Here is a 57,671-nt window from a genome sequence, read left to right as displayed (position 1 = left end):
GCACTTGGCGGTATTATTTCTGATAAAGTCGCACTCAAAAAAGGGTTGGATGGCCGTACTAAAGTACTGGTGCTTATGATTTTGGGTGAAGGTTTGTTCTTACTACTCTTCTCTCAAATGAATGTGGTTACCCTTGCAATTATTTCCATGACGATTTTTGCACTGTTTACACACATGGCTTGTGGTGCGACATATGCTCTCGTGCCATTTATTGATCGTAATGCATTAGGTGGTGTTGCAGGCATTATTGGTGCGGGTGGTAACGTTGGTGCTGTTGCAGCAGGCTTCTTATTAAAAGGTGTACTAGATATTCAAACCTGTCTATTTATTTTAGGTGGATTAGTTATCGTAGCTGGCTGTAGCGTAATTTTGATTCGCTTTACAACTGAACATAAAGAAAAGGAACAAGTCCTTTTTGAACAAGCATTACTTGAACGTAATTCTGCAGCTTAATTTCTACAAGAAGCAGAGATCAAAATGATGTCTGCTTCTTTACTGTCCTTATAACGCAATATACGTCTTAAGAACTTTTTAATTTTGCTTAAATATTCCCTCAGCTATATCGATATTGTTCGATATATCTTCTACAATAAATGATCATATTATTATAATTTTCCATTACTCATGACTAAAACTGGTAATCAATTTTCTCAGTCACTCATCTACATGCTGATTGGCAGTGCAATTATTCTGGCACTTTCTTTGGGTGTACGACATGGTTTCGGTCTTTACCTTGTACCCATGAGCCATGAGTTTGGCTGGGGACAACATGTTTTTAGTCTAGCAATCGCCATGCAAAATCTAATCTGGGGTGCGGTTCAACCTTTTACTGGAGCAATCGCAGATAAGTATGGCAGCAAAATTGTAGTTGCTGTTGGCGGACTACTTTATACCCTAGGTTTACTCTTAATGGCTTTTAGCTCAAGTGTACTCATTTTGAATTTGAGCCTAGGTCTTATTATTGGTTTGGCTTTATCAGCAACTTCTTTCACGGTATTACTTAGTGCAGTAGGCCGAGCTGCTCCTCCAGAAAAAAGAAGTATGGCAATGGGTATTGCTAGTGCAGCAGGCTCTTTTGGTCAGTTTATTATGCTACCTTCCACTCTCCTCTTACTTAAAACAGTGGGATGGTCAGCAGCTTTAATGGTAAGTGCGCTATTAATTGCTCTTATCATTCCCTTGGCTTGGATGTTAAAAGGCCCTAGCACTCAAACACCAAAAGCAATTGCACAACCTCAGCTCACCTTTAAACAAGTACTGAATATTGCCAGAAAACATAAGCCCTTCTGGTGGTTAGCTTTAGGCTTTTTAGTATGTGGATTCCAAGTTGTATTCTTGGGTGTGCATTTACCTGGCTATTTAATTGACCACGGCTTTGATGCAGCTACTGGTACCGTATTTCTTGCTTTAGTTGGGTTATTTAATATTGTGGGAACTTATGGAGCAGGTTGGCTGGGAGATCGATTCTCAAAACCTAAATTATTAATGGCACTTTACGGTAGCCGTGGCATCGCAATCATTGCCTTTTTACTATTACCTCTAAGCACTTATACGGTATATGCTTTTGGCGTCATTATGGGGCTACTATGGCTCTCTACAGTTCCTCTCACAAACGGCATTGTGGCAAATATGTTTGGCGTTAAATACCTTTCAATGCTCAGTGGTATTGTGTTTTTCACTCATCAAGTCGGCTCTTTCTTTGGCGGTTGGCTCGGCGGTGTTAACCATGACTTAACAGGTAATTACAATGCGATTTGGCTATGTTCAATAGCTTTGAGTATATTAGGGGTAATCGTACATTTCTTTGTAAATGAGGAGGCTGTTATTCATGACGCATAATGCCTTACTTTTGAAAACAATTATGACTTTGCTTGTGATTACCCTGCTGGCCTGTTCAATCATTTTATGGAAACAAACTCCTGATTTATTTGTATATTTTAATCAAGCATTTTGTGCTCACTAGAAATCTAAGCAGTCAGACGCATACTGTGAATTGTCATAAAAATATAAAAAACCTATGGTCTAATGAAAATAAAAAAGCCCGCAAGTTTGCGGGCTTTTTTATGGAAAACTTATTTAAAATCAAAACAAACGGTTCATACCATTAAGTGCAGCTACACGGTATGCTTCAGCCATTGTTGGATAGTTAAAGGTCGTTTCAACGAAATATTTCAGAGTATTGTTTGGACTGTGCATAACTGCTTGCCCAATGTGGATAATTTCGGCAGCATTATTACCAAAACAGTGAATACCCAAAATTTCCATAGTGTCGCGATGGAAAAGAATTTTTAACTCACCTACTGTATCACCAGTAATTTGTGCACGAGCCAAATGACGGAAAGAAGCTTGACCCACTTCATACGGAATTTTCTCTTCCGTTAATTCCTGTTCATTTTTACCAATTGATGAGATTTCCGGAATGGTATAGATACCCGTCGGGATATCACGTACTGGCTTCGCATCTTCACCACTCATGTTTGCGCCCGCACAGCGCCCTTGGTCATAAGCAGCAGAAGCAAGTGATGGCCAACCAATCACATCACCAGCAGCATAGATATTTTCAACTTCGGTTTGGTACTGATCATTTACTGAAAGCTGACCGCGATTGTTTGGAACTAAGCCAACGTTCTCAAGACCTAAACCTTCTGTGTTTCCTGAACGACCGTTACACCAAAGAATCGCATCGGCTTTAATCTTTTTACCACTTTGTAGATGTAACACAACATGGTCATCAAACGTTTCTAGGTGATCCATTTGTTCATTGTGGCGAATTAATACGCCTTGTTCACGTAAGTGATAAGACAAAGCATCAGCAATTTCATCATCTAAATAGCTTAAGAGTTTTTGCTGAGTATTGATCAAGTCAACTTTATGATCTAGACCAATAAAGATTGAGGCATATTCACAGCCAATAACGCCTGCGCCGTAAATAATGATTTTTTGAATTGAGTAATCAAGATCAAGGATTTTGTCCGAATCGAATACGCGAGGGTGATCAAAGTCTAGACCTTGCGGATGATAAGGACGGCTACCTGTCGCAATCACGATTTGTTTACAAATAATGGTTTCTTTAATGCCTTCATGGCTAAAAACTAAAACTGTATTTTTATCTTGAATATATGCACGGCCATGAAATACGCCGATTTTGTTGCGATCGTAAAAACGTGTGTGCGTATCAACTTGTTGTTGAATCACTTTATGTGCATTACGCAACACCTGTTTCATGGTAAATTGTTTCCATTCACCTACTTTTTGAAACATTGGATCACGCTGGTAGCGAATAATACTAGAAACTGTTTGACGCAATGCTTTACTTGGAATAGTACCTACGTGTGCACAGTTACCACCGAGTTGATCACGTACATCTACAATTGCAACACGCTTACCCGCTTTTGCAAGCTTCATTGCCGCGCCTTCACCTGCAGGTCCAGAACCGAGAACTACCGCATCGTATTTAACGAAATTCCCACTAACGACCTCTTTTTTACGTGGCATTGAAAGCTCCTTCCTCACTTGAATGACCATATTTTATAATAAATTATGGCTAATATGCGGTGAATTTATGTATTTCTCAACCCTATATTTCTGAATAACCACATTTATTATATGAATAGTTATTTTCCGCTATTAACCACAGAAGTTCGCTATAATACAATGTCAATGTCTCTATAAACGAGTGGAAAAGTTAAATATGTCAGAACACCGTAAACCTGAACAGGGTGTAAAACTTCGTGGCGCAGAAAAAGTCGCAAGAATTCCTGTAAAAGTTGTACCTACGGTTGAAGTGCCGCGTAAACCTGACTGGATTCGTGTCAAGATGACGGCACCAGAAGAAGTTCAGCGTATTAAAACCACTTTACGTGCTCAAAAACTCCATACCGTTTGTGAAGAAGCTGCTTGTCCAAACCTGCCAGAATGTTTTGGTGGTGGTACAGCAACATTCATGATCATGGGTGATATTTGTACACGTCGTTGCCCTTTCTGTGATGTTGCACATGGTCGTCCAAATGCACTCGATGCAGATGAACCTCGCCATATGGCAGAGACAATTGCTAATCTTAAACTTAAGTATGCAGTAATTACTTCGGTTGACCGTGATGACTTACTTGATGGTGGTGCACAACACTTTGTGGACTGTATCAAAGAAGCGCGCGCACTAAGCCCAAATACATTGCTTGAGATTTTGGTACCAGATTTCCGTGGACGTATGGACATTGCTTTACGCATTATGACTGAATGTCCGCCTGACGTATTTAACCACAACATCGAGACTGTGCCACGTCTATATAAAGCAATGCGCCCAGGTTCAGACTATCAACACTCTTTAAACTTATTAAAAATGTTTAAAGAATATTGCCCAGACATTCCAACGAAATGTGGTTTGATGGTGGGTATTGGTGAAACTGAAGAAGAAGTTATTGCCTTGCTTGATGACTTACGTGCTCACGATGTTGACTATGTGACTATTGGTCAATATTTACAGCCATCTAAACAACATGCACCAATTGACCGCTTTGTAACGCCAGAAGAGTTCGAACGTTATGCAGAGCATGGCCGTAAACTTGGCTTTAGAAATATTTGGTCTGCACCAATGGTTCGCTCAAGTTATTTTGCTGATCGTCAATACCACGGTGAACCAGTACCAGAAGTTCGTCGTAAAGTAGATCCAGCTAAAAAAATTGCCGTTCAAGTTGTCGAAGCTTAAAAGTTAAATATCTACGAAAGCCCTCTACCTCAGAGGGCTTTTTATTTGTATAAGAAAATCAATAACATTTCTTGACAAATCGATAAAACAAGCCATTACACTTTCACTTAAAAATATCTTATACCTAAAAGAACGATATATCCCTGCTCTAGCATATACATCAATTGCGACATAAAAAATTAAATTCAAACAGCATTAAAAATTAGCTAGTTAAGCCTTAAATCTCTCCTCGCTTTTTCGCAACTTCTAACTTGAGGGCTTATCTAGCAAGGAGCAAGTATGATTTTCCTACTCTTTGTTTTAAGCATTGTCATTCAGCTTTTTTCAATATGGGCAATTTTCTTTTTTAATCTAAACAGAACCATTGGCAGTGTTATTACGATTGCTGTAGCAATATTTACTGCACTCCTATTAACGCCATGGGCTCTCATTTTAGGTATCCCTCTCATTGCCCTTAGTATCATTATTTTATTTGCACCATTACGCTTTAACCTGATTACCAAACCTGCATATAAAACATTAGCAAACTCAATGCCAAGCATCAGCACGACTGAACAAGAAGCTTTAGAAGCAGGTACCAGTTGGTGGGAAAAAGAATTGTTTATGGGGGCACCTGATTGGTCGCAATTTGAGAAATATCCCTACCCAACGTTGTCAGCAGAAGAACAAAGTTTTATCGACAATGAAGTTGAGCTACTTTGCAGCATGCTAGATGAGTGGGAAATTCATCATCACTTAAAAGATCTACCACCTGAAGTTTGGCAATTTATTAAAGACAAAGGTTTTTTAGGTCTCATTATTCCAAAGTCGTTTGGAGGTAAAGAATTTAGCTCATTTGCCCAAAGCCGTATTATGAGCAAAATTGCTTCACGCTCACTCACCACTGCTGTGAGCTGTATGGTTCCTAACTCATTAGGACCGGGTGAGCTACTCATGCATTACGGTACAGATGCTCAAAAGCAACAATATTTACCGGGCCTTGCCAAAGGTGAAGAAATTCCATGTTTTGGTTTAACCAGTCCAGAAGCGGGTTCAGATGCTGGTGCCATTCCAGATTCGGGCGTTGTTTGCTACGGCGAATATGAAGGTGCTCAAGTTCTTGGACTGCGCATGAATTTCTCTAAACGCTGGATTACCCTTGCGCCAATTGCCACAGTAGTAGGTCTTGCATTTAAACTTTATGACCCAGACAGCTTACTCGGCGATAAAAATAAAACAGAGTACGGTATTACCTGTGCCCTCATTCCTGCCAGTCATGCAGGTGTAAAAATAGGAGCACGTCATTATCCGGGCTCTCCATTTATGAATGGAACAGTAGAGGGTGAAGATGTTTTCATTCCTATCGATTGGATTATTGGTGGTCAAGAAAATGCCGGTAAAGGCTGGCGTATGCTGATGGAATGCTTAGGCGTTGGCCGTGGTATTTCCCTTCCAGCTTTAGCAACAGCAGCAGGTGAAATGAGCTATTTAACCATTGGTGCTTTTGCGAAAATTCGTCAACAGTTCAATATTTCAGTAGGTAAATTTGAAGGCGTGCAAGAAGCGACCAGTGAAATTGCCAGCGATGCCTATATGCTTGAAGCATTCCGTTATTTAGTGACATGTGGCCTAAACCAAGGTGGAACACCTGCCGTGATGACTGCCATGGCAAAATATTATGCAACTGAAACGATGCGTAAAGTGGTCAATCACGGAATGGATATAGCTGGAGGACGTGCAATTCAACTTGGGCCACGTAATTTCCTTGCCCTTACCTATCAAGCAATTCCAATTGCTATTACGGTAGAAGGTGCAAATATTTTGACCCGTTCGTTGATGATTTTTGGTCAAGGCTCAATGCGTTGTCATCCTTATCTATTTGAAGAGTTACAACTCCTTCAATCTGAAGATAAAAAAAACTCAGTCAAAAAATTCGATGATTTGTTATTTAAACATTTAGCCTATACCTTTAACCGCGGTGCTAGATCATTTGCTTATGGTTGGACAGGTGGCTCAAGCGATGCGCCTCAGTCAGCAGATCAATTCACCACAAGTTACTATAAAACGATTAACCGTTTTAGTGCCAACTTCGCACTTGTTTCGGATATGTCTCTTGGTTTACTTGCAGGGGATTTAAAGCGCAAAGAAATGTTATCAGGCCGCTTGGCTGATATTCATGCGCATCTCTTTATTTCTACTGCGATTTTAAAATTTTATGAAGCTGGACAAAAAACTGAAGCCGAGCAACTTCACGCTAAATTAGCACTACAAAAAGCTTTCTTGAATATTCAGGAAGCATTTTGGGGATTATTTGAAAACTTCCCAGCTAAACTTCCTGCAGCATTTGTAAAATGGATCTGCTTCCCTTTTGGTCGTGTCATTTCAAAACCAGATGATGAGTTAAAACAACAAGTCGCTGAACTCATGATGCAAGAGCATCCTTTTAGAGAGCAGCTTAAACATCACGTATTTTATTCAACCAAAGCCGATGATGTGACTGGTCGTTTAGAACACACCTTCCAAATTCTACGAACACTTGAACCGCTTTGGGATAAGTTTAAAAAAGCTGAATCCAAAGGTAAATTTACAGGACTTACTTTTGAAGAAAATATTGAACAAGCAATAAAAGAAGGTTTTATTTCTGAAAGTGAAGCTCAACAATTATTGCAATACAACGCAATTAGATTCGACAGCATGCTTACAGATGTATTTGATGAAGATTTAAATAAAGATCTTCCTTTATCGAACCCTCATCAAATTTAGTGACTGATGCCTCCACTAATTCACTATTGCAATCATGTTTGATTCGCATTAATTAATAAATAGCCATAAAAGCGTCAATCGACGCTTTTATTTTTAGGAGAAATTAATGTCTAAACAAGATTACGAAAATGGATTAAAAGTACGCACAGAAGTGATGGGAGAAGCTTTTGTAAAACGTGCCCAAGAAAATACCGTACCCTTTACCCAGCCTTTACAAGACTGGATTAATGAACATGCATGGGGATCGACTTGGCAACGTGAAGGTGTGCTACCACGTAAATATCGTTCATTAATTACTTTGGCAATGTTAACTGCACTCAAATCACCAACCGAACTCAAAGGCCATGTTCGTGGTGCACTCAACAATGGCTGTACAGTTGAAGAGATTCAAGAAACTTTATTGCATAGTCTGCCATATTGCGGCGCACCCGCTACTCAAGAAGCTTTTCGTGCTGCTTTAGAAGTGATTCAAGAATATCAACAAAAATAATTGCAAATGAGCCAGTCTACTGGCTCTTTTTAATCTAACTCACTTTGGTTGAATGCATCTGAAAATTACGATCATCAATCACGATAGCCTGACGACAAATCCCATCTAGTTGACGTTGCTTTTCAAAAACAGTTACTGACATCGGTTCAAAACTATCAAAAAAGCAGATTTCATTTGAGTCAATAGAATAGATAAGTGACTGATTTCCGACCCCTGCTAAAGTATCGTAATAGACAATCACCATTTTTCCGTTTTGAATCGCCGCTTGAATATCTTGATAGCTCAGTGCGGGTCCTGTCGGTATTTTTAATACCTTTGCTTCTTTATAGCTCATTCGTTCGCTAGGGCTAATATTAGGATCTTCATCTGAATGAAATGACACTTGAAATCCTAGTTTCTTTAATGCAACAGCTAAGGCAATCGTATAGGTGCCCCCTTCGTCGTGTCGGCAAACTTTAATCAACTCAGCAACATCAATTTGTACCCCATGATGTTGAAGTACCATCCAAACGGCAAAAACACCACAGTTTGCTTCGAGGTTTGCTAGAACTTGGGGAATATTTACTGCCATAATTTGAATCTATAAGGATAATTAGGCAGATAATAAACAAAACTGGATTGGCACTAAAAGCTTTTCCAAGTACAATGTTCCGCTAGTCGAGGGATGCTGCGACAAATGATCGGCACTAAAGATCAGTTTGCCAGGCTCGACAATCGGTTAAACACTCGTTTTAACCAACAACGGCATCCGCGAACATAATGATCAATTTTTATTTTTAATTAAGGAGATCGTAATGAACGCGGTTAATGCTTCATTTACAGATTACAAAGTTGCTGACATCTCTCTTGCTGACTACGGCCGTAAAGAAATCAAACTTGCTGAAGCAGAAATGCCAGCTTTGATTGGCTTACGTAAACGCTATGCAGCGTCTAAACCACTTGCTGGCGCAAAAATTCTTGGTTGTATTCATATGACCATTCAAACAGCGGTTCTTATTGAAACGCTTGTTGAATTAGGTGCTGAAGTACGCTGGACATCATGTAACATTTTCTCGACTCAAGATCATGCTGCTGCTGCAATTGCTGCTCGCGGTATTCCAGTTTTTGCTTGGAAAGGCGAAACTGAAGAAGAATATGTGTGGTGCTTAGAACAACAGATCAATGTAAATGGTCAACCTTGGGATGCCAACATGATCTTGGACGATGGTGGTGACTTAACTGCTCTTGTTCATGAAAAATACCCTGCTCTTTTAGAACGTATTCACGGTATTACCGAAGAAACAACTACAGGTGTTCAACGTCTTATCGAAATGTGGAAAGACGGTTCTTTGAAAGTTCCTGCAATCAACGTAAATGACTCTGTTACTAAATCTAAAAACGACAACAAATACGGTTGCCGCCACTCATTAAATGACGCAATCAAACGTGCAACTGACATGCTTTTGTCTGGCCGCCGTGCGCTTGTAGTTGGTTATGGTGACGTAGGTAAAGGTTCTGCTCAATCTTTACGTCAAGAAGGCATGATCGTTCGTGTAACTGAAGTTGACCCAATTTGTGCAATGCAAGCATGTATGGACGGCTATGAAGTTGTATCTCCATACAAAAACGGCGTGCAAACAGGCAAAAAAGAAGATATTAACCAGGATCTTCTTGGCAACACTGACCTTGTTGTAACCACTACTGGTAACTACCACGTGTGTGATGCAGCGATGTTAGATAGCTTAAAAGCTGGCGCAGTTGTATGTAACATTGGTCACTTCGACACAGAAATCGACACGGCTTATTTACGTGGTTACAAGTGGGTTGAAGTTAAGCCACAAGTTCACCAAGTTTATCGTTCAGAAGACGAAAACAACTACCTTATTCTTCTTTCTGAAGGTCGCCTTGTAAACCTTGGTAATGCAACTGGTCATCCATCACGTGTGATGGACGGTTCTTTTGCCAACCAAGTCTTAGGTCAAATTCACTTATTCCAAGAGAAATTTGCTGACCTTCCTGCAAATGAAAAAGCTGCAAAAATTCGCGTAGAAGTTCTTCCTAAGAAACTTGACGAAGAAGTTGCTGCTGCAATGGTTGCAGGTTTCGGTGGTGTACTTACTCAGTTAACTCAAGAGCAAGCCGATTACTTAGGTGTTGCTGTTGAGGGACCATTCAAGTCTGACGCTTACAAATACTAAGAATTTAAGGGCAGACGGTGAACCGACTGCCCTTTTTTCTAAAATGTTTCGCTGTTTACAAGGATTTGACATGACTAGACGTACACCTATTTCTTTTGAGTTTTTTCCGCCAAAAACTGATGCTGGTGCTGAAAAACTTCGTATTGTTCACCAAGAATTACAGCTATTAAACCCTGAGTTTTTCTCAATTACTTATGGGGCTGGTGGTTCTACTCGCGAACGTACTCTTGCCGCTATTGAAGATTTTAACGGTAAAGGTACGCCAGTTGCACCTCACCTTTCTTGTATTGGTGATGATAAAGCTCGCATTGCTGAGTTACTGGATTTATATAAAGCTCAAGGCATTAACCGTATTGTTGCTTTACGCGGTGATTTACCCTCTGGTCAGGTTGGACTTGGGGAACTTCCTTACGCACAGGATTTAGTACGTTTTATTCGTGAACACTCAGGTGATCATTTTCATATTGAAGTTGCAGCTTATCCAGAAATGCATCCTCAAGCTGAAGACCTTGATTCAGATATCCAACGTTTTATTGAAAAAGTACAAGCTGGGGCCAATGCAGGAATTACTCAATTCTTCTTCAATCCAGATTCATATTTTTATTTTATAGAGCGTTTAGAGAAAGCTGGAATTAACATTCCAGTGGCTCCGGGCATCATGCCAATTACCAATGCAAGCAACTTAATTCGCTTTGCAGACGGTACTGGTGCTGAAATTCCTCGCTGGATTCGTAAACAATTACAAGCCTATGGCGATGACAGTGAAAGTATTAAAGCTTTCGGTCATGACGTTGTTGTTAAGCTATGTGAACGCCTCATTGCAGGTGGCGCACCAAGCTTGCACTTCTATTCAATGAATCAAATCGAACCAACTCGTCAACTCGTTGTTGATCTTGGTTTAAATTAATTTTGTAAGGCGTACCCAATGAACCGTTTTTTTATCGAAACTGAACTTACAGTTGGCTCAACAATTCAACTGATAGAATCAGTATTCCATCATTGGGTGCGTGTTTTACGTGCACAACTACAAGAACAAGCAACTCTATTTAATGGACAAGGTGGCGAATATCTCGCAACATTAACCGAAATTAATAAAAAAAATGCCTTTGTCACGATTGAGAATTTTAATCCAGCAAACCGTAATGCACCTTTTAAAGCTATCTTGGGTCAGGTCATGAGTAAAGGTGATCGAATGGATTATGCCATTCAGAAAGCCACTGAACTGGGTGTAAGCCAAATTCAATTACTGACCAGTGAGCGTTGTGAAATGCGATTAAAATACGATCGAGATCAAAAAAAATTAGATCATTGGCAAGCTGTTGCAATTGCAGCATGTGAACAATGTGGCTTGAACTTAGTCCCAGAAGTGTTAGCACCTATTTCCCTTCATGAATGGTTAAGTTCTCCTAAACTTCCTCAATCTAAATTTGTTTTAGCTCCCGAAAAAGAACAAAAAGATGTATTGGCAGGGATACAACCTGAACTTGCCCTATTAATTGGCCCAGAAGGTGGGCTAAGTGAAAATGAAATTACCCAAGCCAATCGAGCTGGTTTCGTGAACTGGTGCATTGGTGACCGTGTTTTACGTACAGAAACAGCCCCAGTTGTTGCCTTGTCTATCTTAAATTATCGATTTTTATCCACCTAAGTTCTCTGAACATTGATTAAATCGTGATTTAAAGTTAATTTACTTTTATTGTATGAATAAAATTTCAAATTCTTTTTCACTGATAAATCAGATTCTTTCTGTATATATGTAAAAAAATAGGATAGAAAAATCTTATGTCTGGGCTTCAGGAAGAATATCTACAGCATCAAACAAAAATTGAACAACTAAAACTTTCAACTCAATATATACGCTGGTATTTGTTTAGCCTGATATTATTGTGCCTCATTTCATATGGTATTTTTTCTTATTATTTTTCATCTTCAATAACACCTTTTAGCTGGTCTATGGGACTGACCATCGCTTCTTTTATCTGCTTATTATTTATTCCAAACATTTTAACTCACTATCGTACTATCGATTTCACAAAAAAAGCAGATCGTGTCTTACAAAGTATTTGTTTGTTCTCAGGAATTTTAATTGGAATAAATGTCACGGTTATTCATTTTTATCTTCCTCCAGAGTTAGTTGCACTGCCAGATACTCATATTTTAATTGCTTTATTTATTACCTCAGCTCATATCATTGGACTTACGTTTTTAACACAACAACCTCGATACTTTTATCTCTTATTTATTCCCAGTACTTTGCCGTTACTGTTCGCTCAATTCACACATAACCCAATTACTGAATTACCATTTTATTTTGCCTATAACCTCACCTTTGTAGCAACTGTACTTTGTGCCTACGCAACTCAACGTAATTACCAAAAGATTTCTCAACTATTATTAAAAAATAAACAGCTTGTTCAAATTTCAGACCAACATACTCAATGGGCTGAAGAACTATGTGTACAACTCCAACAAGAAGTGAATAAGTCCAAAGATATTGAAGCCCAACTGCAGTTTAATAATCATTTACTTGAGCAAAAAGTACGTGAACGTACTTATGATCTCACTAAAATGAATGAACAACTCGAAAGCCATCACTACAATTTAGCTTTTGCACATGAAACTGCGGGTATCCGGCCTTGGGATTGGGATATTGAAAATCAAAAGTTAGAAATTACGTTTTTTGATCAGCAAAAACAAAGTCAGACCGCCGTTATTCATCTCAATACAATATTAGATCGAATCCATCCAAGTGATAAAAAGCTTTTTGACGAACGCTTAAAACAACATTTAGAAGGTATTACAGATCATTTTAATATCAACTTTCGGATTTTACGCCGAGATGGTTCTTGGCGATGGATTCATGATGTAGGCCGCGTCATTACGCGAGATCCTAAAACACAAAAAGCGCTTCGCATGGTTGGAATGACCAGAGATATACATCAAGAGAAGAAGGATCAAGAACATCTAAGACTATCTGCAATTGTGCTCGAGCAAGCTGCTGAAGGAATATTTATTTTAGATGAACACCTAAATTATATTGATATTAATCCTTACTATGAAAAATTAACCGGATTTTCTAAATCAGAACTTTTGAATAAAGAGTTATTTAGCATTACAATTAATCAAAAAGAATTACAACAACAGTTTCATACATCAATAAAGCAACAACTCCTCGAGACAGGAGAATACATGGGGCAGTTTGACGAAAAGTTTAATTCTGGCAAAAGCGCATATTTATGGTTGCATATCAATGTAGTCAAAGATGAGTTCAATCAAATCACCAATTATATTGGATTTGCACGCGATCTCACTGAACAAAAACGACAAGAGCAACACCTATCTTATTTAAAAAATTATGATAGTCTCACCCACTTACCTAACCGTCTTTACTATTACAATCAATTACACCAATATCTTGTAAATCCCTCATATAACATTAAAAGTTTAGCTTTAATACGGGTAAACATTGACCGTTTCCGAGCTTTCAATGAATTTTTAAATAATGATAGTGGTGATGAATTACTTAAACAGTTCGCACAAAGATTACGCTTAATTAATATCAACGCAATTTTAGTCGCCTATTTAAATAGCGATGATTTCGCAATTATTTATGAAATTTCACCAATCCATCCAAATATTGAGCAATATTGCCAAAATATTTTGCAAGCGTTAAACGCACCATTTTATATTGATAATCAGGAATATTTTATTACCGCTTCTATCGGAGTGGCATGCTTCCCTGAACATGGCAGACAAATTGACCATCTCAACAATCATGCAGAACAAGCACTTTCAGAGGCAAAACGTTTAGGGGGCAATACCATTTCTTATTACTGCAATAAAACAGATCATCCTTATAAAACTGCCGATTTAGAACAAGAATTACGCAAAGCCATTCAAAATAATGAATTTGTAGTTTATTACCAACCTAAAATTAGTTTACATGACCAATCCATTATTGGTTTTGAAGCACTCATTCGTTGGCAACATCCCGAAAAAGGATTAGTCATGCCGAATATGTTTATACCTTTTGCTGAGCGTAGTAGCCTAATTTCAGACATTGGTAAAGTTGTTTTAGATAAAGTTGGAAAGCAATTACAAGAATGGAAAAACGCAGGTTATATCAATATTCAAGTCTCGGTAAATATTGTTGCACAACAAATACATAGAGGCTTATTACTCAATGATCTAGATGAAGTTTTGCAAAAATATAATATACAGGGTTCAGATCTCGAACTTGAAATTACTGAATCAGCCCTTTTAGACAACACTGACAATGTAAAAAAACTATTACACTCTATAAAACAACGAGATATTTCTATTGCCCTAGATGACTTTGGTACGGGTTATTCTTCTTTGGCGTACCTGACTGAGTACCCAATTGATGTATTAAAAATTGATCGTGCTTTTATTTCTAAAATTGGTGACCACAAACAAGAAGCAATTGTTAATGCGATGATTGCGATGGGTAAAAGTATGGGACTTAAACTGGTTGCAGAAGGTGTAGAAACAAAAGAGCAGGTGACCTATCTACAAAAACAACAATGTGATTTTTTACAAGGCTATTTCTTTAGTCGCCCTATCCCTGCCGAGCAGGTCATCCCTTATCTACAAACAAATCCACACATTTCTTAACTGTTTCAGTCATCTATTTTACCCATGCTGCTTTTTCCAAAAATGAGCGTTTTTGACTGTGAGAAATAAAGAAGTAGTGTTATATTCTTTAGCATTTAGCTCACCACGGGGCTATTGGCAATTCGTCTACTATTCTCTTAATTGGTAAAAATTAAAGCATAGTTAAAGAGCAGAGTTGCCTCTCCCTAAATGAGCAATTTGACTAGTTTGCTTTTTTGTATCAAATAGAGACTCAGATGGACGATCAATCTTTAAAACAGGCCGCTTTAAATTACCATGAATATCCAAACCCAGGGAAAATCAGCGTCACCCCAAGTAAGCAACTTGTCAACCAACGAGATTTGGCTCTAGCCTACTCACCAGGAGTTGCTGCGCCATGTTTAGAGATTGAACGTGATCCATCAGCTGCTGCGAAATATACAGCTCGCGGAAACTTGGTTGCTGTAGTCAGTAACGGTACAGCTGTTCTTGGTTTAGGTAATATTGGACCATTAGCTTCTAAACCTGTAATGGAAGGTAAAGGCGTTCTATTCAAGAAGTTTGCTGGTGTTGACGTATTTGACATTGAAATTGCAGAAAACGATCCAGATAAAATTGTAGATATTGTTGCCTCTCTTGAGCCAACTTTCGGTGGTATTAACCTCGAAGATATTAAAGCGCCAGAATGTTTCTATATCGAAAAGAAACTTCGTGAACGCATGAAAATCCCTGTATTCCATGATGATCAACACGGTACAAGTATTATTGTAGGTTCAGCTTTGCTCAATGCATTGCAACTTGTAAATAAGAAAATTGATGAAATCAAAATTGTAGCGTCAGGTGCAGGTGCTGCTGCCCTTTCTTGTTTAGACTTGCTTTGTGCTTTAGGTGTAAATAAAGAAAATATCATTGTTGCCGATTCTCGCGGTCTACTCACTACTTCACGTGAAGGCTTGGATGAATCGAAAAAGCGTTATGTTCAAGACATTAAAGCGACTCAGTTACATGAAGTAATGGCTGGTGCTGATATGTTCTTGGGTCTTTCTGCTGCTGGTATTCTCACCAAAGAAATGGTGAAACAGATGGCTGAGAACCCTATTATTTTTGCTTTGGCAAACCCAGATCCAGAAATTTTACCTGAACATGCACATGAAGTACGTCCTGATGTGATCATGGCAACAGGTCGTTCTGACTATCCAAACCAAGTAAACAACGCATTATGTTTCCCTTACATTTTCCGTGGTGCACTTGACGTTGGCGCAACGACGATTAATGAAGACATGAAAATTGCATGTGTACATGCAATTGCACGTATGGCACACGTAGAAGCTGATGCAGCTACTTATGGTGAAAAATCTGCTTCATTTGGCCGTGACTATTTAATTCCACGTCCACTTGACCAACGTTTAATTTTAGAGATTGCTCCTGCGGTTGCTAAAGCTGCAATGGATTCAGGTGTTGCAACTCGTCCGATCGAAGATTTCTCTGCATACCGTCAAAAATTATCTGAGTTTGTTTATAACTCTGCATTCTTGATGAAACCGATTTTTGCTCAAGCAAAAACTGATCCTAAACGCATTGCATATGCTGAAGGTGAAGATGAGCGCGTATTACGTGCAGTGCAAATTGCAGTTGATGAAGATTTAGCTAAACCAATTTTAGTTGGTCGTACTGCTGTAATTGAAGCTAACATCAAAAAATTAGGCTTGCGTTTACAACACGGCGTAAATATTGAGATTGTAGATCAAGAACAAAACCCGATGTATGAAGAGTTTTGGAAAGACTACTATCAAACCATGCAACGCAAAGGCATTACTGTTGAATATGCTCAACGCGAAGCTCGTCGCCGTTCAACTTTAATTGCATCTTTACTGGTTAAATTCGGTAAGGCAGACGGTATGTTATGTGGTACTTACAGTAGCTATAACATTCACCTTGACTTTGTACGCAATGTGATTGGCCTGAAAGAAGGTATGAATAACTTCTTCACCTTAAATGCATTAATGCTTGAAGATCGTAATTTGTTTATTGCAGATACCTACGTAAATACAAACCCGACTGCTGAACAACTTGCTGAAATGACTATTTTAGCAGCTGAAGAAGTACGTCGTTTTGGTATTACTCCACGTGTAGCCCTACTTTCTCATTCAAGCTTTGGTAGTGACCAGACTGACTCAAGTGCTCAAAAAATGCGTGAAGTTTATCGTATTTTATCTGAGCAAGCTCCTGAGCTTGAAGTTGAAGGTGAAATGCACGGTGATGCAGCATTAGACGAAAACATTCGTCAATTTGCATTCCCTGGTTCACGTTTCAAAGGTTCAGCAAACTTGCTCATTATGCCAAACCTAGATGCAGCAAATATTTCATTTAACTTGTTGAAAGCGACTTCTGGTAACAACGTTACGATTGGCCCAATTTTGCTTGGTGCAGCAAAACCTGTTCATATTTTAACTCCGACTGCAACAACTCGTCGTCTTATCAATATGACTGCTTTAACTGTTGCTGAAATCCAACAACAAGAAAAGTAATTTAGAAACTGCTTTTTACGAAAAGCATCTCTAATGACTTGAGAAAACCTCTATTCTGTAGCATGATTGCTTGAAGAATAGAGGTTTTTTCATGCAAGTGTATTTAGTAGGCGGTGCCGTCCGTGATTTTTTACTTGGGCACCCCTATCAAGAAAAAGATTATGTTGTGGTCGGTGCAACGCCGGAACACATGCTCGCCCAAGGTTTTCAACCTGTAGGCAGAGATTTTCCTGTGTTTCTTCATCCTGAAACGAAAGAAGAATATGCACTTGCACGTACTGAAAGAAAATCTGGTAATGGCTACCACGGCTTTCAATTTTTTACAGATACCACAGTAAGTTTAGAAGAAGATTTAATCCGCCGTGATTTAACCATCAATGCCATAGCAATGGATCAGGATGGCAAACTATATGACCCATATGGCGGTCAAACAGATTTAGAAAATAAAACTTTACGTCATGTTTCAGAAGCTTTTGCTGAAGATCCTTTACGTGTTTTACGTGTTGCACGCTTTGCAGCGCGTTATTCTTCATATGGTTTTCATATTGCACCTGAAACCTTAGAACTCATGCAAACAATGGCCGAGTCAGGTGAACTTGATGCATTAACACCAGAACGCGTATGGAAAGAGACTTCACGTGCACTTTTAGAAGATCACGCAGATATTTATTTCCAAACATTACGTGATTGTGGCGCCTTAAAACATCTTTTCCCTGAAATTGATGCATTGTTTGGTGTACCGCAGCGCCCTGAATATCATCCAGAAGTGGACTGCGGCATACACACCTTAATGTCGTTACAGCAAGCTTGTAAATCAAACTATTCACTTGATGTTAGATTTGCTGTGTTAGTGCATGATTTGGGTAAAGCATTAACTCCAGTTAATGAACTTCCTCGCCATATCATGCATGAAGAACGTGGAGTGAAACCCGTTACCGAGCTATGTGAACGTTTAAAAGTTCCAACTCAAACTCGACAGTTGGCCTTATCAGTATGTAAAGAACATCTAAAATGTCATCAGATTATGTCGTTAAAACCTGGAACTGTATGGCGTCTATTACAGCGCCTAGATGTATTGCGCCGCCCTGAAAGAGTGGAAGCTTTTGTACAAGCATGTGAATGTGATGCTAAAGGAAGATTAGGTTTAGAAGATCGGCCTTACCCTCAAGCTCAGTACATGTTAGATGCGATGCAAATCGTTCGCTCTATTAAAGTTCAGGATTTACCTGAGAATATTAAAGGTGCTGAGATTGGTGAGATGCTAATTCAGTACCGCATTGATGCTTTAACTGAGTTTAAACATCAACATCAAGCACCCTCTCATTCTTAATTAAAGCTAATAAAAAAGCCTCACTAAGAGGCTTTTTTATCTTTACTGTTTAGGCAGTGGTATAAATTGTGATTGAGTATTTTGGTTTTTTCTTTCGCCAACTGTTACCACAAAGTTTTGTTGCTTCCCATCTCGCTCAACCATGACATTAATTTCGCTATTAGGCGCTTGTAATGCGACATAATTGATCAAATGAGATGCCGAAGTGATTGCCTGATTATTCACCTGAATAATTTTATCACCAATCTTAATTCCTGCTGATGCAGCGGGACCATTTTTCAAGACATCTGCAACCACAACCCCAATTTGCTGTTTCGGTGCTAACACATCTTCTTGGGTAGGCGGTAGTAAACTAATACCTAACCATCCACGCACGACACGACCATCTTTCAAAATTGAGTTTAAAACTTGCTGGCAAACTTTAGCAGGAATAGCAAAACCAATACCTAAAGAACCACCTGACTGAGAAAAAATAGCCGTATTTACACCAATTAAATTCCCAGCAACATCAATTAATGCTCCACCAGAGTTACCTGGGTTAATTGCAGCATCTGTTTGAATAAAGTCTTCATAGGTATTAATACCTAAATCAGAACGTTCAGTCGCCGAAATAATACCCTGAGTTACCGTTTGTCCAACGCCAAATGGGTTACCGATTGCTAAGACGACATCACCTACTTCATTACCACTTAGCTTAAATGGCAATACAGGTAATTTATCTAGATCGATTTTAATTACAGCTAAATCAGTATCAGGGTCTGTTCCCACAATCGTTGCTTCTGCACGACGTCCATCATGTAAGGCCACTACAATTTGATCAGCTTGAGCAATCACATGATTATTCGTAAGAATATAACCGTCAGCTCGTACAATAACCCCAGAGCCTAAGCTATTTTCATTTTGCTGTTGTTGTTCAGGAACCTGATTTCCAAAAAATTCGCGGAAAACAGGATCACTTAATAATGGATGATTTTGTTTAACTTTCTGGGTCGTAAAAATATTAACAACGGCTGGAGCTGCAACTTTTACCGCAGCGCTATAAGATACCACCCCGCCCGTTCGTGAAGTATCAACCAATGGTTCAACTTTCTCAGCAGGCATTTGCACCCCATCAACTGCAACAGTTGGTTTCGGCTGATGGTATTTTTGCCATGCAATAAAACTGGCAATTACAATAATAAGTAACACCCAAGGTAACCATGTAAAGGTGCGGCGCACGTTCATATCCTCTACGCAAAGAAGTTTTTAATTAAATTAATATATTGAACAAAAAGACTTTTCAGTTAAGCATTTTAAATTAAATATGTCGATATACATAAAAAAGTCAAAAAAGATTTGTCTAGCTTTAGTTACACAACAAAATATGTTTCTATAGCTTTAGCAATTATTTACTAATCAATTCAGGAAATATCATGGCGAATTTGCATGAAATTATTCAGTGGTGCGACCAAACCTTAAAAACAGCAGAATTTAAAGATTACGCACCTAATGGCCTGCAAATTGAAGGTTCAACTGAAGTAAAGCGTATCGTTTGTGCGGTTACTGCTTCCGAAGATGCGATTGATGCAGCAATTGCTCAAAATGCAGATCTATTACTCGTACATCATGGTTACTTTTGGAAAGGCGAACCGTACCCAATTACAGGAATGCGCGGCAACCGCATTAAAAAACTCATTCAAAATAATATTTCATTAGTCGCTTACCACCTACCTTTAGATGCCCACCCAACTTTGGGCAACAATGTAGCTATTGCAGAAAAACTAGACTTGCAGAATTTAGAACCACTCGATTTAGCCGAGAAACATCCAATTGGCAATATTGGTTATTTAGAACAAGCGCTTTCTGTTGATGAATTTAAAGCAAAACTACAAAACAGTTTTGATTTTAAGGTCATTCATTTGCCAGCAGAAAAACAAAGCATTCAAAAAGTGGGCTTCTGCACAGGTGGGGCTCAAGATTTTATTGCTAAAGCGGCTTTGCAAAATTGTGATGCTTATATCTCAGGTGAAGTCAGTGAACGAACTTTTTATGAAGCAAAAGAGTTAGGTGTTCATTATTTTGCCTGTGGTCACCATGCAACTGAGCGTTATGGAGTTCAGCGTTTGGCACAAGCGATCTCAAAACAGTTTTCAATTGAAACTGAATATTTTGAATTGAATAATCCGATTTAATTAAGTCTTTTTTTCAATCTGTGTTATGCGTATTAATTAGATCTTTATTGTGTATAGTTCTTTAAAACGATGCCCTATTGGTAACAGAATCATTTACAATAGAGCCACTTAATTGTATAACCCAGCAAATGCAAGGAATAGGAACATGACAACCATTACTTTACCTGCACTTCCATATGGCTATGATGATTTAGCGCCACATATTAGTAAAGAAACTTTAGAATACCATCACGATAAACACCACAATACCTATGTTGTTAACTTAAACAACTTAATCAAAGGGACTGACCTTGAAGGTAAAACTTTAGAAGAAATCATCCAAGCAACTGCTGGTGATGCATCTAAAGCTGGTATTTTCAACAATGCTGCTCAAGTTTGGAACCACACATTCTATTGGAATTCTATGAAGCCAAACGGTGGTGGTAAGCCTACTGGCGCAATCGCTGCTAAAATTGACGAAGCTTTTGGTAGCTACGAAAAATTTGCAGAAGAATTTACTGCTGCTGCAACAACTCAATTCGGTTCAGGTTGGGCTTGGTTAGTTGCTGATGAAGTAAATGGTAAACTTTCTATTACTAAAACTTCTAATGCAGACACTCCACTTGCACATGGTCAAATTGCTGTATTAACAATTGACGTATGGGAACACGCTTACTACATCGATTTCCGTAACTTACGTCCTAAATACATCGCAACTTTCTTAGAAAGCCTTGTGAACTGGGACTATGCAAATGCAAAACTTGCAGGTCAACCAGCAGGCGTAGAGAAATAATTTTATTTCTTTATGAAAAACCACCCTGTTTTGGGTGGTTTTTTTATTTTTAATACAACAAAAGCATATTAATCAAGCAAACGATTCATTTTCTTTAATATTCTTATTGACGGTTTTAGATTTCATCCATAAAATGCGCATCAGATTCTCCAATAGCTCAGTCGGTAGAGCGACGGACTGTTAATCCGCAGGTCCCTGGTTCGAGCCCAGGTTGGAGAGCCATCTACTAATCTCCCATAGCTCAGTCGGTAGAGCGACGGACTGTTAATCCGCAGGTCCCTGGTTCGAGCCCAGGTGGGAGAGCCAAGATTCTAAAAGCCCGCATTTATTGTGGGCTTTTTCTTTTTTATCATTTAATACTTTTATTATTTTTAATAAAATCAACGATTCGAATATTTTTAGAACAAATGATTAGATATTCTCTCTAATTCTGCTATTAAGGCTTGACCCAGCCCCCTTTCCTGCCTAAAATCCTTTTCCAGATTCTCCCATAGCTCAGTCGGTAGAGCGACGGACTGTTAATCCGCAGGTCCCTGGTTCGAGCCCAGGTGGGAGAGCCAAGATTTTTAAAAACCCACTCATTTTGAGTGGGTTTTTATTTGTATGATGCTTACCATGTTCGAATCGAGTCACTTATTTTTTATTGTTTTAGGTTGCGTAAGCACCTGTATTTTTCTTCTTGTTTGCTTACGTCCTTATTTATTTCCAAAACAAAAATTCTTTGCTCGTCCTGTCATTACAAACTTTGAAACTCAAATGTTCATCCGTTTAAAACAAAGTTTTCCAAATTATCATGTGTTAGCACAAGTGGCTTTTAGCGCTTTAATTACCAGTAATGACTATAAAATTCGTAGTCAGTTCAATCGTAAAGTTACTGACTTTGTCGTGCTAAACGACAAGATGGAAGTAATGGCCATTATTGAGCTAGATGACCCTACCCATCTTGAAAAAGTAGAAGAAGACCGTGTTCGTGATCAAATGCTCACTGAGGCAGGCTACCTTGTAAAGCGCTACACGAATATTCCTACCGTACGCCAATTACAAAAGGATATTCATTAATAAGCTATTTCGTTTCAGAATTTGCAGCTTCTTTTTCAGCGATTCTTTTTGCCATTTCTAAACGCTGCTGTTCGTATTGTTTTTTATTCTTCGCATCACTTTTTGCAGCAAAGAAAAGAATTCCTATAATCAGAAAAGGTATGAGTAAGCCTAATCCCATTAATAACCAAGGAACAGATTTTTTTTCAACAGGTTGCTGGCTCATAAACGCTTTAAACTCAGATAGTATCAATTTCAGACCGCGTAACAATATAACAAAAAAGAGCCGCTATAAAGTGGCTCTTTTTTTAAACTAATTTCAAATTAAACAAATAAATTTTAGAATTTACCTGTGCAATGTGGACTTTGGCTGGCATCTTTTTGAGCATCAGTTAGCACAATACCTGTACCTGCCGACATATTAGCTTGAATGAAATCTACAGCATTGGCATTTTCACATATGATTGCTTGTGTATGAGTTGCATTCGGTACAATAGTTAGTTTATAACCCTTATCGTAGCCTGCTTGTGGGAAGAGTTTCACAGCATTCGCTTTCATATTGGCAAATAAGCCTTGTGTAACGACTGGCAATACTGCTTGATCTTTTTCACCTTGAATAATAAATACAGGCGTTTTAATAACTTTCTCGGCTGTAGCATTGGTAGCAGGTTGAGTCGCTTTTAAAAAGTTTTGAACGACCTGATCTGTTTTAAATTTATTCAGATCGATACCGTACTGGGTAATTTGATGTGTAGGGTCAGCCAAGAAAGCTAAGATTCCCGCTTTAAATTTCTCTTGCAGGCCGTTTGCAGTATCAGGCACAGGATAGCTTAAACATGCACCATCATCACCTGTACGACCATAAGCCAATTCTGCAATATCAGCTGCCCCCGATGTAAAAATTGCCTTCAAGTCATAGTCTGGTTGCTGTGCTTTAATCCCTGCACTTGCGAATGCTGCATATGCTAATAATTCGGCATATCCTTCTGCAGTTTTATCAATTGTAGGTACAGCAAGTGCTAGTGGATCATTTGGAGACATTTGCCCTGCAGCAATCGCTGCATCAATCTGTCTACGCGCTGTAATCGCCTGATCTAGCTTACTAACTGCAAAATTACTATCTTGATTCATTGCAGGGTCAATATAAATTTGAATGATTGTTCCTAAACTTGAAGCAGGCGCCCCTGCTACTGCACCTTTGTAACTTACATCTGTATTAGCAAATTCAGCAGTACCCAAAGATGCATGCCCCCCTTGAGACTGACCAATCGACATCCAATCACCTTTTAACTGAGCACCATAATGTTCTTTTATTGCTTTAACTGCAGCTAATGCTGATTTTGCCTCACTAGATAAGTTTAAGTACGGATGCACCCCTTGTGTACCTAAACCTTCATAATCGGGTGCCACAATCACATAACCTGCTGCCAATAAAGACTCAGCAAGGATTTTAAATCGCGGATTAATTGCATTTTTACTTGGCGCACAACCGTCACCCACCCCAACAGTTCCGTGTTCCCATACCACTACCCGATAGCCATCTTTCGGTTGTGTTGCTTTTGGAAACAATACCATTGCTGTAGCAGTTGCTGTTTTTCCTTGAACATTTGCCATGTTATAAGTCATTACTTTGATCGTTGAAGCATTATCAACTTTATCAATCGCGTAATTACTTTCTGAGACATAAGCTTTATTTGTGTCTATCCCTGTGTAGTCATCATCATCGTCATTACACGCTGTGAGAAATAGTGCTGAAATTGATAATGTTATAGCTAAAGCAATGTTTGACCGTTTCATAGAATATCCTTTTTATGTGTTATTTATTCCGCATATTTTTTTATGCACAAATATTAAGACATAAAAAAAGTGCTCTGCATAGAACACTTTTCAACCTCACGGTCATTTTTACTATATGAAATTTAAAAATATTCCTAGAAAAATGATTAATCCTACCCAGCGATTGTGACGGAATGCCCAAAAACATACTTGAGGGTTGCGGTCTTTCGTTTTAATTGTTTGATATACAAAATCAAATGCCACTACAACTAAAGCAATAATTGCCCATGGGAATAAAATATTTTCTAAATATAGTGCAGTACCAATCAAAATAAGACTAGTTGCTTGTAAAAGAGCAATAATCTGGATGTCATATCGACCAAAAAGAATAGCGGTAGATTTCACACCAATCTTTAAATCATACTCACGATCTGTAATTGCATATTGAGTGTCAAAAGCCACTGTCCAAGCCAAATTACCAAAATAAATGAGCCAACACGTTATATCTAAAGGCTTACCCATTGCTGTAAATGACATTGGAATACCCCAAGAAAATGCCATACCTAACACTACTTGCGGTAAATGGGTATAACGTTTCATAAAAGGATATATAAATGCTAAAGCCAAGCCCCCTAATGCACAGTAGAACGTCGCGATAGGTAAAAAGAACAACGTACAAGCACTGGCAAATACTAATGCTAAAAATACATACACCGCTTCTCTTGGACTAATTACACCTGTTGCCAAAGGGCGTGTTTTTGTACGCTCTACATGTCCATCCACTTTTCGATCAGCGAAGTCATTAATTGCACAGCCAGCGGCACGCATAAAAATTGTACCTAATACCATCGCCAAAAGAATATGTAGAGGTGGCATTCCCTCTGCTGCAATCCAAAGTGCCCACATGGTTGGCCAAAACACCAGTTCTGTTCCAACAGGCTTATCAAATCGACATAGATAATAATAAGCTTCTAAACGCTGACGCCATGTTGTACCTGTTGCAGTCGTCATAGTAATTCCTTGTCGTGCTGCTGATTTAAAAAAGCTTCAAAAGCCGGTAAGAATGTTTCTTGGACGATAAATTTACATCCATGCCAAGTATAGCAACTTTGTCGCGTCCAACCTTCTGACAAAAGAATGACACGGCGGTCACAAAGTGGAGTTGTTCTTTGAAATAGAAAAAAGCCAATCGGCTTAGAACCAATATGCTGAAATATACGGGCCTTTTTTTGTAAGCTTTGAATTGGAAAAATACTTTTTGCCTTCACCCACGGCTCTGCCTCACAGCCATATAAATAAGTTTCCCTTACCCACGAGGTGTGAGCATGAGACATATTCATCCATTGACTATCTGCAAAAGTTAAACGCTGAAAGTGTTCTTTAAAGGGCTTTACACTGAACTGGCCACCACCAAGTTCAGTTAATTGTTGGGTCAGAGAACCAGACGCATACAACCATGTTTTCAACTCAGGATTTAAAGTCTTTTCCTGTTTAAGTACTGGTTGCCGTTTACGCATAATCTGCTCACATGAAAACTCGCACCTAGTTTACTCCAATTTTTTGATAAAAAACGTAGAGAATTCAATCAACATTTTGAGCAATAAAAAAGCCTGCATATGCAGGCTTTTTTATGAAATACGTATTACAAGCTGTAGTACATATCAAATTCAACTGGGTGAGTAGTCGTGTTAAGACGACGTACATCTTCAGTTTTAAGTTCGATGTATGCATCAAGCATTTCTTTAGTGAACACGCCGCCTTTTAACAAGAATTCGTGATCTGCTTGAAGTGCTTCAAGAGCCATATCTAAGCTATGAGCAACTGTTGGGATTTTTGCTTCTTCTTCTGGAGGAAGATCATACAAGTTCTTATCAGCAGCTTCGCCCGGATGGATCTTGTTTTGGATACCGTCGATACCAGCCATTAATAATGCAGCGAAACCTAGGTACGGGTTCATCATTGGGTCTGGAAAACGAGCTTCGATACGCTTACCTTTAGGGCTAGAAACGTATGGAATACGGATAGAAGCAGAACGGTTACGCGCTGAGTAAGCAAGCATAATTGGTGCTTCGAAGTGAGGAACCAAACGCTTGTATGAGTTTGTAGATGGGTTTGTGATTGCATTCAATGCACGAGCGTGCTTGATGATACCACCGATGAAGTACAACGCCATTTCTGAAAGGCCTGCATATTCATCACCAGCAAACAAGTTCTTGCCATCTTTAGAGATAGACATATGAACGTGCATACCAGAACCGTTATCACCTACCATTGGTTTAGGCATAAACGTAGCTGTTTTTGCATATTGGTGAGCAACGTTCCAAACTGCATATTTGAACTGTTGAACTTCGTCAGCTTTACGAACAAGAGTATTGAAGCTCACACCAATTTCTAACTGGCAAGAAGCAACTTCGTGGTGATGTACTTCTACACGACCTGGGCCCATGATGTCTTCGATTTTTGCACACATTTCTGCACGCATATCTTGTGAAGAATCAACTGGAGGAACTGGGAAGTAACCACCTTTAACACGTGGACGGTGACCAGAGTTACCAGACTCGTAATCTTTACCAGTAGACCAAGCAGCTTCTTCAGCGATTAATGTATGACGAGCGCCAGACATATCGATGTCCCATTTCACTTCGTCAAAAACAAAGAATTCTGGTTCTGGACCGAAGAATGCAGTATCACCGATACCTGTAGATTTTAAGTATTCTTCTGCACGACGAGCAATCGAACGTGGGTCACGCTCATAACCTTGACCTGTTGAAGGTTCAATAACGTCACAAGTCACAACTACAGTTGGTTCAGCAAAGAACGGGTCGATAAAACCAGTTTCTGCATCTGGACGTAAAATCATGTCAGATGCTTCAATGCCTTTCCAACCAGCGATTGAAGAACCATCAAACATTTTACCGTCTTCAAAAGTATCTTCATCAATAGAATCAGCTGGGTAAGTTACGTGCTGTTCTTTACCCTTAGTATCAGTAAAGCGAAAATCGACCCATTTTGCGCCACTTTCTTGTATGAGTTGAAGGACCTTGTTCGCCATGCTCATTTTGCTCCAATGAAATTTTGTTGCACTTGTTAAGTGCGTGTTAGTTGCTGGTATTTATATAGCAATTCTCATACCAACTTTATAAGACTTACCTAAAACATTGAATTGCTTATAACTATCCATGATTTAGGCCCCTTGTCTCGAACCCATTATACTGTTTGCATAGTTAAATGCACCATATTCAGACATTTTCAAATTATGGCATACAAGAATAGCTCGCAATCGCCCTAATTTAGTGCAAAATTGTTGCGCCAATATGAATCATCGCATCAATATCTACCAGTTAATCATGATCATAATACTTTCTTATATAGAAAGCTGACTTTGTTACTGCAATGCATGAAAATAATAATCTATTTTATATAAAATTTTTAAGCTAGAGCTAAGACCATGTTGCCTACTCCAAGCTTTGCCAAGAAAGGTTCTAGAAAAAAACGACTTCTAAATAGAGATTTTGAAAATGGAGTAATCTAATAGTTCATATTCATCCATAGGAACTCTAAAGCTTTAAAATATTATTCTAATTTTTCTTATAGAACTGTTTGTACTAAAGCAAGACTTGGTCAGCTTTGGTGCGCCAAGAAGAATCTTTTTCGCTGATAATTTCCCCTTCTAATTTTTACCATTTGTTATATACCTTTTTTATACATGACCAACTTGCTTTTTCACTTTAAAAAATCTAAAAAATAAAACATAACTTTTTTTTATAATTAAACAAACTAAAAGTTTTGTTTTTATCTAAATTACAAATATGTTCAAAGGATTTGAAATGAAGCATGAAATCGAACAATATGACAGAGCTTTTTTCGGCCACCCAAAACCACTAAAAACTTTATTTTTTACAGAGCTATGGGAACGCTTTTCTTACTATGGAATTCGGCCCTTATTGGTTCTTTATATGGTTGCAATGGTCAATGACGGCGGTTTAGGCCTTGACCGTCCAACCGCAGCAGCAATTGTTGGGTTATTTGCAGGTTCCATGTATTTAATGACCGTTTTCGGTGGTTGGATTGCCGATAATTGGTTAGGTCAGGCGCGATCGGTCTGGTATGGTTCCATTATTATTGCGCTAGGCCATTTATCGATTGCCCTAACCGCACTCTTTGATCAATTCTTCTTTTATTTCGGTTTAGTTCTTATTGTTATTGGTTCAGGATTATTTAAAACCTGTATTTCAGTCATTGTCGGAACATTATATAAGGCTCAGGATAGTAGACGAGATGCCGGTTTCTCCATTTTTTATATGGGGATTAATATGGGTTCGTTTATCGCCCCACTCATTACGGGTATATTAGCTCGTGAACATGGCTGGCACTTAGGTTTTGGAATTGGCGGCCTTGGAATGTTAGTTGCTTTACTTATTTTCCGAGCATTTGCTATTCCACAGCTACAAACTTTCAATGAGTTACGTCAAGAAAATGACAATTGGAACAAACCCGTCGTAGAAAATAAAAATGCGCCAAAAATTGCTTTCTCTTTTTTACTTTCTGTCGGAGTTATTATTGTCCTTACTTTGTTTGATGTCATTCATATTAATCCAGTCGCGGTAGCAACTTATTTAACAGTTGGAATCGGCGTTGGTATTATCGCTTACTTTGCTTATTTATTATTTTTCTTGAATTTAGAACAACACGATAAATTTAAAATTATTATTTGCTTCGTTTTATTAGCCACATCCGCATTGTTCTGGTCTGCTTTTGAGCAAAAACCGACATCTTTTAATTTGTTTGCACAAGATTATACAGATCGTATGGTTTACGGTTTTGAAATACCAACTGTATGGTTCCAATCAATCAATGCCCTGTTTATTATTATCTTCGCTCCAATTGCAGCTTGGCTATGGGCGAGACTAGGTAAATCGAATAAAGATCCGAATTATATCAGTAAATTTATCATTGCATTGTTGCTTGCAGCAGGCGGCTTTCTCGTTATGTCTTTTGCCAGTCGTTTTGCAATTTCTGGCGGCTTAGTTTCACCATTTTGGTTAGTAGGTACTATATTTTTACTTACCATAGGTGAACTTTGTTTAAGCCCGATTGGCTTATCAACTATGACCAAACTTGCACCTGATGTTATACGTGGTCAAATCATGGGCCTATGGTTTACTGGGTCAGCGTTAGGTAATCTCATCGCTGGTCTCATTGGTGGGCACGTGTCATCAGATAGTATTGACCATTTACCTACTCTTTTTATGCGATGTGTTTTGGCATTAGTAATTGGCGCAATCGTGTTATTTTTATTAAAGAAACCTATTAATAGATTAATGAACAAAAGTACCAGTAAAGTTCAACCTGACTTGGAAACTATATGAGCGTTTTAACTGTTCCAGAAAAACTAGAGAAACTTCGCGAACTCATGCGCAATCAGCAGATTGATGCATTTGTTGTGATGAGTGCCGATCCGCATATGTCAGAATATTTGCCCGACTATTGGAAGGCGAGACAATGGCTCAGTGGTTTTAGTGGCTCTGTTGGTACGTTAGTCGTGACGCAAAACTTTGCTGGCCTATGGGCAGATGGTCGCTATTGGGTACAAGCCGAGCAACAACTTGTTGGAACTGGCTTTAATCTTCAAAAATTAACAAGTGATGAGTCTTCAACACATTTAGCTTGGATTGCACAAAACTTAGCAGCAGATTCGATCATTGCGGTAAATGGACATACCTTATCTATTCAACAATTTAAAGCACTCGAACATACTGCACGAGTTCATAGCTATAAACTCGAGACTCAAAAAGATTTAGTTGGAGAGATTTGGTTAGACCGCCCAGAACTACCATCTGAAAAAATCTATTTAATGCCTGAAGGGTTAAATGCCCTATCTCGTAAAGAAAAAATTCAGGCGATTCGTGAGACTTTACATAGCAAGAATATTTCTGGGCATTTCATTTCATCTTTAGATGATATTGCATGGGTCTTAAATGCACGTGGACAAGACGTAGAATACAACCCTGTTTTTCTTTCTCATTTTTACATTAATGCAGAACAAGCTGTTCTGTTTATTGATAGTAGAAAACTAGATTCAAGCATTCAACAAGCTTTCGCAGCCGATGGCATCGAAATTCGTGATTATGAAGATACGGCTCAGTTTTTAGCGAATATTTCTGATGCTTCTGTACTTTTAGATCCAGCAAAAGTATCGATTTTTCATGAACAAGCCATCGCAAAAGATATTCAGGTTGTATACGACATCAATCCAAGTACGCTTTTTAAATCGCGTAAGCATGAAAGCGAAATTGCTCATATCCGCCACGCAATGCTTAAAGATGGAGTCGCGCTTTGTCACTTTTTCCATTGGCTAGAAAAAGCACTTCATCATGGTGAACGCATTTCAGAACTGACTATCGATGAGAAAATTACTGCCTACCGCGCTCAGCAAGATGGATTTATAGGCCCAAGTTTTTCAACGATTGCTGGCTTTAATGCCAATGGTGCTCTACCCCACTACCGTGCAACTCCAGAACAATATTCTTTCATTGAAAGCGATGGTTTATTGTTGATTGACTCAGGTGGGCAATATGTAGATGGAACAACGGATATTACTCGTGTGGTTCCTGTAGGCATACCAACAGAGCAACAAAAACGTGACTATACGCTGGTTTTAAAATGTCACATTGCTTTGGCAAAAACCATTTATCCAGAAGGTTTAGCTGCACCTCTACTCGATTCAATTTGTCGCCATACTTTATGGCAACATGGTTTAGATTATCGCCACGGCACAGGTCATGGCGTAGGCTTTGCGCTTAACGTACACGAAGGACCGCAAGTACTTTCTTATTACGCTCCTGTTCATGCGTACAGTAAATTGCGTGAAGGTATGATTCTCTCTAATGAACCAGGTCTGTACCATGAAGGGCAATACGGTATTCGTATTGAGAATTTGGTTGCAAACAGGCTCCACTCTGGGTTTGAAAAAACCTATGGTGAATTTTTAGAGTTTGAAACACTCACGCTTTGCCCAATACATTTAGATTGTATCGTTGCAGATCTGCTAACGAATGAAGAGAAAGACTGGTTAAATGGTTACCATCAAACTGTCCAAGAAAGACTCGCTGAACATTTGTCTGGCGATGTTTTAGATTGGCTAATTTATAACACACGTAAGATTTAAATTTTTTTTGTGACTAAGGCAGAATAGTTTTTTATTTCCAATGAAAAGCTTGTTCTGCCTTTATTGTCTTTATCTCTATTTTTTAATTAAAAGCTATTAAAGCTGATTTAGTTAAATAAATTTCTAAAAAATCTCCCTGTTTTTAACTAATAAAATAAAAAGTCCTTATTCATTGATAACTACACAACTATTAGCCATTTAGCCATTAAGAATTTTTATGATTAAGAAACATAATCGTAACTATAAAGAAGTAGTTTTGAAGAGAACTTTTTAAGCACTATGCTATTTTTAACCGTATTCAATATTTCTTTGAATTAAAGGGTTTCCCTATGCAGGTATCCAATTTCACAGTCACACGTGATGATCATTATACCGTTTCTACAGATCCCTCTAAACTCGACATAAAAGTGATTCATTCGTTTCTATACCATTCAAAATGGGCAAAAGGGATCGATTTAGAAACAATGCAAACCGCTATACAAAACAGTTTGTGCTTTGGGTTATATGCTCCGAACAACCAACAAATTGGTCTTGCTCGTATCATTACAGACTATGCAACCTTTGCTTATGTAAAAGATGTTTTTATCATCAATGAGTTTCAAAAATTGGGATTAGGACGATGGCTAATGGAATGTTGCTTAGAACACTTGGAGTCTCTTAAACTTCGCAGAATTATGTTACTTACCAGTACAGCCTCATGGCTCTATGAAAAAATAGGGTTTACTCCACTGAATCAAGAAAATTTTGTATGGCAGATTTTGCCTAATAATAAAGAGATATCTTCAAATTAAATGATCAATTTGCTCCACTCTTTTAGTTTAGAAAATACATCGACTTATAATTATTAATATGCTTTTGCTAGCAATAAAGCATGAAGTTATTACAAGACAAGGAAATTCTGGTACATTAGCCGCTTAGAAAGCGGCTTTTTATTTGATCAAATAAAGGTACTTTTTAAAAAGTAAGTAACATTGTGAGTAAAACTCTAGTCACTTATTAAATATATATTAATTATCATGAGGTTAAGTTCATCATGCTTCTAATGATCGACAATTACGACTCTTTTACCTACAACATCGTCCAATATTTTGGCGAGTTGAATCAGGAAGTAAAAGTAGTTCGCAATGATCAAGTCACATTAGAGGATATTGAACGATGGCAACCTAAATATCTGGTTATTGGTCCTGGTCCTTGTTCTCCAAGCGAAGCTGGTATTTCAATTCCTGCAATTAATCACTTTGCCGGAAAAATTCCTTTGCTTGGCGTGTGTTTAGGGCATCAAAGTATTGGGCAAGCGTTTGGCGGAAACATTGTAAGAGCCAAAACGGTTATGCACGGACGTTTATCTGATATGTACCACAGCAATAAAGGTATTTTCAGTAATCTTCCTAGCCCATTCTCGGCAACTCGTTATCACTCTTTGGTGATTGATCAGCAAACACTGCCTGATTGCCTTGAAGTAACGTGTTGGACCAATGAAGCAGATGGCTCAATGGAAGAAATCATGGGTGTTAAACATAAGACATTGCCTGTTGAAGGCGTGCAGTTCCATCCTGAATCAATTTTGAGTCAACATGGCTATCAAATCTTTAAAAACTTTTTAGATATTTATGCATAAGTGATCACTATGAATATTCAACAAGCACTTAACCATATAACAAAAAATATTCACCTGACTCAGCCGCAAATGGAAGACATTATGCGCAGCATCATGCAAGGTGAGGCAACCGAGGCACAAATTGGTGCTTTGATGATGGGCCTTCGCATGAAAGGTGAAAGTATTGACGAAATTACTGCTGCCGCACGTGTTATGCGTGAATTCGCTATTAAAATTGATGTCAGCGATATCAAACATTTAGTTGATATTGTTGGTACAGGCGGCGATGGACAAAACTTATTTAATGTCTCCACTGCTTCAAGCTTTGTGATTGCAGCAGCAGGTGCAACTATTGCAAAGCATGGTAACCGAGGCGTTTCAAGTAAATCAGGTTCATCTGACTTACTTGAACAAGCAGGTATTCATCTTGATTTAGACATGCAACAAACTGAACGCTGCATTCGTGAGATGGGTGTAGGGTTTTTATTTGCTCCAAATCATCATAAAGCCATGAAATATGCTGTAGGCCCCCGCCGTGAGCTTGGGATTCGCAGTATTTTCAATTTACTTGGCCCGCTTACGAATCCGGCTGGTGTAAAACGTTTTGTGATTGGGGTATTTTCAGATGAGCTTTGTCGTCCGATTGCAGAGGTTATGAAACAGCTCGGTGCTGAACACGTCATGGTTGTTCATTCAAGAGATGGGCTCGATGAAATCAGTCTTGCTGCTCCTACTGCTGTTGCAGAACTCAAAGACGGCGAAATCACGGAATGGACACTTACCCCTGAAGATGTCGGAATTGAATCACAAACTTTAAATGGTTTAGTTGTTGCAGATGCAACAGCAAGTCTAAAGTTAATTAAAGATGCTTTAAGCAAAAATAAATCCGATATTGGTGAAAAAGCAGCAAACATGATTGCGCTTAATGCAGGCGCAGGCATCTATGTGGCGGGCATTACCAAAACTTATGCTCAGGCTGTTACATTCGCTCAAGATATTATCTATGGCGGACAGGCTTTAGAAAAAATGAGTGTTTTGGCTGAATTTAGCAAAACATTAAAGCAATCTCAGGCAGATTAAGGATTTCTCATGATTAATATTCAAAATACCATTTTAGGTAAAATTGTTGACCGTAAACATGAGGAACTTGCTGCGCGTTTAAAACAACGTAATTTGCAAGATGTTGAAGAACTAGCAAAAGCTGCAACTCCAGTAAGAGGCTTTGCAAATGCTTTACAACATAAACGTCCGGGCGTGATTGCTGAAATTAAAAAAGCATCTCCATCAAAAGGAATCATTCGCGCAGACTTTAATCCTGCCGAAATTGCTCAGCAATATGAACAAGCTGGAGCAGCATGTTTATCGGTATTGACCGATGTTGATTTCTTTCAGGGTGCAGATGAAAATATTGCGATTGCTCGCAATCATTGTGCCCTACCGGCTTTACGTAAAGACTTTCTGATTGATCCATATAATGTAGTTGAAGCACGTGCTTTGCATGCTGACTGTATTTTATTAATTGTTGCTTGCTTATCTGACCAACAACTTGAAGAAATGTCTAAAACTGCGTTTGAACATCAACTTGATGTATTAGTTGAAGTTCATGACGAAGAAGAAATGGAACGCGCTTTAAAGCTTTCTGAGCAATGTTTATTAGGCGTGAATAACCGTAATTTAAAAACGTTTGATGTAGATTTAAATACATCCATTCGATTGAAAAAATTACTTCCGGCCTCACGTTTATTAATTACTGAAAGCGGTATTGCGACACCAGATGATGTGCGTATGATGCAAGAGCATGATATTCACAGCTTCTTGGTGGGCGAAAGCTTTATGAAACAACCACGTCCAGATCAAGCTTTTACTGCTCTTTTTGGACAACCTCAAACGGTTTAATGAAGATATATGAGTAATAAAGATTCATCGCTTTCTAAAGAGCAACAGAAGTTATTGAAGCAATTTAAAAAGCAAATCTCCAATCCTCATTCAAGCAAAATCACAAATCAGCCTGAGTCTAAAAAATCTCAGGCTGAGTCTGAAGAATTGGAAGATACCCACCTGTTTCAACAGGCTGTTTCAGGTGTTAAACGCATCAACAATAGCAATGTTGCCGATGTAAAAACACCTCGTGCCAGAAAAGTTGATGCACAAACGCTAGCGAAACGGGCAGCCGCCGAAGGTGGCCGTGATACTGAACATGCCGAGTTATCAGATACGCAAGCTGCTTTAAATCCGGTCGCAAGCCAAGCAACGTTAAGCTATCGCATTGCTACCCTCCAGCATAAGGTTTTTGAAGACTTAAAAGCAGGCAAGATGCGTTGGTTTGAAGCTGTAGATTTACACGGCTGTACCATTGAACAAGCACGTGACGCAGTTTTACAAATCATCCAGATGGCAAAAGATGAAAATCAAAATGTCATTAAAATTGTGCATGGTAAAGGCCCAGAAGCGGTCTTAAAAACCTACGTCAACGGATGGTTACGTCAACACCGCGATGTTTTGGCCTTTGTAAGTGCGCCAGAAAATCAAGGTGGCACAGGTGCTGTTCTCGTGCTGCTTAAACGTGCAGAGAAAAATCCAAAGTTCGAACAAAAAAAATGATCCTTTGGGATCATTTTTTTACATCAAACACCTGCAATAATTGAGCAACCACTGCAACGGCAATCATTGCAGGTTGTTTCGATGAAATCCCTTCTATTCCGATCGGGCAAACCAAACGTTGTAATGTTTCCTGAGTATAACCACGTACTTGCATACGTTTCTCAAAAATAGCCTTTTTACTTTTTGAGCCAATCATCCCAACATAAGCAAATGGTTTTGCCGTAGGTTTTAAGGCTGTAAAACACAATTGCAAATCTAATTGATGATCATGAGTTAAAATTAAAATTGCACCTGAATGGTCAAAATGCTCGATCTCAGTTTCTAAGGTATCAGTCGTTAAACATTGCACCTGTTCCAGTAAATCGGATGGGAAAATATCATCACGCGGATCAATCCATTTCACCCTCACACCAATAGGTAATAAACAACGGACAATTGCTTCACCCACATGCCCCGCGCCACAAATCAGCACTTGCATAGCATAAGGTTGAATCTGCTGGCCAAATTGCCATTCTTCACTGCTGCCAGAATGAAACTCGAAACTTGGTTGCTGTTCCATATCCATAGTTTGCCAAGTGGATGCATGTTGATGTGAGACTGTACGCAATATGCGCTGCCCGGCTCGCCATGCTTGCAAACAATGGGATAAATCCGATGCGATCTCAGCGGGTGATATTTTTTCAAATAATAACCACATCACTCCACCACAACACTGCCCCAGCCGTGCACTGAGGTTAAAGCGTTCAATACGTCTCACACAAGCTTCAGTTTCGCTTAACATTGCTTTAGCAATATCAATCGCTTGAAACTCTAAATGCCCACCACCGATCGTATCTGATTGCTGCCATTGCTGTTGCAAATTAAAGCGCAATAACATTGTTGCACCGACTTCTCTTGGTGTTGAACCATCGGCGCGTACCACTGTGACCAATAGCATAGGCAGAGCATCGACTTGCCACGCCACAAAATCAGTCCACCATTGTAAATGTTGCATAATCTTCTACATTTTAGCTTGTGGGCGAGTAGCCAAAGCTTGTCCACGCCCAATCGCAATTGCACGTAAAATTTCTTCGGCAGTTGCCGGAGCATTCAATACGAGCGGTGCATTTTCTGGAATAGCCGCTTGTACTGCCTGACGAATTGCAGAGAAAACAGATAATGCCAACATAAATGGAGGTTCACCTACCGCTTTAGAGCGATAAATAGTGTCTGCCTGATTTTGATTGTTAAACAGTTTGACATTAAAAATATGAGGAATATCCACACTGGTTGGGATTTTATAAGTTGAAGGTGCATGGGTAAATAAGCGGCCTGCGTGTGGTCCCTGCGGCTGCCAATATAACTCTTCTGTCGTGAGCCATCCCATTCCTTGAACAAAACCACCTTCAATTTGCCCAATATCAATTGCAGAGTTAATCGATCGTCCGACATCATGCAAAATGTCAGCACGTAATACTTTCATTTCTCCAGTTAAAGTATCTATTGCGACCTCACTGACTGCTGCACCATAGGCATAATAGAAAAACGGACGCCCCAAATGGTTGACCTGATCATAGTGAATTTCTGGTGTTTTATAAAAACCACTGTCCCATAATTGTATACGCGCCATGTATGCCCGTTGAACTAAGTCAGGAAATGCCCATGAATAGCCATTCGCTGTTGAGACCATACTATCTTCAAATTGGACTTGATGAGCCGCACTATCACTTATTTCTGCGGCAAGTTTTGCCAGACGCTCACGAATTTTAATACAGGCATTTTGAACAGCTTTACCGTTTAGATCTGCGCCACTCGATGCTGCTGTTGCCGAAGTATTGGGCACACGAGAAGTATCGGTTGCAATTAAACGAACGCTATCGATTGGTAAACCCAACTCATGCGCAGCAACCTGACGTACTTTGGTATATAACCCCTGTCCCATTTCTGTACCGCCATGCGTAATCGCGACAGTCCCATCCATGTATACATAGACCAGTGCACCCGCCTGATTGTAGTGCACGGCATTAAATGAAATACCGAACATTAATGGGGTTAACGCAATACCACGCTTAATGATGTCATTGTTCTGATTAAAAACATGGATACTCTGTTTGCGTTTCGCATAATGGCTACTTTGCAATAATTCGGCTACTAATTTTGGCGCAACATTATCACGGACCTCTGCCCCATAGTGCATACGGTCACGTCCAGCACCGGGCTGCTCGGCAAAGAAATTACGCTGACGAATTTCAACTGGGTCACAACTTAAATAACGAGCAATGTCATCAATAATATTTTCAATGACAAACATCCCTTGCGGTCCACCAAAACCACGATATGCCGTATTGGAAACAGTATTGGTTTTACAACGTAAGTTACGGAGCTCAACTGCATTTAAATAATAGGCATTGCCAATATGGCAAATGGCTCGCTCATTCACTGGCCCAGAAAGATCAGCCGAAAAACCACAGTTTGAAGCCAGTTGCACCTTTAAGCCTTGCAAAATACCGTTGTCATCAAAGGCTACAGACCACTCATAAGAAAAACCATGGCGTTTGCCTGTAGCACTCATGTCATCATCACGATCTAAGCGTAATTTACAGGGACGGCCTGTTTTTTGTGCTGCCAAAGATGCAATACATGCCCACTGTGCCGACTGTGACTCTTTACCGCCAAAACCTCCCCCCATACGGCGGCTTTCCACACTCACCTGATGCATATTCATGCCTAATGCATGACAAATCAGCAGCTGCATTTCTGTTGGATGTTGTGTCGAGCAATAGACTTTTAAGCTCTGATTTTCTTGTGGAATCGCATAGGAAATTTGCCCTTCCAAATAAAAATGCTCTTGCCCACCCAGTTCAATAGCACCTGAAAGTTGATGGGCTGCGTTTTGAAATGCCTGCTCAACTTCACCATGGCTAAATTCAACAGGCGGTAATACCCACGATTCTTTTTTAATTGCATCTTGAATCGTTAAAATTGGAGTTTCGGGCACATACTCAATTTTTGCCAAACGAACTGCTCGACGGGCTTGCTGATAACTCTCGGCAACAACTACAAACAAAGCTTGTCCATAAAATTCGACCTGCTCTTCGGCAAAAATTGGGTCATCTTTTACAATTGGTCCCCAATTATTTTCAACATCAATATCTTTTGCCAAAAATACTGCATGGACACCATCAGCCTGACGTACCGCATCCAAATCAAACTTACTGATTTTACCTTTAGCACAACTTGAAAACCCAACCGCCAGATGCATCGTATTTTCAAGCTCGGGTAAATCATCGATATAAGTTGCCTGCCCAGTCACATGTAAATGTGCACTTTCATGTGGAATCGAGTCGCCTGCTTTAGCAGATTTTTTAGAAACACTTAAGTCAATGTTTTGATTCATATTAGATCTCCACCACAGCAATCAAGTCATTCACACGAGTAATCGCTTGAGACAGGATTTTTTCTACATAAAAACGCTGTAAACAGTTTTTAGCGACTTGTAAACGATATGCCGAGCTAGCACGTCCATCATCTAAAGGTTGATAGTCTTGGGACAATGCCTCTTGTGCCTGAATCATCAATTCTGCTGTAAGTTGCTGACCTTCTAAGATAGCTTCTGCATATTTTGCACGTTTGGGAGTAGCCGCCATACCACCAAAAGCAATTCTCACTTTGTGAGCGACATAATGAGTATCTAACTCGCATGAAATAGCTGCACATACTGCAGAAATATCTTGCTCAAAACGTTTGGCAATTTTATAGCTGGCAAATTTAAAACGCGTCTGCTCCTCACGAAGCGAAATAATAATTGCCTCAACAAACTCACCAAGCTGTAATGCTGTTTTTTGATAATCTAGATAAAAGTCTTCCAAGGCGATTTCACGGGTTTGTTCACCTACACGCAAAATCAATCGTGTACCTAGCGTAATTAATGCCGGCATTGAGTCACCAATAGGCGAACCATTGGCAATATTTCCACCTAGGGTTCCTGCATTTTTAATAGGCATGGAAGCAAAACGGCGCTGTAATTCTTGTAAGTCAGGATAAAAATCTGAAATTTTGATGAGTGCATCATTCAAACTTACATTTGCCCCAATCTTTAAAGCATGATCTGTGACTACAATTTTTTTGAGTTCTTTCACTTGACCAATATAAAGCATATCGCCTAAATCACGGCCCTGCTTTGTTACCCACAAACCGACATCTGTGCTACCAGCAACAATACGCGCTTGAGGTAACTGCAAACGTAATGCGGCAAAATCCTGCAAACTCTTTGGTGCAAAGAATTGCTGACCATAATTATTCAAATGTAATGCAGGTAATGCTTTGATCTCTTTTAATACATCAATTACTTTTTGACGTTGTAATAAAACACGCGGATAGTCATATGCTTTTTGTGCTGCATCTAAAATAGGGCGATAGCCTGTACAGCGGCATAAGTTTCCAGAAATATAATCACTGATTTTATCTTTGCTCGGAGAATGCTGTTCATTTTCATACATTGACCATAGCGACATAATAAAACCGGGTGTACAAAAACCGCATTGTGAACCATGCATATCGACCATTGCCTGTTGTACAGGATGAAGTGTGCCATCTTGGGCAGGCAATAAGTGATGAAGATCTTCCACTGTAAATAGTGCTTTACCATCTAAAGTCGGTAAAAACTGAATACACGCATTCACATTGCGCAATTGTAGGTTGTCATTGACCAACTCACCAATCACTACTGTACATGCACCACAATCGCCCTCAGCACATCCCTCTTTTGTACCAGTCTGCCTAGTCTTACCAGTTTGAGTATATTCTCGCAGAAATTGCAAAACCGTCATTGTAGGTACTACATTTTCTATTTGCTGCTGACCACCACGGAAAAAAAAGGTGATTGGACGTTCTGACATGTTTTATCCTTATGCTCTATAACACTGCATCTCTGCAAATATGATGCCACTAGGCGACCATTTAGAACTTACCTATATTAAATGCACATTTCATGTTCAAACACTTGACTATTAACGATAAAAAACATGAATTTTATTCATCTTTTATCAAGCGTGCGCAAATCCAAAATAAATATAGTGCGAGGATTTATGAACATCAGGTCATGTTTCTGATACAATGCCGAGCTTGTCTAATAGAGTAAACTTATACGTCTTATGTCAATGCAGCAATCGTACGCAAATATCCTGACTGCCGTCGGTGAAGATCTTGATCGTCCCGGCCTTAAAGATACGCCTGTGCGTGCGGCTAAAGCTTTTTCATATTTAACTTCTGGCTATAGTAAAACTTTAGAAGAAGTCACCAATAACGCTGTTTTCCCATCAGATAACCATGAAATGGTATTGGTGAAGAATATTGAATTCTATTCGCTTTGCGAACATCATCTCCTCCCGTTCTATGGTCGTGTCCATGTTGCCTATCTACCGGAAGGCAAAGTTCTCGGCTTATCGAAATTTGCACGTATTACCGAAATGTTTGCACGCCGTTTGCAAATTCAGGAAAACTTGACCAAACAAATCGCAGAAGCTGTCACAGAAGTGACTGAGGCTCGCGGTGTTGCTGTAGTCATCGATTCAGCACATATGTGTATGATGATGCGTGGTGTAGGTAAACAAGAATCAACCACACGTACTGTTTCATTTATTGGAGATTTTAAAACCGATAAAGAAGCACGTCGTGAGTTCTTAAGTGCCGTACCTGAAAGTTACTAATTTTTATTTAGTAAACTAATTAAAGCCCGACGAAGTTGGGCTTTTTTTTTACCTCTAAACGCTTCGCGAACTCCATAAAACATAACAATTAAATTATGTGATTTTTGTTATAAAACTACATGACTTCACTTTAAAATTTTTGATGAGTTAATCATGCGATTCCAAAAAATTTCTTGCTTACTTTTATCCCCTCTTTTTATTTTTAGCACCTCAATTTATGCAGGTAATACACTAAAAGAACAAGAAATTAAAAAACTGGTAGATCAAAACTTTAAACCGTTATTAGAAAAATATAATGTGCCCGGTATGGCAGTTGGCATCATCCAGAATAATAAAAAGTATGAAACCTATTATGGTCTACAATCCGTTCAAGATAAAAAAGCTGTAAATAGCAGCACCATTTTTGAGCTAGGTTCAGTCAGTAAATTATTTACTGCGACAGCGGGTGGATATGCCAAAACAAAAGGAACTCTCTCTTTTGAAGACACGCCCGGAAAATATTGGAAAGAACTAAAAAACACACCGATTGATCAAGTTAACTTACTTCAACTTGCGACATATACCAGCGGCAACCTTGCTTTGCAATTTCCAGATGAAGTACAAACAGACCAACAAGTTTTAACTTTTTTCAAAGACTGGAAGCCTAAAAACTCAATCGGTGAATATCGACAATATTCAAATCCAAGCATTGGTTTATTTGGAAAAGTTGTGGCTTTGTCTATGAATCAATCTTTCGACCAAGTCTTAGAAAAAACAATTTTTCCAGATCTTGGCTTAAAACATAGTTATGTCAATGTGCCTAAACTTCAAATGCAAAACTATGCATTTGGCTATAACCAACAAAATCAGCCCATTCGAGTTAACCCCGGCCCACTCGATGCACCAGCATACGGCGTCAAATCGACATTACCAGACATGCTGACTTTTATTAATGCCAACCTCAACCCGCAGAAATATCCAGCAGATATTCAACGTGCAATTAATGAAACACATCAAGGTTTCTATCAAGTCGGCACAATGTATCAAGCACTTGGCTGGGAAGAATTTTCTTATCCAGCGCCTTTACAAACTTTATTAGACAGTAATTCAGAACAAATCGTGATGAAACCTAATAAAGTGACTGCTATTTCAAAAGAACCTTCAGTTAAAATGTTCCACAAAACTGGCTCAACCAACGGTTTTGGAACATATGTCGTGTTCATTCCTAAAGAAAATATTGGTTTAGTCATGTTAACTAATAAACGTATTCCCAATGAAGAGCGTATTAAAGCCGCCTATGCTGTGTTAAATGCAATTAAGAAATAATCGTCTTTTCTAAAAACAAAAAAGAGAAATGAATAATCTCATTTCTCTTTTTTATGCACTTATTCTTTAAAAGAACCAAACATATCCTAAGCTTGATTTCATCCAGTCTTGATGATTTTGTTGTTCATAATCCCAGTTTAATCGAACAGCATTATTGCGATTAATCACATATTGCCACTGCGTATTGACTCTCAAATTCCATTGATTTTGATCTTCCCAATAGGGCAATTCAATTTGCACGACAGAGTTAAAGCGCTCAAACCATTGGTTCATACAACCTAAAGTCGGGCCTATTCCCACACGCCATCCTTTATCTAGATTTGAACCAGTTTGTACGTAGCTTTGCAGTTGCCCATAGCAAATATGCCTGCGCTCATAGTCTGCAAGACTGTAACCGACCTGTGCATTAAAGCTCGCGACGCCGTGTTGTTTGTCTTCATTAAAGCTTCCGTCATGAATAGCTTCCTGACGCCAGCCTAAGTTAAATCCCCAACTCAGCGGTGTTTTAAAAGGTTGAATCGGGTTATAGGAATTTACTTCGAGCAAATCAAGACGTTCTAGTTTTAAATGGTCATCTCGCCACTGCGCATTACCATTTAAAAAGAGTAATTGAGTACCTGCACGATATCCGCCTTGAGGGTCTATTAAGTCATGGTAGGCTTGCCGATGACCAAGTTCAATAAACTTATCACCCTGCACCTCTCCAGCTTTCACGGAAAAGTTACGAGCGTTATGACCTTGAGTTGGTTCCTTTGCTGGTCTTTTAGGTTCTTGACGTTGCTTATCTAAATCAATCTGACTTCTTAGCGCTAAAAGCTGACGTAACTGCGGTTGAGCAACACTTTCTTCTATTTTTCGGCTAATAAATTGGAGATATAAATCATCGTAAGCCATCTCGAGGATTTTAGCCTGATCCTGTTCACTAAATGATTTTAAAATCTGAGAAGACTGCTGTGTAGGCAGCATCGTAATTTGATGAGCCACCTTCGCCAAAGAGGCAACATGCTGATGAGCTTGGGCTAGTAGCTGAGTTTCTAATGCAGGTCGATATACAGGAGCTTTGGTGAGTCTCTGCTGCTGCATCGATTTAATGGTTTCCATTGGAATGGAGGCATAAGTAAATTTTTCTTGTAAGTTAGATTCAGGTTTTACTAAATCGACTAACCCTAACAATCGATAGGCGCAGTTATCACTCACAAAATAATAAGGGAAGCTCACATGTTGCATTTCCCAAATATGACTTACTAAAAACCGAGTTTCTTCAGGTGATAGATTTAACTCATATTCCCATAAATCACGGCTTTCAAAATCGCCGTACTCTTTTACTTTACGGTAATAAGGCATCAGTGAATATTCGCCTGGATATTGTCCTGTTAAACCTTTCCATGCGTATGACCAGTTGTCGTTGCCTGCCACGGTTGCTGCATAATTTACAGCATAGGAAACTAAATTTAATTGTTGCTGATCTTTTGGATCTAAACGCAATAACGTATGGCCAAACATGGAGCTCGGATTGCCCATAAAATCGGTCGCATAAATTAATGTCGCTTTGTAGGGCTTAATCTGCCCAATCCAGTTTTCAAATTCTGAACACTTTACTTGAGGTAATTCATTTTCTTGAATACCTAATTTTTGTATGAGCCATTGACTACGTGCCGGAAATTTACAACGAATCGACTGATTATCTTGAGCAGGCATAAATAATGCCGAGATGTCAGTTTTCAGTTCTTCTTTTAAATTATTTTTTCCATTTTTTGATAGAAAATAGCCAGAATAAGTGACCTCACTCTTCTGGTTTTTATTGGCATACATGAGCCTTTGCCATGTAATGTCTTGATCTAGATTTTGTTGTTCTGCGATTGACCAATATTTTTGAATAGTTGGATTTATATCTGCTGAATACGCAATATTCACTGCCAAAGAGGCAAAAACTAAAACAACTGACTTCATTAAGCTCATCAATTTTTATCATTAAATATAAGAAAAACCCTGTCATACGACAGGGTTTTCAGTTTCAAACTTATACGTAAGCTTTTAAAACATCGTCTTTAGCCATTACAGTTTGTAATGATGCTAAAACTTGAAGCGTATTTTGGTTGTTTGCAGAATAGATTTCACCAAAGTTTGCTTTTGAAACTTTGAAGAAACGGTCTTTATCTTGAGGTTTAATTTGCATTAATTCAGCAAGTACGTTCAGGCTCTCACCTTGGCCTACTGCCATATCACGTGCTAGAGCTTCAGCATTTTCATTTGTGAATGTAACCACTTGCGCAGTTACTGTTCCGCCTTGACGGCAGCCTAAAGTACCAAAAGTGATCCCTAGTAATTGGTTAGTAAAAATACCGTTTGTTGTCGCAGCAAGAATTTTAGGCGCTACTCCTTTTTTGCCAGCCCAGACTTGTGTACCCACACCACAACCTACATCGTTGTCAGCCATTGCAACACTTGAACCAGCCGCTAATAAAGCAGCTAAAGCTAATTTTTTTAACATAGATGTATAACTCCAAAATCATTATTGATTGTTTCTTATGTCTTGTATTGTTATGTGTAATTTTTATTACACGATATTAAAGATAACGAGAAGGCTGTGAATTAGCAATTAAAAAATAAACAATATGATAAAAAGTGCAAAAGAAAAATTTATCTTAAATTCCAATTACCTTGATTATCTCGATGACCTAATATTTTAAGTACCAATACTAAACTCAAGAGTAATAATAAATACCATGACCCCAGTTTACCCCAGCCCACCATATGCCAAGCATCTACCTGACTTGGATAGAGCCAGATTTTATAAAAAGTACTAATATTTTCAGCAATCCAGATGAGAAAAGCGAGGGTAAACAACACAGGTAACATCGGGATTTTAAATCTATGTTCATTTAACTGAAAATAAAGCTTAGTCTTCCAAAAAATAAACATACTGATCGCAAATAAAATATAGCGAATATCAGGTACAAAAAATTTACTCATAAAGTTTATATATGAGAACAATGCCAGTAAAAGCATCGTTCCAAAACTAGGAAGCTTTTCAAAAGAAACATGAAACAGCCGAATTGAACGTGCAAAAAAACTACCTACAGCCGAATACATAAAGCCTGCAAATAGAGGCACAGTTAAGATTTTAAATACGGCGGGCTGAGGATATTGCCATGATGCAATCGCAGGATGTGTTAAAAATATTTCCATGACCATCGCCATGACATGAAATAAAGCAATAACTTTGGCTTCTGCCCATGATTCAAGCTTTAAATATAAAAGACAAATTTGAATCAGCACTGCATAGATGAGTAAATAATCATAGCGATAGAAACCCATATATTCATGGCTTCCCATCGGTGCTGTGAAAGCAAAAGCAATTAAAAGCAAAATACCAAACAAGGCTGCCGAAACAGCCTTGCCAATAAAATGAATGGGTAAAGTCAGATGGCGCACAAAAAACTATCCTAGATATTTAGCACTATACTCATGCACTGTATCTACAAAGATTTTTGGCTGTGCAGGGTCTACCCACTGGGTAATCCCGTGGCCTAAGTTAGCAACGTAACCTGTTTTTTCGCCATTTGCGTAGGCATCGTCTAACATCGCTTTCACTGCTTTTTCAATTGAAGCAGCCGAGCCATATAAAACAGCAGGATCAAGATTACCCTGTAACGCTACGCGTCCAGAGACAACATTACGAGCTGTATTAAGCGGAGTGGTCCAGTCCAAACCTAATGCATCTGCACCAGTGGTAATCATTGGCTCTAGCCATTGACCGCCACCTTTGGTGAACACAATAACAGGAATGCGTCGGCCATCTTTCTCACGCTGCAAACCAGCAATGATTTTATTCATGTAGTTTAAAGAGAATTCGACATATTCACGGTGTGCCAATGCCCCGCCCCAGCTATCAAAGATCTGGATGGCCTGAGCACCTGCATCAATTTGAGCATTTAAATAGTCAATCACTGAATCTGCTAAATGATCAAGTAAAGCATGCAAAACTTCTGGCTGCGCATACATCATTTGCTTAGTGAAACGGAATTCTTTACTTGAACCACCTTCAACCATATAAGTTGCAAGCGTCCACGGGCTACCCGAAAAACCAATCAGTGGAACTTGACCGCCTAAAGCTGAACGAATTGTACTTACCGCATTCATCACATAATCAAGATCTGATTTTGCATTTAACTTTGGTAAATTCGCGACATCTTGTTCAGTACGTACCGTTTTTTGAAACTTAGGACCTTCTCCAGTTTCAAAATAAAGTCCTAAACCTAATGCATCAGGAATAGTTAAAATATCTGAGAATAAAATCGCTGCATCTAATTCGTAGCGGCGTAGAGGCTGTAAAGTCACTTCACAAGCAAATTCTGTATTTTTACATAGAGATAGAAAGTCACCTGCTTTTGAGCGTGTTTCACGATATTCAGGCAAATAACGTCCTGCTTGACGCATCATCCATACCGGTGTGGTATCTACAGGTTCGCGTAACAAAGCTCGTAGGAAACGATCATTTTTCAAAGTCGTCATTACCAATCTCTATATTCTTTATGTGGCAGCATCATATCAAAAACATAGAGATTTTTATAATTTCAATTTCACACAAAAAGCTTGTCAAACTACTAAAAAATGCATATTTACACAAAAGTATACTGCAAGGTGCAGGGTTTTCTGCAATACTTGCAACATGTTACATTGGGTTTATTGATATTCTTTTAATCACTAAATTGCCAATCTTGGGCTCATAGAGATGAGTTATTGGTAGTTTTATGCACTTTGAGATCAAATCAATCTTCCTATTGCTTATATGAAAATTCTTAAGGTTGAATTACATGTTTGTTCGCTCATTACTCGCTATGAGTTTAAGTTGTATTATTGCTAATGTTGCTTTTGCTGCTTCAACAACTGAGCAACCCCTGAACCCTAAAAAGGTATCAGCTCCTGTAGAAGATCCGATTGATCCTTTAGCAGTAGAAGCAGCTTCTAATGTACAAGCTCAAGCTCCGACACAAATTACCGCTCAAGAACAAAATGACTTAAATCGAGCGTCAACAACATTACAAAATTTACAGAAAACTGAAGACCCAAATGCTGAATCAGGCATCGCGGCGTCGACTCCAGTTGTTGCTAAAACCACTGCTACGTCTACGACTCCTGCGACAACCGCTGCATCATGGACTTTAGATAGCTTAAACTCGGCAGAATGGTCTGAAAATAATGGGAAAGGCCAACTTCCAGTTTACGCACGCGCACACGTTATGCTGAATAATGCACATGCATCACCAGGTGCGATTGATGGCATGAGCGGTAAAAACACATTAAAAGCAATTTCTTCATTCCAACAAATGAATGGTTTGTCACCTACTGGTGAACTCACTAAAGAAACTTGGGATGCGTTAATTGCTAAACAAACCAAGCCAGCATTTATTGAATACACCATTACTGATGCTGATTTAAAAGGCCCATACGCACAATCAATTCCTTCTGACTATGCGTTACAGGCTAAAATGAAAGGTCTGTACTACACGCGTGTTAGCGAAATGTTGGGCGAGAAGTTTCACATTGATGAAGCTTTCTTAAAGAAAATTAACCCAACTGCGACATTCAAGAAAGCGGGCGAAAAAATCATTGTTCCAAACGTACGCAATGATTTACCAGAAGATATTCATTTGATTATTGCGCATAAAGGTGCAAAACAACTGTATCTCTTCAATAGCCGCAACCAAATGATTGCGTCATTTCCTGCAACAATTGGCAGTACTGATACGCCTTCTCCGACCGGTACTTACAAGGTAGTTGGTGTAGCTCGTAACCCTTGGTATAGCTACTCACCTTCAAACTTTATTCAAGGTAAAAACTTAAAACCTCTTTCTTTACCACCAGGCCCAAATGCTCCTGTAGGTAATATCTGGATTGGTTTAAGTAAAAAGTCTTTTGGTATTCACGGAACACCAAATCCATCTTTAATTTCTAAAACAGCTTCACACGGTTGTATTCGTTTAACCAACTGGGATGCAAATGATTTAGGAAGTAAAGTACGTTCTGGCGTAACTGTTAAATTCTTAGAATAATCCTCTTAAATAAAAGAGCCTGCTTTATGCAGGCTTTTTTATTAAATTTTTAATATATCTCAGTGGATATTTAGTTATTGTTTTGACTATAAAAATAAAACCAGCCTAGGTTTACTCATTACACAGCAATTTTTGTATTTAGAATATTCAGCATGGTTTGCATTTTGGCTTCTGTTTCTAACCATTCAGCTTCAGCATCTGATCCTTCCACAATTCCAGCACCAGCATATAAGCGCATTTTATTTTCACTGAGTAGACCGCATCGAATCGTCACTACCCATTCTCCATTACCCTCGGCATCCATCCAACCTACTAAACCCGTGTAATAATGTCGGTCATAACCTTCATGATCTAAAATAAACTGCTTAGCAACATTGGTTGGTGAGCCACAGACTGCTGGTGTTGGATGTAATTCTAATGCGAGGTTTAATGCATTCGGTGCCTGTTGTTTGAGCACACCTTGGAATTCTGATGATAAATGCAACATTGTTGATGTTTCTAAAATATCTGGAAATTCAGAAACCTTGAGCTCTACACAATGAGTGGCTAAATTTCTAATAATATTTTCAACCACAATTCGATGTTCATGTTGATCTTTCTCCGAATGATTTAATTCTTGTTGACTGACGAAATTTATTTCAGAAATCTGAGATTTGGGTCTAGAACCGGCCAAAGGATTACTGGTTACAATACGGCCTTCTTTTGATAAAAGCAGTTCTGGGCTTGCGCCTAGAATATAATTATTATGTTCTACTGGAATCACAAAATTATAAGCATTTGGATTTTGTTTTAATAAAGCAGCCAATAAATTTTCTGGCTCTTGATGACGGTTAAACTCATATTCAACAGCCTGAGAAAGAACGACTTTTTCTACCTTCTTTTTTTCAAAAGCATCTAATGCTAACTGCACTGTACCTTCAAATTTTTGGCGTTGAATAAGTAATGATTTATTAATTACCTCAACATTATTACGATTTTTTAATGAGTTAATCGTAGAAGATGCTTGTGTTATTTTTTTATGATCAGCATAAAAATTTAAGCTACTTTTCTTTGTAATATCAAAAGGTATAGCACCAATTAAAACTGGATTTTGATGTCCTTGCTTTTTAATTTCTTCAAAACATTTTGCAATCTCTTCATTAAATAGTGCCGTATTTGCTGCAGGTGTATTTACCGTTTTAACGAATTCGTTCACTTCGAGATAATAATTCTTCGTAGAAAAACATGAAAATTTCTTTTGACCGATATGATCTAAATTTTGCTCTACTGATATTTGAGTCTGCATCATCTGAATATCACCTCTCACACTGATTTTTTTCAAGAAAATTCTGTAGTACTTCTTTTTAAATATAGGAGTATAAAAATACTGAAACACACCTTAATGCAAATGATTATTATTATCAATAAAAATTTAGTTTTCAATGCAAGAAATTGTAATTATCTCGTTATTTGTATAAAAAAATTGAACTTTAACTTCTAGATTTATCTCGATTAAACTTTCTTGTCTAAGGTGAAAATAAATAAACTCACCATCTAGTTGTTTAAATTTTATAATTTTAAAATCAATAATTTGCTTATATTTCAAATAAATTGCTTTAATGATACTTTCTTTAGCGGAAAATATTACCAAATAAAAATATGCTTGTTTTTTCTGCAGTTTTTCAATTTCTGCTTGTTCGTTTTTATTTAGAAAAACATCATAAAATTCATCTTTCTTTTTAAAAAAAACATAATGTTTTTGAGATTCTATATCGATCCCAAATGTTTTTTCTTTAACCGTGTTATTCCTAGCATATGCGATGGCATGACATGATTTTTTTGATCCAACATGGCTAATCCCACCCATCACGTCTTCTGGCCATAGAGGTTCCCCATGTTTACCTTGATAGATAATAGAATCTTGTAAATTGAGGCTTTGTAATGCATATTTGGCTGCTAAGCGCCCAGTCAAGAACTCTAATTGACGAATGAAGCGTGAGCTTTTTATATTCGGTGGAAGAAATATATTCAGCTCCTGATATATATGATCAAGTTGAAATATTTCTTTGATTTGGCTGAGCTGGACTTTATGTATCTCTAGCCCGAAAGCTGTTAGCTTTTCATATTGAATATTTATTTCATCCAGATATGAATTAGCCCCTCTACTTAACTGCTTCTCCGTATTCATAGCGTGGACTTTATTCAATATTCACGGTCAATGTTTCAACGATGGCAGCAATGTTTTCAAGCATCTTTAGTCGGGTCTCGGGGTTAAGAAAGTAGAAATGGTCCCCTTCAAACTCAATACTTCCTAACCAATTTTCTGTGTGTTGTTGCCATGCATCCATCATTCTTTTGTTAGGAATATCAGGGTCCTGTTTGCCGTAAAATGCAACAATCGGAACCTCAGTCTTATGAATGTTCTCGCTAAGCAATTGATCACTAAGATAGAAGTCGTTACGAATGATTTTGAGAAAGAATGTGAGTGCATCCTGATTATTTAAAATTTCGTCAGGAAAATTATTGTATCGCTTTAATTCATCAATAATTTTTTCATCAGTTAGCTCATGCTTGTACCGCATATGTTGAATATAGTGATGCTCAGGTCGGCTACTTATAACAATTAATCTCAACTGATCAATTATGGGTTTTTCATTCAAATAATTGAGTACTTTCCAAATCAAGCCACTTCCTACACTATGTCCAAATAAAATAAACGGCGTGTCTGAGTAAGCTTGTATTTCATTGGCAATTTGCATAGCCAATAGATTAGGATCATCAATCAATGGTTCATTTATTTTTATACCATGACCCGAATATTCAATAGGAATAATGCGAATATTGTCAGAGATCTGCTTTTTCCATGGATGATAAATACTCGCGCTACTCCCCGCAGGCGGTAAACAAAACATATTATATTGATGTTTATTCACTTAAGAATTCTCCAAATATTAAGCATTTTTCTTTTATAAAAAATGCTTAAATCAGGTTTCTGCTCTATTTTTTTAAACAGAAGTTGAAGCTAAATTGATAGTTTGAGTCGGCTGCCAAATGGCTGAATCACGATGTGTGACAAAAATAACCGTAGAAGAAAGAGCACGTATCGTTGTAACAATTTCCTGCTCAGTCTCTTCATCCAAGGCAGAAGTGGCTTCATCAAGTATTAAAATCGGCGCATTTTTAAGTAATGCTCGGGCAATTGCGACCCGCTGACGTTCACCACCCGACAATGCGGTGCCTTGTTTACCAACCGATTGATTAATTCCTTCTGAACTACGGTCAATCATTGCCCCTAATGCGGCATCTCTTGCAGCTTTTTCTATTTCATCAGCAGTTGCATCAGGTTTTCCTAAACGGATATTTTCAGCTAGTGTTCCTGTGAACAAAATAGGTTCTTGTGTGACATAAGCGATATTTGAAACCAAATCTTCATATTTCATTTGATCAAGAGCTATGCCACCAAGGGTAATTTTTCCTCTTTGTGGATCATCAAACCGTGTAAGCAATTCAAGTAAAGTACTCTTACCACTACCGCTTGGTCCGGTAACCCATACTCTGCTTCCCAATGCGATGTCGAGAGTCATATTTTCAAGTGCTGGCGCATAGCTAACGCCTTGTACCGAAATATGATGGCCAGTAGGAATTTGGGGATGTAATGGCTCAAGCAACTCAGGTGGATGTGTGATCTGATTAAAGTTGCGCAGTGCAGCAAACAAATCATTAATATGTAACCCTGCAGTAGCGAGTTCACCTAAGGGCGCTGCTGCACGCCCAATCAAGACAAGTAATGCCAACACCAAAGCAGCATGATTGACACCAGCGATCACCAGATATGTTGCCATCCCTGCAATCGGTAAAACACTTGCTAAGGTTGCAATAAAACTTGCAAATGCAGCAGCACGGTTGATTCGTACTAATGTCTCTTCTTGTTCTTCCCAACGATGTTCTAGTCTTTGGACCGCACGTTCAGGACCTGCTGCTGTACGTAATAACTCAACATGATCAACCAATTCCAGCGTTGCTTGTGAAGCAGCTAAATCGGCAGTATTACGCTTTTTATCAATATGCATGAGTGCACGTTGTGCCAGGAATTGAGCAAATAAAGAGAGTAAAAGTAAGCCTAAAGCGACAAATGCTACGCCTGCTCCGGCAAGCAGGCTTATTCCTATTGTTAGAAACAAAGGCATAAATGGGGCATGTAAAAAGGTTTGCAATTGATGAGCAGGGATACTCATAAACCCAGGAATTCCCTGTCCAGCAATCGTCTTAATCTGAGCACGCTGTTCATTGGTAAACCAAGAGAGCTTAGCACGAGCTAAAGATTTGCCTAACTCAGCAAATAGGTCCCCTGCTAAACGTACACCCGTGAGGAAGCCAGCACGAGTAACTACCACCGTCACCAATATTGCTGCAATTGCACTGATGAGAACCCAACTTGGTGACCATTGATTGACAATTGCAAATGCCAATACGGTATATGCGATTGCTTCAATTGCTGCAACAATGATCCATCCGATACCAACAATAATTAATTTTTGTTTGGCCGCACGAGGAAGCATCGAAAAAATCTGATCTTTATTTAATTTAGCAGGAGTATTCATAAAGATTTCCCTGAGTCAGTTGGGCCTTTAAGCACTAACCTGTTGTCAGCATGAGCAGCTAAGGCGAGATCATGAGTGACCATGACGATGGTTTTATTCTGGTTTTTAGCTAAGTGGCTTAATTCCAATATTATTTTTGTCGCATTGGTCTGGTCGAGTGCGCTCGTTGGCTCGTCTAATAAAATAATAGGAGCTGAGGATAAAAAAGCACGCGCTATACCTATGCGCTGTTTTTCACCGCCTGAAAGTAAAGTTGCATCTGCATTTAAATCTACTTTTAGTTGGGCCTTGAGTAATGCCTGCTCAAGTTGTTCATCATTTGCATTAATGGCAGATAAGGACAAGTTTTCTCTTACTGTGGTCGGTAATACATCTCCACCTTGGGGAATAAACAAAACCTTTTCATGTCTTAGCTTTTCATGTAATTGCAAAATATCTGTTTTTGCTAATTGAACGACACCTTCTTGCAATACAGCGAACCCAGCAAGTGCTCGCAGTAAGGTAGTTTTTCCAACTCCACTCGGCCCTGTAATTGCAGTAATTGAATTTTTTGGAAATGAATAACTTAATCGATCCAATACCTTTTGATTTTCAATTACAAAGCTTGCATTAACTATTTCAAGTGTTGCATCTTCCTCAATCTGTTGTAGATTGCCGGATGAGAGTACTGGCTCTTCTAAGAATGCAGATAAACGAGTAGCTGCAGCTCGCCCAGCAGCGACATAATCAAGACCATGCCCTAAACGTAGTGAAGGTGTCACGATGGCCAAACTAAAGAAAAGTGTTGCAGCCAAGGTCATGCTGTCGTATTGATAAGCTACAAAATAGGCTATGGCAAAGGTTGCAACAGCTTGTAGTAGTGCAGTGGCAAAAGCAGCGAGTGTGGCGACTTTACTCACCCAAGACACCATATTTTGAGTGAAATTTTGTGCTGCTTGAGTATAGGCTGTTAAAGCGCCTGATTGTTGCCCATATATTCGGTTATCACGAATGCCGCGCGCATAATCATCAGCAGAACCAATAATATCTAGCATGACCTGCATACGCGCAGCGCCATCCCGTTTTGATACATGGGGAACAATAATTAAATAATAGAGTGAAGCAATTGCCCCAGGTAATAACACCCAAAGTGCCATCGGGCCAACCAACACAACTAATAAAACAATAGAAACTAAAGGGATTACAGCAAAAATCGCAATTTCCGACGGTAAATGCGCCACCATATGATGTAAAGTTGCGATATCGTCTGAAACCAGTCGTTTTAAGTTTTGGTCACCCTGTTTTGATAGGGTTGTGTTAGGTAACCGAATTAAATGATGAGCAATTTGACGACGTAATCGTGCCGAAAATCCAGCCTCTGCATCATGCACTAACCATGAAGCCAGTGCTGCCAATGCCGCCCCGACTATCCAAAAAACCGCTGAAAAAATTACCCAATAAGAAGATAAATAACCAATCAACTGAATCATGCCCCACAGGGCAGTTAAGATGGCTAAACCTGAAAATACGGCAGCAAGCGTACCTGCAAATAATTTAGGAAATGCTGGCTTGAGTGCTGGTGCCAAGGAAGAGTTTGTCATCAGATGAGATAACTTTAAATCAGACATGCTTATCTCTCTTTATATTCATAGAAAAAGCGGTACTTAAAATAAAATCTCGCTTCAATTGACCCGCAAGAATTGCCATTTTCGGCTTTAAAAAAGCATGAATAAGAAAATCATATAAAAAGTATTTTTTTAAAAACTTTAATTGCATCAAAAACTTCCTAACCACCCTATCAAAATATTTTTAGATCATTTTCTAGACTGTAAAAATTAATATGGATTTGTCTAAATCATCTTGGTTGATATGACTAAAAACCAACTGTACGTTTAGAGGCACCTTGTAAATCAAAAATAACGTCGTCAATTAAGCTATCAATCTGACGTGTATCTCGGTGATGTGCCGTAGTAATTAAATGAGCCATATTTCCAGAGGTAGCCAGATAATGCTTTTTCCAGACGTGCTCAGAAGGACACGGAAATACTACAGTGATTGAATTCAGATTCCGCCAAGCAGGAATACCCACTGCCTGAAAACGATCAACCGCGTACTGGGCCATTTTTAGGCAATGTTGAATTCTCTGTCGTCTTTGTAAATTGGTTTGGCTACGTATTGCCGCCCACATCAACAAGACGGTATGACCATTGCGTGAACCACTAATGGTTTGATCACGTGTAGAGATATAGTCAACATCTACCGATATACGCTCTACATTTTGGCGTTTGGCCACAACTATGCCACACGGAATCGGTGAGCCAATCATTTTATGGCCAGATACACAAATCGAGTCGATACCATGAGCAAAAGAAAATGCTTGAGGATGCTCGACAAAAGGTAAAATCATGCCACTTAAGGCAGCGTCGGCATGAATATAATAATCTCTGCGCATGATTCCGATTTGCGCTAAGCGCTCTTGAATCATTTCAATATCATCAATCGCGCCAGTCATGGTCGTACCAATATTTGCAAAAATAATGGGGTGACTTTCTTTATTAGTTTTTATTTTATGGATTAAGTCATCATAGTCGATTTCACCATTATCCAATGATTCGATCACACAAGATTTCATCTGCAATAATTTGGCGATTTTCCCAACCGAATAATGCGTATCTTTTGAGTAATATAATGTGGAATCTGGAAATAGCTCACGCGCCAGATAACAGCCAAACATATTACCTTCTGTGCCACCATTGGTTACGTACCCCCAGCTTTTTTCAAAGGGAATTTGAAAAATTTCAGCAAAATACGCCATCACATCTTTTTCAAAATCAAAAGAATTCAATGCGTAATTACTATAGTCTTTCCAATCACCACAATTATTAATAGAGAATTTGAAAAAACGGAATAAAGCGGAATAATCAAAATCTGCAGATTCAGGATACCCAATATTGAAGTATTGATGTTTTAAACAGTAATTCCAGAATGTCTCTATTTTCTCTTGATCAGCAGGCGATAAAATCATTTTTTGCTCCGTTAATATGACGATTACAAGTCGTCTAAGGAGTCGCTATCAAAGATATAAATTTTATGTATAAATTTAGCGACCAGGATTTGTCGTATGCCTTATGAGGCAACCCTCTACCCTGCAATCCTTTGCCGTGCATCCACCAATGACCACCAATTTGATAAAGTGGGTGTGCGTCCTAATTCTTCAAAACTAATATTGATTCCCTGCGCTTTGAGTTCCGAAGAAAACTGCATAATCCGTAATGAGTCCAATCCATAAAGAATCAGGTTTTCTTCTGGATCTAATTCATCTTCTTCAATAAGCTGCTGGACCTTTTGCTCTAGCCAAGGTCGTGTAATGCCTGTTGCCACCTGCCCCACTACAGATTCGGTATCCACAACTTGACCGCAACGTGAAGATACATATTTCAAAGCTAAGCGATGTTCTTCTTCTGAAAAATCGGCAACTGCATCCCCAACAAGAAAGGGTTGTATGTCACTCATAAAGGCTTCAATTGCCGTAACCATGCACCCGATATGGGCATAGACACCGCCAATAATGAGCTGATCACGTTTCCAATTTTGCATTCTTTCAAGCAAATCCGAACGTTTAAACGCGCTATAACGCCATTTCGTTAAGACAATGTCATGTTCAGCAGGAGAAAGTTGATCAATAATTTTTTGCTGATCGATTGTTGAGGCTGGCAAACCCGGTCCCCACATCGCATTCAGTAATGCGCGATCCTCCGCTGGTTGTTCATAAGGCTGTGCTGTATAGACAACCGGAACATTGTTCTGATGTGCCCAAGTTCTTAGTTGAACTAAATGATTAACAACCGTTTTAATTAATTCACTTTCAGCATCGTAAAAATTTAAAAAGTAGCGTTGCATATCATGAATTAATAAAACTGCTCGAGAAGGATCTAACTGCCAGTCTGTTTTATTATTTGGATAACTCTCTCTTTTGGGCATGAGATAAGTGGAAATTTTTGCAATAGCCATATGCTGCTCAATATTTATTAAGATGTTGTAGATGTATTTAAAATGCTGCGAAGTTGTTTTTTGTCGACCTTACCGACTGCGGTCAGTGGCAAACTTTCAATTAATTTGATCTGGTCTGGAAGTTTGTATTGTGCAATGCCCAACTCCATGAGATGGCGTCTGAGCACAACAGCTTTAAGTTCAGGATTGCGAGAGACAATATAGGCACAACTTTTTTCACCGAATTGTTCATCAACAATTGCGACCAAAGCTGCGTGCATAACTTCCGGATGTAAAAGAATAAGTTTTTCTATTTCTTCCGAAGCAATCTTTTCACCACCACGGTTAATCTGGTCTTTAATTCT

47 protein-coding genes and 3 tRNA genes (2 of these 50 cut by a window edge) are annotated in these 57,671 nt (G+C 38.8%); 27 read left to right on the top strand and 23 right to left on the bottom strand.

Going from position 1 to position 57,671, the window contains the following annotated elements; translation table 11 throughout:
- Nucleotides 1-453 carry the 3' portion of an MFS transporter gene (locus HLV59_RS05590; RefSeq protein ID WP_171429501.1) on the top strand. Its footprint begins 894 nt before the window's first position, so only the last 453 of its 1,347 coding nucleotides appear in the window; its start codon lies beyond the left edge, outside the window; the stop codon is at nucleotides 451-453.
- A 171-nt stretch (nucleotides 454-624) separates the two neighbouring features.
- Nucleotides 625-1,839 carry an MFS transporter gene (locus tag HLV59_RS05585; protein WP_171429500.1) on the top strand — a complete coding sequence of 405 codons (1,215 nt, stop codon included), beginning with the start codon at nucleotides 625-627 and terminating at the stop codon, nucleotides 1,837-1,839.
- Between the two features lie 243 nt (nucleotides 1,840-2,082).
- Here the strand turns inward: HLV59_RS05585 and sthA are convergent, their stop codons facing one another.
- On the bottom strand, nucleotides 2,083-3,495 hold the full coding sequence (gene sthA / locus HLV59_RS05580; protein ID WP_002118117.1) for a Si-specific NAD(P)(+) transhydrogenase: 1,413 nt from the start codon (nucleotides 3,493-3,495) through the stop codon (nucleotides 2,083-2,085).
- Nucleotides 3,496-3,691: 196 nt separating this feature from the next.
- Here sthA and lipA point away from each other — a divergent pair, with 196 nt between their 5' ends.
- The 3 genes from lipA (at nucleotide 3,692) to HLV59_RS05565 (ending at nucleotide 7,937) form a co-directional block, all read left to right on the top strand.
- Nucleotides 3,692-4,705 carry a lipoyl synthase gene (gene lipA, locus HLV59_RS05575; protein WP_002118167.1) on the top strand — a complete coding sequence of 338 codons (1,014 nt, stop codon included), beginning with the start codon at nucleotides 3,692-3,694 and terminating at the stop codon, nucleotides 4,703-4,705.
- A gap of 279 nt (nucleotides 4,706-4,984) precedes the next feature.
- Nucleotides 4,985-7,447, top strand: coding sequence for an acyl-CoA dehydrogenase (locus HLV59_RS05570; protein WP_171429499.1), 2,463 nt, complete (start codon nucleotides 4,985-4,987; stop codon nucleotides 7,445-7,447).
- Between the two features lie 106 nt (nucleotides 7,448-7,553).
- Nucleotides 7,554-7,937: a carboxymuconolactone decarboxylase family protein gene (locus tag HLV59_RS05565; protein WP_000043120.1), complete on the top strand. Its 384-nt coding sequence runs from the start codon at nucleotides 7,554-7,556 to the stop codon at nucleotides 7,935-7,937.
- Nucleotides 7,938-7,971: 34 nt separating this feature from the next.
- Here HLV59_RS05565 and HLV59_RS05560 read toward each other — a convergent pair whose 3' ends face one another.
- Nucleotides 7,972-8,508 (bottom strand): cysteine peptidase family C39 domain-containing protein, encoded by a 537-nt coding sequence (locus HLV59_RS05560; RefSeq protein ID WP_031948941.1) that lies wholly within the window; start codon nucleotides 8,506-8,508, stop codon nucleotides 7,972-7,974.
- A 223-nt stretch (nucleotides 8,509-8,731) separates the two neighbouring features.
- Between HLV59_RS05560 and ahcY the strand changes: the two genes are divergently transcribed.
- From ahcY to HLV59_RS05530, 6 genes are all read left to right on the top strand, one after another.
- Nucleotides 8,732-10,114, top strand: coding sequence for an adenosylhomocysteinase (ahcY, locus tag HLV59_RS05555; protein ID WP_033847673.1), 1,383 nt, complete (start codon nucleotides 8,732-8,734; stop codon nucleotides 10,112-10,114).
- A 70-nt stretch (nucleotides 10,115-10,184) separates the two neighbouring features.
- Nucleotides 10,185-11,021 (top strand): methylenetetrahydrofolate reductase [NAD(P)H], encoded by an 837-nt coding sequence (metF, locus tag HLV59_RS05550; RefSeq protein ID WP_016145935.1) that lies wholly within the window; start codon nucleotides 10,185-10,187, stop codon nucleotides 11,019-11,021.
- Between the two features lie 18 nt (nucleotides 11,022-11,039).
- A complete protein-coding gene (locus HLV59_RS05545; protein ID WP_171429498.1) occupies nucleotides 11,040-11,762 on the top strand; it encodes a 16S rRNA (uracil(1498)-N(3))-methyltransferase in 723 nt (240 codons plus the stop codon).
- 134 nt (nucleotides 11,763-11,896) lie between these two features.
- Nucleotides 11,897-14,749 (top strand): GGDEF domain-containing phosphodiesterase, encoded by a 2,853-nt coding sequence (locus tag HLV59_RS05540; RefSeq protein WP_171429497.1) that lies wholly within the window; start codon nucleotides 11,897-11,899, stop codon nucleotides 14,747-14,749.
- A gap of 236 nt (nucleotides 14,750-14,985) precedes the next feature.
- Nucleotides 14,986-17,256, top strand: a complete 2,271-nt coding sequence (locus tag HLV59_RS05535) for an NADP-dependent malic enzyme (RefSeq protein ID WP_002118176.1) — start codon at nucleotides 14,986-14,988, stop codon at nucleotides 17,254-17,256.
- A gap of 91 nt (nucleotides 17,257-17,347) precedes the next feature.
- Nucleotides 17,348-18,586 (top strand): multifunctional CCA addition/repair protein, encoded by a 1,239-nt coding sequence (locus tag HLV59_RS05530; RefSeq protein ID WP_171429496.1) that lies wholly within the window; start codon nucleotides 17,348-17,350, stop codon nucleotides 18,584-18,586.
- A gap of 42 nt (nucleotides 18,587-18,628) precedes the next feature.
- Here HLV59_RS05530 and HLV59_RS05525 read toward each other — a convergent pair whose 3' ends face one another.
- The gene (locus HLV59_RS05525) at nucleotides 18,629-19,804 is read right to left on the bottom strand and encodes a S1C family serine protease (protein WP_031948946.1); all 1,176 of its coding nucleotides are present in this window, start codon (nucleotides 19,802-19,804) and stop codon (nucleotides 18,629-18,631) included.
- A gap of 194 nt (nucleotides 19,805-19,998) precedes the next feature.
- On the opposite strand from HLV59_RS05525, the gene HLV59_RS05520 reads away from it, so the two are divergent.
- The 6 genes from HLV59_RS05520 to HLV59_RS05495 all read left to right on the top strand — a co-directional run bounded on the left by HLV59_RS05520 (nucleotide 19,999) and on the right by HLV59_RS05495 (nucleotide 22,588).
- On the top strand, nucleotides 19,999-20,757 hold the full coding sequence (locus HLV59_RS05520) for a Nif3-like dinuclear metal center hexameric protein (protein WP_061875717.1): 759 nt from the start codon (nucleotides 19,999-20,001) through the stop codon (nucleotides 20,755-20,757).
- Nucleotides 20,758-20,902: 145 nt separating this feature from the next.
- A complete protein-coding gene (locus HLV59_RS05515) occupies nucleotides 20,903-21,529 on the top strand; it encodes a superoxide dismutase (protein ID WP_016145941.1) in 627 nt (208 codons plus the stop codon).
- 146 nt (nucleotides 21,530-21,675) lie between these two features.
- Nucleotides 21,676-21,751, top strand: a tRNA-Asn gene (locus tag HLV59_RS05510).
- 8 nt (nucleotides 21,752-21,759) lie between these two features.
- Nucleotides 21,760-21,835 (top strand) — tRNA-Asn (locus HLV59_RS05505).
- Between the two features lie 178 nt (nucleotides 21,836-22,013).
- A tRNA-Asn gene (locus tag HLV59_RS05500) sits at nucleotides 22,014-22,089 on the top strand.
- Nucleotides 22,090-22,144: 55 nt separating this feature from the next.
- The gene (locus HLV59_RS05495; protein ID WP_025470673.1) at nucleotides 22,145-22,588 is read left to right on the top strand and encodes a DUF2726 domain-containing protein; all 444 of its coding nucleotides are present in this window, start codon (nucleotides 22,145-22,147) and stop codon (nucleotides 22,586-22,588) included.
- Nucleotides 22,589-22,592: 4 nt separating this feature from the next.
- On the opposite strand, the gene HLV59_RS05490 is transcribed toward HLV59_RS05495, so the two are convergent.
- The 5 genes from HLV59_RS05490 to glnA all read right to left on the bottom strand — a co-directional run bounded on the left by HLV59_RS05490 (nucleotide 22,593) and on the right by glnA (nucleotide 27,401).
- A complete protein-coding gene (locus HLV59_RS05490) occupies nucleotides 22,593-22,793 on the bottom strand; it encodes a hypothetical protein (protein WP_061875716.1) in 201 nt (66 codons plus the stop codon).
- Between the two features lie 113 nt (nucleotides 22,794-22,906).
- Nucleotides 22,907-24,364 (bottom strand): lipase family protein, encoded by a 1,458-nt coding sequence (locus HLV59_RS05485; protein WP_061875715.1) that lies wholly within the window; start codon nucleotides 24,362-24,364, stop codon nucleotides 22,907-22,909.
- Nucleotides 24,365-24,475: 111 nt separating this feature from the next.
- Complete coding sequence (ubiA, locus tag HLV59_RS05480) at nucleotides 24,476-25,354, bottom strand: 4-hydroxybenzoate octaprenyltransferase (protein WP_061875714.1); 879 nt, start codon at nucleotides 25,352-25,354, stop codon at nucleotides 24,476-24,478.
- Nucleotides 25,351-25,860, bottom strand: a complete 510-nt coding sequence (locus HLV59_RS05475) for a chorismate--pyruvate lyase family protein (protein ID WP_016145946.1) — start codon at nucleotides 25,858-25,860, stop codon at nucleotides 25,351-25,353. Before HLV59_RS05475 ends, ubiA begins: the two co-directional genes overlap by 4 nt.
- A gap of 125 nt (nucleotides 25,861-25,985) precedes the next feature.
- Nucleotides 25,986-27,401 carry a type I glutamate--ammonia ligase gene (gene glnA, locus HLV59_RS05470; RefSeq protein WP_002052696.1) on the bottom strand — a complete coding sequence of 472 codons (1,416 nt, stop codon included), beginning with the start codon at nucleotides 27,399-27,401 and terminating at the stop codon, nucleotides 25,986-25,988.
- A gap of 751 nt (nucleotides 27,402-28,152) precedes the next feature.
- Between glnA and HLV59_RS05465 the strand changes: the two genes are divergently transcribed.
- The 7 genes from HLV59_RS05465 to HLV59_RS05435 all read left to right on the top strand — a co-directional run bounded on the left by HLV59_RS05465 (nucleotide 28,153) and on the right by HLV59_RS05435 (nucleotide 35,709).
- Nucleotides 28,153-29,712: a peptide MFS transporter gene (locus HLV59_RS05465; RefSeq protein ID WP_171429495.1), complete on the top strand. Its 1,560-nt coding sequence runs from the start codon at nucleotides 28,153-28,155 to the stop codon at nucleotides 29,710-29,712.
- Nucleotides 29,709-31,511: an aminopeptidase P family protein gene (locus tag HLV59_RS05460; RefSeq protein WP_171429494.1), complete on the top strand. Its 1,803-nt coding sequence runs from the start codon at nucleotides 29,709-29,711 to the stop codon at nucleotides 31,509-31,511. Before HLV59_RS05465 ends, HLV59_RS05460 begins: the two co-directional genes overlap by 4 nt.
- 329 nt (nucleotides 31,512-31,840) lie before the next feature.
- Nucleotides 31,841-32,302, top strand: a complete 462-nt coding sequence (locus HLV59_RS05455; RefSeq protein ID WP_125697629.1) for a GNAT family N-acetyltransferase — start codon at nucleotides 31,841-31,843, stop codon at nucleotides 32,300-32,302.
- Between the two features lie 242 nt (nucleotides 32,303-32,544).
- Nucleotides 32,545-33,129, top strand: a complete 585-nt coding sequence (locus HLV59_RS05450; RefSeq protein WP_216606760.1) for an anthranilate synthase component II — start codon at nucleotides 32,545-32,547, stop codon at nucleotides 33,127-33,129.
- Nucleotides 33,130-33,138: 9 nt separating this feature from the next.
- Nucleotides 33,139-34,188, top strand: a complete 1,050-nt coding sequence (gene trpD, locus HLV59_RS05445; protein WP_171429493.1) for an anthranilate phosphoribosyltransferase — start codon at nucleotides 33,139-33,141, stop codon at nucleotides 34,186-34,188.
- A 9-nt stretch (nucleotides 34,189-34,197) separates the two neighbouring features.
- Nucleotides 34,198-35,004, top strand: coding sequence for an indole-3-glycerol phosphate synthase TrpC (gene trpC, locus HLV59_RS05440; RefSeq protein WP_031948953.1), 807 nt, complete (start codon nucleotides 34,198-34,200; stop codon nucleotides 35,002-35,004).
- A 9-nt stretch (nucleotides 35,005-35,013) separates the two neighbouring features.
- Nucleotides 35,014-35,709: a Smr/MutS family protein gene (locus HLV59_RS05435; protein WP_171429492.1), complete on the top strand. Its 696-nt coding sequence runs from the start codon at nucleotides 35,014-35,016 to the stop codon at nucleotides 35,707-35,709.
- 10 nt (nucleotides 35,710-35,719) lie between these two features.
- Here the strand turns inward: HLV59_RS05435 and xdhC are convergent, their stop codons facing one another.
- Genes xdhC through xdhA form a run of 3 tightly spaced genes read right to left on the bottom strand, consistent with a single transcriptional unit; the run spans nucleotide 35,720 to nucleotide 40,586 of the window.
- Entirely contained in the window at nucleotides 35,720-36,703 is a 984-nt protein-coding gene (gene xdhC, locus HLV59_RS05430) for a xanthine dehydrogenase accessory protein XdhC (RefSeq protein ID WP_171429491.1), read from the bottom strand.
- Between the two features lie 6 nt (nucleotides 36,704-36,709).
- A complete protein-coding gene (xdhB, locus tag HLV59_RS05425) occupies nucleotides 36,710-39,085 on the bottom strand; it encodes a xanthine dehydrogenase molybdopterin binding subunit (RefSeq protein WP_171429490.1) in 2,376 nt (791 codons plus the stop codon).
- 1 nt (nucleotide 39,086) lies between these two features.
- Nucleotides 39,087-40,586 carry a xanthine dehydrogenase small subunit gene (gene xdhA / locus HLV59_RS05420; RefSeq protein WP_171429489.1) on the bottom strand — a complete coding sequence of 500 codons (1,500 nt, stop codon included), beginning with the start codon at nucleotides 40,584-40,586 and terminating at the stop codon, nucleotides 39,087-39,089.
- 261 nt (nucleotides 40,587-40,847) lie between these two features.
- On the opposite strand from xdhA, the gene folE reads away from it, so the two are divergent.
- Complete coding sequence (folE, locus tag HLV59_RS05415; protein ID WP_171429488.1) at nucleotides 40,848-41,396, top strand: GTP cyclohydrolase I FolE; 549 nt, start codon at nucleotides 40,848-40,850, stop codon at nucleotides 41,394-41,396.
- A 153-nt stretch (nucleotides 41,397-41,549) separates the two neighbouring features.
- Nucleotides 41,550-42,701: an ADC family extended-spectrum class C beta-lactamase gene (blaADC, locus tag HLV59_RS05410; protein WP_171429487.1), complete on the top strand. Its 1,152-nt coding sequence runs from the start codon at nucleotides 41,550-41,552 to the stop codon at nucleotides 42,699-42,701.
- A gap of 66 nt (nucleotides 42,702-42,767) precedes the next feature.
- Here the strand turns inward: blaADC and HLV59_RS05405 are convergent, their stop codons facing one another.
- The 4 genes from HLV59_RS05405 to hemE all read right to left on the bottom strand — a co-directional run bounded on the left by HLV59_RS05405 (nucleotide 42,768) and on the right by hemE (nucleotide 47,216).
- Nucleotides 42,768-44,651 (bottom strand): Lnb N-terminal periplasmic domain-containing protein, encoded by a 1,884-nt coding sequence (locus tag HLV59_RS05405; protein WP_456318747.1) that lies wholly within the window; start codon nucleotides 44,649-44,651, stop codon nucleotides 42,768-42,770.
- 70 nt (nucleotides 44,652-44,721) lie between these two features.
- Nucleotides 44,722-45,192, bottom strand: coding sequence for a DUF3015 family protein (locus HLV59_RS05400; RefSeq protein ID WP_003650547.1), 471 nt, complete (start codon nucleotides 45,190-45,192; stop codon nucleotides 44,722-44,724).
- Between the two features lie 149 nt (nucleotides 45,193-45,341).
- A complete protein-coding gene (locus HLV59_RS05395; protein WP_171429485.1) occupies nucleotides 45,342-46,136 on the bottom strand; it encodes a DUF817 domain-containing protein in 795 nt (264 codons plus the stop codon).
- A gap of 6 nt (nucleotides 46,137-46,142) precedes the next feature.
- Nucleotides 46,143-47,216, bottom strand: a complete 1,074-nt coding sequence (gene hemE, locus HLV59_RS05390) for a uroporphyrinogen decarboxylase (protein ID WP_031948961.1) — start codon at nucleotides 47,214-47,216, stop codon at nucleotides 46,143-46,145.
- Between the two features lie 302 nt (nucleotides 47,217-47,518).
- Between hemE and HLV59_RS05385 the strand changes: the two genes are divergently transcribed.
- Nucleotides 47,519-48,757 (top strand): L,D-transpeptidase family protein, encoded by a 1,239-nt coding sequence (locus HLV59_RS05385; protein ID WP_081173127.1) that lies wholly within the window; start codon nucleotides 47,519-47,521, stop codon nucleotides 48,755-48,757.
- A gap of 118 nt (nucleotides 48,758-48,875) precedes the next feature.
- On the opposite strand, the gene basJ is transcribed toward HLV59_RS05385, so the two are convergent.
- The 8 genes from basJ to basE form a co-directional block, all read right to left on the bottom strand.
- The gene (gene basJ, locus HLV59_RS05380; protein WP_081173125.1) at nucleotides 48,876-50,045 is read right to left on the bottom strand and encodes an acinetobactin biosynthesis isochorismate synthase BasJ; all 1,170 of its coding nucleotides are present in this window, start codon (nucleotides 50,043-50,045) and stop codon (nucleotides 48,876-48,878) included.
- Between the two features lie 123 nt (nucleotides 50,046-50,168).
- A complete protein-coding gene (locus HLV59_RS05375) occupies nucleotides 50,169-50,924 on the bottom strand; it encodes a 4'-phosphopantetheinyl transferase family protein (protein ID WP_081175844.1) in 756 nt (251 codons plus the stop codon).
- A 10-nt stretch (nucleotides 50,925-50,934) separates the two neighbouring features.
- Nucleotides 50,935-51,669, bottom strand: coding sequence for an acinetobactin biosynthesis thioesterase BasH (gene basH, locus HLV59_RS05370; RefSeq protein WP_171429484.1), 735 nt, complete (start codon nucleotides 51,667-51,669; stop codon nucleotides 50,935-50,937).
- A gap of 72 nt (nucleotides 51,670-51,741) precedes the next feature.
- Nucleotides 51,742-53,337 carry an acinetobactin export ABC transporter permease/ATP-binding subunit BarB gene (gene barB / locus HLV59_RS05365; protein WP_171429483.1) on the bottom strand — a complete coding sequence of 532 codons (1,596 nt, stop codon included), beginning with the start codon at nucleotides 53,335-53,337 and terminating at the stop codon, nucleotides 51,742-51,744.
- Nucleotides 53,334-54,944, bottom strand: a complete 1,611-nt coding sequence (gene barA / locus HLV59_RS05360; RefSeq protein WP_216606759.1) for an acinetobactin export ABC transporter permease/ATP-binding subunit BarA — start codon at nucleotides 54,942-54,944, stop codon at nucleotides 53,334-53,336. The genes barB and barA overlap by 4 nt, the downstream gene beginning before the upstream one ends.
- A gap of 245 nt (nucleotides 54,945-55,189) precedes the next feature.
- A complete protein-coding gene (gene basG, locus HLV59_RS05350) occupies nucleotides 55,190-56,341 on the bottom strand; it encodes an acinetobactin biosynthesis histidine decarboxylase BasG (RefSeq protein ID WP_061875699.1) in 1,152 nt (383 codons plus the stop codon).
- A 116-nt stretch (nucleotides 56,342-56,457) separates the two neighbouring features.
- A complete protein-coding gene (basF, locus tag HLV59_RS05345) occupies nucleotides 56,458-57,327 on the bottom strand; it encodes an acinetobactin biosynthesis bifunctional isochorismatase/aryl carrier protein BasF (RefSeq protein WP_171429482.1) in 870 nt (289 codons plus the stop codon).
- A gap of 17 nt (nucleotides 57,328-57,344) precedes the next feature.
- Nucleotides 57,345-57,671, bottom strand: partial view of a (2,3-dihydroxybenzoyl)adenylate synthase BasE gene (gene basE, locus HLV59_RS05340; protein WP_171429481.1) — the end only. Its footprint extends 1,302 nt past the window's final position; 327 of the gene's 1,629 nt are visible here — the last part of the coding sequence; its start codon lies beyond the right edge, outside the window; it ends in the stop codon at nucleotides 57,345-57,347.

Source organism: Acinetobacter lactucae (assembly GCF_013122135.1).
Taxonomy (GTDB): Bacteria; Pseudomonadota; Gammaproteobacteria; order Pseudomonadales; family Moraxellaceae; genus Acinetobacter; species Acinetobacter lactucae.
The sequence above is the reverse complement of the archived record's forward strand: the minus strand, read 5'-3'. Positions and strand labels throughout refer to the sequence as shown.

What these genes read in the sequence shown, in the direction of transcription:
- HLV59_RS05585 (WP_171429500.1), top strand. Translation starts at nt 625, where the DNA reads ATGACTAAAACTGGTAATCAATTTTCTCAGTCACTCATCTACATGCTG.
- sthA (WP_002118117.1), bottom strand. Translation starts at nt 3,495, where the DNA reads ATGCCACGTAAAAAAGAGGTCGTTAGTGGGAATTTCGTTAAATACGAT.
- lipA (WP_002118167.1), top strand. Translation starts at nt 3,692, where the DNA reads ATGTCAGAACACCGTAAACCTGAACAGGGTGTAAAACTTCGTGGCGCA.
- HLV59_RS05570 (WP_171429499.1), top strand. Translation starts at nt 4,985, where the DNA reads ATGATTTTCCTACTCTTTGTTTTAAGCATTGTCATTCAGCTTTTTTCA.
- HLV59_RS05565 (WP_000043120.1), top strand. Translation starts at nt 7,554, where the DNA reads ATGTCTAAACAAGATTACGAAAATGGATTAAAAGTACGCACAGAAGTG.
- HLV59_RS05560 (WP_031948941.1), bottom strand. Translation starts at nt 8,508, where the DNA reads ATGGCAGTAAATATTCCCCAAGTTCTAGCAAACCTCGAAGCAAACTGT.
- ahcY (WP_033847673.1), top strand. Translation starts at nt 8,732, where the DNA reads ATGAACGCGGTTAATGCTTCATTTACAGATTACAAAGTTGCTGACATC.
- metF (WP_016145935.1), top strand. Translation starts at nt 10,185, where the DNA reads ATGACTAGACGTACACCTATTTCTTTTGAGTTTTTTCCGCCAAAAACT.
- HLV59_RS05545 (WP_171429498.1), top strand. Translation starts at nt 11,040, where the DNA reads ATGAACCGTTTTTTTATCGAAACTGAACTTACAGTTGGCTCAACAATT.
- HLV59_RS05540 (WP_171429497.1), top strand. Translation starts at nt 11,897, where the DNA reads ATGTCTGGGCTTCAGGAAGAATATCTACAGCATCAAACAAAAATTGAA.
- HLV59_RS05535 (WP_002118176.1), top strand. Translation starts at nt 14,986, where the DNA reads ATGGACGATCAATCTTTAAAACAGGCCGCTTTAAATTACCATGAATAT.
- HLV59_RS05530 (WP_171429496.1), top strand. Translation starts at nt 17,348, where the DNA reads ATGCAAGTGTATTTAGTAGGCGGTGCCGTCCGTGATTTTTTACTTGGG.
- HLV59_RS05520 (WP_061875717.1), top strand. Translation starts at nt 19,999, where the DNA reads ATGGCGAATTTGCATGAAATTATTCAGTGGTGCGACCAAACCTTAAAA.
- HLV59_RS05515 (WP_016145941.1), top strand. Translation starts at nt 20,903, where the DNA reads ATGACAACCATTACTTTACCTGCACTTCCATATGGCTATGATGATTTA.
- HLV59_RS05495 (WP_025470673.1), top strand. Translation starts at nt 22,145, where the DNA reads ATGTTCGAATCGAGTCACTTATTTTTTATTGTTTTAGGTTGCGTAAGC.
- HLV59_RS05490 (WP_061875716.1), bottom strand. Translation starts at nt 22,793, where the DNA reads ATGAGCCAGCAACCTGTTGAAAAAAAATCTGTTCCTTGGTTATTAATG.
- HLV59_RS05485 (WP_061875715.1), bottom strand. Translation starts at nt 24,364, where the DNA reads ATGAAACGGTCAAACATTGCTTTAGCTATAACATTATCAATTTCAGCA.
- ubiA (WP_061875714.1), bottom strand. Translation starts at nt 25,354, where the DNA reads ATGACGACTGCAACAGGTACAACATGGCGTCAGCGTTTAGAAGCTTAT.
- HLV59_RS05475 (WP_016145946.1), bottom strand. Translation starts at nt 25,860, where the DNA reads ATGCGTAAACGGCAACCAGTACTTAAACAGGAAAAGACTTTAAATCCT.
- glnA (WP_002052696.1), bottom strand. Translation starts at nt 27,401, where the DNA reads ATGAGCATGGCGAACAAGGTCCTTCAACTCATACAAGAAAGTGGCGCA.
- HLV59_RS05465 (WP_171429495.1), top strand. Translation starts at nt 28,153, where the DNA reads ATGTTCAAAGGATTTGAAATGAAGCATGAAATCGAACAATATGACAGA.
- HLV59_RS05460 (WP_171429494.1), top strand. Translation starts at nt 29,709, where the DNA reads ATGAGCGTTTTAACTGTTCCAGAAAAACTAGAGAAACTTCGCGAACTC.
- HLV59_RS05455 (WP_125697629.1), top strand. Translation starts at nt 31,841, where the DNA reads ATGCAGGTATCCAATTTCACAGTCACACGTGATGATCATTATACCGTT.
- HLV59_RS05450 (WP_216606760.1), top strand. Translation starts at nt 32,545, where the DNA reads ATGCTTCTAATGATCGACAATTACGACTCTTTTACCTACAACATCGTC.
- trpD (WP_171429493.1), top strand. Translation starts at nt 33,139, where the DNA reads ATGAATATTCAACAAGCACTTAACCATATAACAAAAAATATTCACCTG.
- trpC (WP_031948953.1), top strand. Translation starts at nt 34,198, where the DNA reads ATGATTAATATTCAAAATACCATTTTAGGTAAAATTGTTGACCGTAAA.
- HLV59_RS05435 (WP_171429492.1), top strand. Translation starts at nt 35,014, where the DNA reads ATGAGTAATAAAGATTCATCGCTTTCTAAAGAGCAACAGAAGTTATTG.
- xdhC (WP_171429491.1), bottom strand. Translation starts at nt 36,703, where the DNA reads ATGCAACATTTACAATGGTGGACTGATTTTGTGGCGTGGCAAGTCGAT.
- xdhB (WP_171429490.1), bottom strand. Translation starts at nt 39,085, where the DNA reads ATGAATCAAAACATTGACTTAAGTGTTTCTAAAAAATCTGCTAAAGCA.
- xdhA (WP_171429489.1), bottom strand. Translation starts at nt 40,586, where the DNA reads ATGTCAGAACGTCCAATCACCTTTTTTTTCCGTGGTGGTCAGCAGCAA.
- folE (WP_171429488.1), top strand. Translation starts at nt 40,848, where the DNA reads ATGCAGCAATCGTACGCAAATATCCTGACTGCCGTCGGTGAAGATCTT.
- blaADC (WP_171429487.1), top strand. Translation starts at nt 41,550, where the DNA reads ATGCGATTCCAAAAAATTTCTTGCTTACTTTTATCCCCTCTTTTTATT.
- HLV59_RS05405 (WP_456318747.1), bottom strand. Translation starts at nt 44,651, where the DNA reads ATGAAGTCAGTTGTTTTAGTTTTTGCCTCTTTGGCAGTGAATATTGCG.
- HLV59_RS05400 (WP_003650547.1), bottom strand. Translation starts at nt 45,192, where the DNA reads ATGTTAAAAAAATTAGCTTTAGCTGCTTTATTAGCGGCTGGTTCAAGT.
- hemE (WP_031948961.1), bottom strand. Translation starts at nt 47,216, where the DNA reads ATGACGACTTTGAAAAATGATCGTTTCCTACGAGCTTTGTTACGCGAA.
- HLV59_RS05385 (WP_081173127.1), top strand. Translation starts at nt 47,519, where the DNA reads ATGTTTGTTCGCTCATTACTCGCTATGAGTTTAAGTTGTATTATTGCT.
- basJ (WP_081173125.1), bottom strand. Translation starts at nt 50,045, where the DNA reads ATGATGCAGACTCAAATATCAGTAGAGCAAAATTTAGATCATATCGGT.
- HLV59_RS05375 (WP_081175844.1), bottom strand. Translation starts at nt 50,924, where the DNA reads ATGAATACGGAGAAGCAGTTAAGTAGAGGGGCTAATTCATATCTGGAT.
- barB (WP_171429483.1), bottom strand. Translation starts at nt 53,337, where the DNA reads ATGAATACTCCTGCTAAATTAAATAAAGATCAGATTTTTTCGATGCTT.
- barA (WP_216606759.1), bottom strand. Translation starts at nt 54,944, where the DNA reads ATGTCTGATTTAAAGTTATCTCATCTGATGACAAACTCTTCCTTGGCA.
- basG (WP_061875699.1), bottom strand. Translation starts at nt 56,341, where the DNA reads ATGATTTTATCGCCTGCTGATCAAGAGAAAATAGAGACATTCTGGAAT.
- basF (WP_171429482.1), bottom strand. Translation starts at nt 57,327, where the DNA reads ATGGCTATTGCAAAAATTTCCACTTATCTCATGCCCAAAAGAGAGAGT.